The 57,671-nt window shown below is 53.7% G+C and carries 53 protein-coding genes and 5 pseudogenes (2 of these 58 cut by a window edge); 26 read left to right on the forward strand and 32 right to left on the reverse strand.

The window, feature by feature from the left end; all coding sequences use genetic code 11:
- The 13 genes and pseudogenes from IBT47_RS01370 to IBT47_RS01430 all read right to left on the reverse strand — a co-directional run.
- Positions 1-316, reverse strand: partial view of a cytochrome c biogenesis protein DipZ gene (locus tag IBT47_RS01370; protein ID WP_200558840.1) — the 5' end (the start) only. Its footprint begins 875 nt before the window's first position; 316 of the gene's 1,191 nt are visible here — the first part of the coding sequence; its start codon is at positions 314-316; its stop codon lies off the left edge, out of view.
- A 146-nt stretch (positions 317-462) separates the two neighbouring features.
- Positions 463-1,773, reverse strand: a complete 1,311-nt coding sequence (locus IBT47_RS01375) for an ATP-binding protein (protein ID WP_200558841.1) — start codon at positions 1,771-1,773, stop codon at positions 463-465.
- Positions 1,770-2,510 (reverse strand): annotated as a pseudogene (locus IBT47_RS01380) (response regulator). Before IBT47_RS01380 ends, IBT47_RS01375 begins: the two are co-directional and overlap by 4 nt.
- A 14-nt stretch (positions 2,511-2,524) precedes the next feature.
- Positions 2,525-3,517 carry an alpha/beta fold hydrolase gene (locus tag IBT47_RS01385; protein WP_200558842.1) on the reverse strand — a complete coding sequence of 331 codons (993 nt, stop codon included), beginning with the start codon at positions 3,515-3,517 and terminating at the stop codon, positions 2,525-2,527.
- Positions 3,518-3,793: 276 nt separating this feature from the next.
- Complete coding sequence (locus tag IBT47_RS01390; protein ID WP_200546430.1) at positions 3,794-4,150, reverse strand: cupin domain-containing protein; 357 nt, start codon at positions 4,148-4,150, stop codon at positions 3,794-3,796.
- 280 nt (positions 4,151-4,430) lie between these two features.
- On the reverse strand, positions 4,431-5,543 hold the full coding sequence (locus tag IBT47_RS01395; protein ID WP_200558843.1) for a TlpA disulfide reductase family protein: 1,113 nt from the start codon (positions 5,541-5,543) through the stop codon (positions 4,431-4,433).
- A gap of 45 nt (positions 5,544-5,588) precedes the next feature.
- Positions 5,589-6,476 (reverse strand): hypothetical protein, encoded by an 888-nt coding sequence (locus IBT47_RS01400; RefSeq protein ID WP_200558844.1) that lies wholly within the window; start codon positions 6,474-6,476, stop codon positions 5,589-5,591.
- Positions 6,473-6,811, reverse strand: a complete 339-nt coding sequence (gene trxA / locus IBT47_RS01405) for a thioredoxin (RefSeq protein ID WP_200558845.1) — start codon at positions 6,809-6,811, stop codon at positions 6,473-6,475. The genes IBT47_RS01400 and trxA overlap by 4 nt, the downstream gene beginning before the upstream one ends.
- Positions 6,808-9,558, reverse strand: a complete 2,751-nt coding sequence (locus IBT47_RS01410; RefSeq protein WP_200558846.1) for a pitrilysin family protein — start codon at positions 9,556-9,558, stop codon at positions 6,808-6,810. Before IBT47_RS01410 ends, trxA begins: the two co-directional genes overlap by 4 nt.
- Positions 9,559-9,588: 30 nt before the next feature.
- Positions 9,589-12,087, reverse strand: a complete 2,499-nt coding sequence (locus IBT47_RS01415; RefSeq protein WP_200558847.1) for a TonB-dependent receptor — start codon at positions 12,085-12,087, stop codon at positions 9,589-9,591.
- A gap of 60 nt (positions 12,088-12,147) precedes the next feature.
- Positions 12,148-13,965: an ABC transporter ATP-binding protein/permease gene (locus IBT47_RS01420; protein WP_200558848.1), complete on the reverse strand. Its 1,818-nt coding sequence runs from the start codon at positions 13,963-13,965 to the stop codon at positions 12,148-12,150.
- Between the two features lie 197 nt (positions 13,966-14,162).
- Positions 14,163-15,152, reverse strand: a complete 990-nt coding sequence (locus tag IBT47_RS27200) for a FecR domain-containing protein (protein WP_200558849.1) — start codon at positions 15,150-15,152, stop codon at positions 14,163-14,165.
- 64 nt (positions 15,153-15,216) lie between these two features.
- Positions 15,217-15,732, reverse strand: a complete 516-nt coding sequence (locus IBT47_RS01430) for an RNA polymerase sigma factor (protein WP_200558850.1) — start codon at positions 15,730-15,732, stop codon at positions 15,217-15,219.
- A 331-nt stretch (positions 15,733-16,063) separates the two neighbouring features.
- Between IBT47_RS01430 and IBT47_RS01435 the strand changes: the two genes are divergently transcribed.
- Genes IBT47_RS01435 through IBT47_RS01455 form a run of 5 tightly spaced genes read left to right on the forward strand, consistent with a single transcriptional unit; the run spans position 16,064 to position 21,328 of the window.
- Positions 16,064-17,209, forward strand: a complete 1,146-nt coding sequence (locus IBT47_RS01435) for a Gfo/Idh/MocA family protein (RefSeq protein ID WP_200558851.1) — start codon at positions 16,064-16,066, stop codon at positions 17,207-17,209.
- Positions 17,209-18,099, forward strand: coding sequence for a carbohydrate ABC transporter permease (locus tag IBT47_RS01440; RefSeq protein WP_200558852.1), 891 nt, complete (start codon positions 17,209-17,211; stop codon positions 18,097-18,099). Before IBT47_RS01435 ends, IBT47_RS01440 begins: the two co-directional genes overlap by 1 nt.
- Positions 18,096-18,938: a carbohydrate ABC transporter permease gene (locus IBT47_RS01445; RefSeq protein WP_200558853.1), complete on the forward strand. Its 843-nt coding sequence runs from the start codon at positions 18,096-18,098 to the stop codon at positions 18,936-18,938. The genes IBT47_RS01440 and IBT47_RS01445 overlap by 4 nt, the downstream gene beginning before the upstream one ends.
- Before the next feature lie 24 nt (positions 18,939-18,962).
- Positions 18,963-20,162, forward strand: coding sequence for an ABC transporter substrate-binding protein (locus tag IBT47_RS01450; RefSeq protein ID WP_200558854.1), 1,200 nt, complete (start codon positions 18,963-18,965; stop codon positions 20,160-20,162).
- A gap of 44 nt (positions 20,163-20,206) precedes the next feature.
- Positions 20,207-21,328, forward strand: coding sequence for an ABC transporter ATP-binding protein (locus tag IBT47_RS01455; protein ID WP_200558855.1), 1,122 nt, complete (start codon positions 20,207-20,209; stop codon positions 21,326-21,328).
- Here the strand turns inward: IBT47_RS01455 and IBT47_RS01460 are convergent.
- The 6 genes from IBT47_RS01460 to IBT47_RS01485 all read right to left on the reverse strand — a co-directional run bounded on the left by IBT47_RS01460 (position 21,288) and on the right by IBT47_RS01485 (position 26,773).
- Positions 21,288-21,920: an NrsF family protein gene (locus tag IBT47_RS01460; protein ID WP_200558856.1), complete on the reverse strand. Its 633-nt coding sequence runs from the start codon at positions 21,918-21,920 to the stop codon at positions 21,288-21,290. The two genes, IBT47_RS01455 and IBT47_RS01460, sit on opposite strands and share 41 nt — an antisense overlap.
- Positions 21,907-22,464 carry a sigma-70 family RNA polymerase sigma factor gene (locus IBT47_RS01465; protein ID WP_105593811.1) on the reverse strand — a complete coding sequence of 186 codons (558 nt, stop codon included), beginning with the start codon at positions 22,462-22,464 and terminating at the stop codon, positions 21,907-21,909. Before IBT47_RS01465 ends, IBT47_RS01460 begins: the two co-directional genes overlap by 14 nt.
- A 14-nt stretch (positions 22,465-22,478) precedes the next feature.
- Positions 22,479-23,498 (reverse strand): protein-disulfide reductase DsbD, encoded by a 1,020-nt coding sequence (locus IBT47_RS01470; RefSeq protein ID WP_200558857.1) that lies wholly within the window; start codon positions 23,496-23,498, stop codon positions 22,479-22,481.
- A 15-nt stretch (positions 23,499-23,513) separates the two neighbouring features.
- A complete protein-coding gene (locus IBT47_RS01475; protein WP_172606622.1) occupies positions 23,514-24,083 on the reverse strand; it encodes a peroxiredoxin in 570 nt (189 codons plus the stop codon).
- Positions 24,084-24,177: 94 nt separating this feature from the next.
- Positions 24,178-25,515 carry a glycoside hydrolase family 10 protein gene (locus IBT47_RS01480; RefSeq protein WP_200546502.1) on the reverse strand — a complete coding sequence of 446 codons (1,338 nt, stop codon included), beginning with the start codon at positions 25,513-25,515 and terminating at the stop codon, positions 24,178-24,180.
- A gap of 238 nt (positions 25,516-25,753) precedes the next feature.
- The gene (locus IBT47_RS01485; RefSeq protein WP_200558858.1) at positions 25,754-26,773 is read right to left on the reverse strand and encodes an alpha/beta hydrolase; all 1,020 of its coding nucleotides are present in this window, start codon (positions 26,771-26,773) and stop codon (positions 25,754-25,756) included.
- Between the two features lie 173 nt (positions 26,774-26,946).
- Here IBT47_RS01485 and IBT47_RS01490 point away from each other — a divergent pair, with 173 nt between their 5' ends.
- The 6 genes from IBT47_RS01490 (at position 26,947) to IBT47_RS01515 (ending at position 34,079) form a co-directional block, all read left to right on the forward strand.
- Positions 26,947-27,369, forward strand: coding sequence for a MarR family winged helix-turn-helix transcriptional regulator (locus IBT47_RS01490; RefSeq protein WP_105593806.1), 423 nt, complete (start codon positions 26,947-26,949; stop codon positions 27,367-27,369).
- Positions 27,370-27,763: 394 nt separating this feature from the next.
- Positions 27,764-29,200: an FAD-binding oxidoreductase gene (locus IBT47_RS01495; RefSeq protein ID WP_200558859.1), complete on the forward strand. Its 1,437-nt coding sequence runs from the start codon at positions 27,764-27,766 to the stop codon at positions 29,198-29,200.
- 227 nt (positions 29,201-29,427) lie between these two features.
- Positions 29,428-30,357 carry a LysR family transcriptional regulator gene (locus tag IBT47_RS01500; RefSeq protein ID WP_200558860.1) on the forward strand — a complete coding sequence of 310 codons (930 nt, stop codon included), beginning with the start codon at positions 29,428-29,430 and terminating at the stop codon, positions 30,355-30,357.
- Between the two features lie 306 nt (positions 30,358-30,663).
- A complete protein-coding gene (locus IBT47_RS01505; RefSeq protein ID WP_234471657.1) occupies positions 30,664-31,851 on the forward strand; it encodes an amino acid permease in 1,188 nt (395 codons plus the stop codon).
- Between the two features lie 41 nt (positions 31,852-31,892).
- Positions 31,893-33,074, forward strand: a complete 1,182-nt coding sequence (metC, locus tag IBT47_RS01510) for a cystathionine beta-lyase (RefSeq protein WP_234471631.1) — start codon at positions 31,893-31,895, stop codon at positions 33,072-33,074.
- A 255-nt stretch (positions 33,075-33,329) separates the two neighbouring features.
- Entirely contained in the window at positions 33,330-34,079 is a 750-nt protein-coding gene (locus IBT47_RS01515; RefSeq protein ID WP_200558862.1) for a YoaK family protein, read from the forward strand.
- A gap of 1 nt (position 34,080) precedes the next feature.
- Here the strand turns inward: IBT47_RS01515 and IBT47_RS01520 are convergent, their stop codons facing one another.
- Positions 34,081-34,689, reverse strand: coding sequence for a TetR/AcrR family transcriptional regulator (locus IBT47_RS01520; protein ID WP_200558863.1), 609 nt, complete (start codon positions 34,687-34,689; stop codon positions 34,081-34,083).
- Positions 34,690-34,927: 238 nt separating this feature from the next.
- Between IBT47_RS01520 and IBT47_RS27305 the strand changes: the two are divergent.
- Together IBT47_RS27305 and IBT47_RS01530 are read left to right on the forward strand one after the other, a co-directional pair.
- A pseudogene (locus IBT47_RS27305) lies at positions 34,928-35,089 on the forward strand (MFS transporter); the annotation flags it as partial.
- A gap of 35 nt (positions 35,090-35,124) precedes the next feature.
- A complete protein-coding gene (locus tag IBT47_RS01530; protein ID WP_200558864.1) occupies positions 35,125-35,307 on the forward strand; it encodes a hypothetical protein in 183 nt (60 codons plus the stop codon).
- A gap of 88 nt (positions 35,308-35,395) precedes the next feature.
- On the opposite strand, the gene IBT47_RS01535 is transcribed toward IBT47_RS01530, so the two are convergent.
- On the reverse strand, positions 35,396-36,490 hold the full coding sequence (locus IBT47_RS01535) for a Fic family protein (RefSeq protein WP_200558865.1): 1,095 nt from the start codon (positions 36,488-36,490) through the stop codon (positions 35,396-35,398).
- Positions 36,491-36,972: 482 nt separating this feature from the next.
- Here IBT47_RS01535 and IBT47_RS01540 point away from each other — a divergent pair, with 482 nt between their 5' ends.
- The 4 genes and pseudogenes from IBT47_RS01540 to IBT47_RS27315 form a co-directional block, all read left to right on the forward strand.
- Complete coding sequence (locus IBT47_RS01540; RefSeq protein WP_200558866.1) at positions 36,973-39,975, forward strand: reverse transcriptase domain-containing protein; 3,003 nt, start codon at positions 36,973-36,975, stop codon at positions 39,973-39,975.
- 27 nt (positions 39,976-40,002) lie between these two features.
- Positions 40,003-40,497, forward strand: coding sequence for a hypothetical protein (locus tag IBT47_RS01545; protein WP_200558867.1), 495 nt, complete (start codon positions 40,003-40,005; stop codon positions 40,495-40,497).
- 98 nt (positions 40,498-40,595) lie between these two features.
- Positions 40,596-40,774: pseudogene (locus tag IBT47_RS27310) on the forward strand (IS3 family transposase); the annotation flags it as partial.
- A 6-nt stretch (positions 40,775-40,780) separates the two neighbouring features.
- Positions 40,781-41,073 (forward strand): annotated as a pseudogene (locus IBT47_RS27315) (integrase core domain-containing protein); the annotation flags it as partial.
- 95 nt (positions 41,074-41,168) lie between these two features.
- On the opposite strand, the gene IBT47_RS01560 reads toward IBT47_RS27315, so the two are convergent.
- Entirely contained in the window at positions 41,169-42,110 is a 942-nt protein-coding gene (locus IBT47_RS01560) for a helix-turn-helix domain-containing GNAT family N-acetyltransferase (RefSeq protein ID WP_200558868.1), read from the reverse strand.
- 55 nt (positions 42,111-42,165) lie between these two features.
- Positions 42,166-42,681 (reverse strand): annotated as a pseudogene (locus IBT47_RS01565) (GNAT family N-acetyltransferase); the annotation flags it as partial.
- A 393-nt stretch (positions 42,682-43,074) separates the two neighbouring features.
- Here IBT47_RS01565 and IBT47_RS01570 point away from each other — a divergent pair.
- Both IBT47_RS01570 and IBT47_RS01575 read left to right on the forward strand, forming a co-directional pair.
- On the forward strand, positions 43,075-43,806 hold the full coding sequence (locus IBT47_RS01570; RefSeq protein WP_200558870.1) for an alpha/beta fold hydrolase: 732 nt from the start codon (positions 43,075-43,077) through the stop codon (positions 43,804-43,806).
- 60 nt (positions 43,807-43,866) lie between these two features.
- Entirely contained in the window at positions 43,867-44,382 is a 516-nt protein-coding gene (locus IBT47_RS01575; RefSeq protein WP_200558871.1) for a hypothetical protein, read from the forward strand.
- Here the strand turns inward: IBT47_RS01575 and IBT47_RS01580 are convergent.
- Complete coding sequence (locus IBT47_RS01580) at positions 44,379-45,332, reverse strand: LysR family transcriptional regulator (protein WP_200558872.1); 954 nt, start codon at positions 45,330-45,332, stop codon at positions 44,379-44,381. The genes IBT47_RS01575 and IBT47_RS01580 overlap by 4 nt on opposite strands.
- Before the next feature lie 97 nt (positions 45,333-45,429).
- On the opposite strand from IBT47_RS01580, the gene IBT47_RS01585 reads away from it, so the two are divergent.
- A complete protein-coding gene (locus IBT47_RS01585) occupies positions 45,430-45,864 on the forward strand; it encodes a DMT family transporter (protein WP_105593793.1) in 435 nt (144 codons plus the stop codon).
- Positions 45,865-45,873: 9 nt separating this feature from the next.
- The gene (locus IBT47_RS01590; protein ID WP_200558873.1) at positions 45,874-46,359 is read left to right on the forward strand and encodes a DMT family transporter; all 486 of its coding nucleotides are present in this window, start codon (positions 45,874-45,876) and stop codon (positions 46,357-46,359) included.
- A gap of 104 nt (positions 46,360-46,463) precedes the next feature.
- On the opposite strand, the gene IBT47_RS01595 is transcribed toward IBT47_RS01590, so the two are convergent.
- Positions 46,464-47,609 carry an MFS transporter gene (locus tag IBT47_RS01595; RefSeq protein WP_200558874.1) on the reverse strand — a complete coding sequence of 382 codons (1,146 nt, stop codon included), beginning with the start codon at positions 47,607-47,609 and terminating at the stop codon, positions 46,464-46,466.
- Positions 47,610-47,809: 200 nt separating this feature from the next.
- On the opposite strand from IBT47_RS01595, the gene IBT47_RS01600 reads away from it, so the two are divergent.
- Positions 47,810-48,556, forward strand: a complete 747-nt coding sequence (locus IBT47_RS01600; RefSeq protein ID WP_105593790.1) for an IclR family transcriptional regulator — start codon at positions 47,810-47,812, stop codon at positions 48,554-48,556.
- Here the strand turns inward: IBT47_RS01600 and IBT47_RS01605 are convergent, their stop codons facing one another.
- Together IBT47_RS01605 and IBT47_RS01610 are read right to left on the reverse strand one after the other, a co-directional pair.
- Positions 48,557-49,399: a nitroreductase family protein gene (locus tag IBT47_RS01605; protein ID WP_200558875.1), complete on the reverse strand. Its 843-nt coding sequence runs from the start codon at positions 49,397-49,399 to the stop codon at positions 48,557-48,559. It lies immediately after the preceding gene.
- 72 nt (positions 49,400-49,471) lie between these two features.
- A complete protein-coding gene (locus tag IBT47_RS01610; RefSeq protein WP_105593788.1) occupies positions 49,472-50,053 on the reverse strand; it encodes a TetR/AcrR family transcriptional regulator in 582 nt (193 codons plus the stop codon).
- A gap of 172 nt (positions 50,054-50,225) precedes the next feature.
- On the opposite strand from IBT47_RS01610, the gene IBT47_RS01615 reads away from it, so the two are divergent.
- A complete protein-coding gene (locus IBT47_RS01615; protein WP_105593787.1) occupies positions 50,226-50,579 on the forward strand; it encodes a hypothetical protein in 354 nt (117 codons plus the stop codon).
- A 272-nt stretch (positions 50,580-50,851) separates the two neighbouring features.
- Complete coding sequence (locus IBT47_RS01620) at positions 50,852-52,417, forward strand: ATP-binding cassette domain-containing protein (RefSeq protein ID WP_200558876.1); 1,566 nt, start codon at positions 50,852-50,854, stop codon at positions 52,415-52,417.
- Between the two features lie 102 nt (positions 52,418-52,519).
- Here IBT47_RS01620 and IBT47_RS01625 read toward each other — a convergent pair whose 3' ends face one another.
- On the reverse strand, positions 52,520-53,137 hold the full coding sequence (locus IBT47_RS01625) for a nitroreductase family protein (RefSeq protein ID WP_200558877.1): 618 nt from the start codon (positions 53,135-53,137) through the stop codon (positions 52,520-52,522).
- Between the two features lie 37 nt (positions 53,138-53,174).
- On the reverse strand, positions 53,175-54,047 hold the full coding sequence (locus IBT47_RS01630; protein ID WP_200558878.1) for an EamA family transporter: 873 nt from the start codon (positions 54,045-54,047) through the stop codon (positions 53,175-53,177).
- Between the two features lie 74 nt (positions 54,048-54,121).
- On the opposite strand from IBT47_RS01630, the gene IBT47_RS01635 reads away from it, so the two are divergent.
- Positions 54,122-54,619, forward strand: a complete 498-nt coding sequence (locus IBT47_RS01635; protein ID WP_370569850.1) for a MarR family winged helix-turn-helix transcriptional regulator — start codon at positions 54,122-54,124, stop codon at positions 54,617-54,619.
- A 51-nt stretch (positions 54,620-54,670) separates the two neighbouring features.
- Here IBT47_RS01635 and IBT47_RS01640 read toward each other — a convergent pair whose 3' ends face one another.
- The 3 genes from IBT47_RS01640 to IBT47_RS01650 form a co-directional block, all read right to left on the reverse strand.
- Positions 54,671-55,696, reverse strand: a complete 1,026-nt coding sequence (locus tag IBT47_RS01640; RefSeq protein WP_200558880.1) for a Gfo/Idh/MocA family protein — start codon at positions 55,694-55,696, stop codon at positions 54,671-54,673.
- Positions 55,697-55,770: 74 nt separating this feature from the next.
- Complete coding sequence (locus IBT47_RS01645; protein WP_234471633.1) at positions 55,771-56,247, reverse strand: glyoxalase/bleomycin resistance/extradiol dioxygenase family protein; 477 nt, start codon at positions 56,245-56,247, stop codon at positions 55,771-55,773.
- 72 nt (positions 56,248-56,319) lie between these two features.
- Positions 56,320-57,213, reverse strand: a complete 894-nt coding sequence (locus tag IBT47_RS01650; RefSeq protein ID WP_200558881.1) for a LysR family transcriptional regulator — start codon at positions 57,211-57,213, stop codon at positions 56,320-56,322.
- Positions 57,214-57,633: 420 nt separating this feature from the next.
- Between IBT47_RS01650 and IBT47_RS01655 the strand changes: the two genes are divergently transcribed.
- A protein-coding gene (locus tag IBT47_RS01655; RefSeq protein ID WP_200558983.1) for a multidrug effflux MFS transporter crosses the window boundary here: on the forward strand, positions 57,634-57,671 show its 5' portion. Its footprint extends 1,102 nt past the window's final position; 38 of the gene's 1,140 nt are visible here — the first part of the coding sequence; its start codon is at positions 57,634-57,636; the stop codon falls past the right edge of the window.

Below are 57,671 nucleotides of genomic sequence, written 5' to 3' on the forward strand. Positions count from 1 at the left end.
CGTTAATCCGGTTGCCGAGGGCAAGCAGCGGACGGCTGAGCCACTGGGCCACTCGGGAGGAGAGCAGCGTTAATGCAACGAGGGTGAGAAAACCGAGTGCTATCCAGCGCCCGGCGGCGGTAACGCCGGTAACCCACTGACTGGTCACCGACACCAGCAGTGCCACGGCGGTAAACATCAACACCATTCCGCCGAGCAATGCGATAATTTTACCTCTGCTCCCGCGCACGCTGGCAAATACAAAGGGGATCACGGGCAGAGTACAGGGGCTGAGTAAGGTCAGCATTCCGGCAATAAAAGCAATCAACAGCGTCATAGAGAAACTCCTTCAATAGCAAACGAGGTCAGGGTCTGCCTCCTCGGGCAGTGGGCCTATTTAACCGCTCGAATGTATTGGTGGTGTTTCTCGATCTGGCCGATTTTGTCAGCTCGTTTATCTGCGGGCGATAGCGATACACTTTGCTACAAACGCGTCTCACGCAGCATCACGGCCGCCTGCAATCCTCCCTGAGGCAGGTTACTGAGCGTCAGCGTGCCGTTCATCTGACCGACCAGCTGCGACGCAATCGCCAGCCCCAGCCCCGTGCCGCCGGTGTGGCGACTGCGGGAGTTTTCCAGCCGATAGAAGGGTTCCAGCACCGCCTGCAGCTCCCGTTCGGGAATACCGGGGCCGCCGTCGCGCACGCAGAATTCAACGCCGCCGGGGCCGGGCGGGAAAAGCACAATGTCGGCACGATGACCGAATTTAAGTGCATTATCGGTCAGATTAGTGATGACCCGCCGCAGCGCCTGCGGGCGAACGCTAAAACGATCGTCGCCGTCACACGGTGTAAAACTCACCGGCAGCCCGATATCCTGATAATCGCAGGCAAGGGTGTCGAAAAAGGCATTCAGGCTGACGGTTTGCGGTTTCTCTTCCAGCCCACCCGCGCTGCGGGCGTAAGCAATCCCTTCACGAACCAGCCGACTCATTTGATCCAGATCGCTGAGTAGCTTATCGCGCAGATCCGGCTGTTCCGACATCTCCACGCGCAGCTTCATCCGGGTAATCGGCGTTTGCAGATCGTGTGAAATGGCCGCAAGAATTTGCGATTTCTCTTTCAAATGTTCATGTATACGGTTCTGCATATCATTAAACGCGCGGGCGGCCTGGCGAACCTCCAGCGGGCCGCCTTCCGGCATCGGCTGGATAGCCGGTGAGGCTGGCTTCAGGGTATCAACTGCGCGAATAAACTGCGTGAATGGCCGTGTGACCTGGCGAACCGCAAACCAGCCGCAGCCGATCAGCAGCATCAGCTGGGCGAACAGGACTAGCGGTAACCAGGTGGCAATGGCAGGCATGTGAGGCCAGAGATTAATAGTCAGCGGGCTGCCATCATGCAGGCGAAGGTGGACCTGAATATGTTCGCGGCTGCCCGGAAGGGAGACGATCGTCATCGGCCACGTACTACCCAGCGCGGCCTTCAGGGAGTTAACCGCATCGCGCGAACGCAGGCTGGTGGGGGGATGCCCGGTCTCACCCGGCGACAGCTCGTAGCTGTAGTTTCCTCGCGCCAGTCGGCTCAGCCACTGCGGGCGCTCGGCCGCAGGAAGCCTGTCGAGGATCGCCACGCTGGTGGCAACATCGTACTCCAGATTCCCCAGCATCACCGTTTTGGCACTGCTCATGCGTTCAATCAGCAGACTGGCCAGCGTCATGCCGTTAGCCAGCAGCAGACCAAGCGTGACAATCAGCAGCAGGCGGGCCAGCAGTGTTCGTGGCCACAGCCTCATTCGAGAGCCTCTTTGATAATGGCGGCGGCAGCCAGTACATAGCCTTCACTGCGGACCGTCTTGATCAGCAACGGTTCCCGCGCATCTTCCCGCAGCCGCTGGCGGAGCCGACTGACCAACAGGTCGATGGAGCGTTCAAACAGCTCCGCATCGCGCCCCTGGGTCAGATTCAGCAGCCGATCGCGGGACAGCACCCGCTGCGGATGATCGAGAAAAACCCGCAGCAGTCGATATTCCGCACCGCTCAGCGCCACCACCGTTCCCTGCGTATCCAGCAAATGTCGGGAGGTGGTATCCAACTGCCAGTCGCCAAAAGCAATGATCCGTCCGGCTTCCGTCACCTGCAAATTCGGCGGCAGGGCGCGCGTGCGGCGGAGGATCGCTTTGATCCTCGCCAGCAGTTCCCGGGCAACAAACGGTTTCACCAGGTAATCATCAGCGCCCATCTCCAGCCCAAGAATACGGTCAGCGTCTTCTCCGCGCGCGGTGAGCATCAGTATGGGCATATTTTTCTGCGGGTCGCTGCGCAGCTGACGACACAGCGTCAGAACGTCATCGCCCGGCATCATAATATCCAGTACGACCAGGTCGATATGCCTGTTCCCCAGTACCGACCGCATCTCGCGACCGTTCGCCGCCCCGGTTGCGGCCTAGCCTGATTTAATCAGGTAGTCGACGATCAGCTCACGAATGTCGCGATCGTCATCCACCACCAGTATGTGATCGATATGTTCCAGGGGAGGCTCCTTAGTTACATGCCCGCTGCGTCAACGACGGCCTGAACGAATCGCTCAGGATCTTCCTGCGGAGGATTGTGTCCGATATTACCGCTAAACGTGCGGTGTTCATATTTCCCGCTGAACTTAGCCCGATAGGCCGCCGGGGCCGGATGCGGTGCACCGTTGTTATCGCCTTCAATGGTGATGGTCGGTACGCCGATAGTGGGGAGCGCCGCCAGCTTTTGTTCATAGTCCGCGTACTTTTCTTCACTCTTTTCCAGACCTAACCGCCAGCGGTAGTTACTGAGAGTGATCGCGACGTGGTCGGGATTGTCCAGCGCGCGGGCGCTTTTCTCGAAGGTGGCATCGGTGAATTTCCAGCCTGGCGACGCCTGCTGCCAGATCAGCCGGGCAAAATCTTTGGTGTTTTCAGCATAGCCTTTAGCACCGCGTTCGGTGGCGAAGTAAAACTGATACCACCACTGCAGTTCGGCCTGCGGCGGCAGCGGTTTACGGCCAAGCTCCTGGCTACCAATCAGATAGCCACTTACCGATACCAGAGACTTAACGCGTTCCGGCCACAGGGCCGCGACAATATCGGCGGTGCGTGCCCCCCAGTCATAACCGGCGAAAACCGCCTGCCTGATATTCAGGGCATTCATCAGATCGACCACGTCCTTCGCCATTGCCGCCGGTTCGCCGTTGCGCGGGGTTTTATCCGACAGGAAGCGCGTGGCGCCGTAGCCGCGCAGCCATGGAACAATCACCCGATAACCTTTAGCCGCCAGTTGCGGTGCCACCCGGGAGTAACTTTGAATATCGTAGGGCCAGCCGTGCAGCAGAATAACCGGCTGACCATCGCGTGGGCCGATATCCACATAGCCGACGTTCAGCACGCCCGCATTAATCTGCTTAATCTGTTCAAATCCGGTGCTGTAGTCCTGAACCGTCTGCGTTGCTGATGCCTGGCAGGCTGCAATCATAGCCATGGTGCCCAGCAGTAATGGCGATATGCGTGTTTTCATTGTGTACCTCAGGAGTTGTTTTGTTTGTTGAGGCTATGAAAACACGCTGATGTATGCGGAATGTTTTTATCTTTGCGGGTTGTGCATCAACCTGTATCGCTTAATAAGGCAGATACAGTGTGATACAAAAATCCCGCAGGACAGCCCGGAGCGAGGATTGCGTGCGGTGCGTGATAGTCATGTTCGGTGGGGTCAACACGTTAATTTGCGGTCAGCCACTGTCGCTGACCGTTGCGCGTGTTGATGGGGTAAAATGGAGGATAACTTTGGGGCCGATCAGTTGGCGTCAAAAATCACATAAACCTTACGCATCTGCGTTTCCACCACCCAGGTTCCCTGCGTATTGGCTTCGAAAAACAGCGTATCGCCGCCTTTAAAGCTGACCGGTTCTTCACCGTCGGTGGTGAAGGTGCCACTGCCGCTGAGAATATGCATGACTTCCGCCTGCTTCACGCCGCGACGATAGCTGCCCGCCGAGCATTCAAAGATACCGGTATCGATATCCTCCTTGCCGGGGATTTTTTTCTCCAGCCCAAAGACCTTAATCGGCGGGCTGCCCGGTAAACCTTCCACGCTACCGCACGCTTCAAGGGATTCAATGGCGGCGGGTTGTGCAATTTTCTGTACTTTCATTTCAGGGTATTCCTTGCAGTGGATGCCGGAGCAACATCGTAAGGTGATGAAAAAAATCAGATTAATGACGTGATGGCATTAAGATTAGCGAATTGATTAAGCAGATGGTCTGATTTATCGGCAGGGGTTTAACATTTTCACGCGAAAATGAGCGAGGTTAAGGCAGGAAATTTTTGCTATGCCGGGAAAAGGTCGCCCGTTGTCCGTCAGGAGCGGGGCAACCTTTTTCAGCACCTGGCGACAGCAGGCTTATTGCCCGGTCGTCGCCCGTTGGCGTAGCTTACTCCAGCCAGCAGCGATCGCCGTCGCAGACTACCTTTTTACCTGGCTTATCCTCCGCCGGGATATTCTTCTGGCACTGCGCGGCCAGATCGTTAAGCGCCTGGATAATATCCTCATGCAGGCCAGCGTGCTGCGCCGCGTCTATTGCCTTCAGTGCATACTGATGCGCATCCTGCCAGGCTTCCTGCCGGAATCTGACCAGCGTCAGGCTGCGGGCGATATGGCACCGGGTGATCCATTCACCGCTTTCCACCGCCTGGCTTTCAGCTTCCAGAAGCGTATCGGCGGCAAAGGCGAGCAGGGCATCCTGACGATCGATTTCCGGATTCACCTCTATACCGTCAACGATGATATAGCCGAGATCCTGGCGGAGTCTTTCCGTCGAGTCGCCGAATTTTTCTTTCAGTTGGCGGGCGTAGCTCAGCGCCGCATCTCCGCAGGGCAGCCGCAGCATCAGGGCCAGTTTCTCCAGCCCCAGCACCTGTTCCAGGCCCGGATTCTCAGCGAATGCGGCTTCGCAGGCGGCAATCGCGCCAGGCAGATCTTTATCGGCGGAGAAGGCTATCAGCTGCTTTTCCAGCACTTTCCTTTCCGCCACCATGCTGTCTTTTACCCACTGCCGGTACTCACTGGCCGCACGTTCAATATCAAACGTACCGGCGACAACCTCGGCCAGCGGCGCATCCAGCTCCATTGGGTGACCAAACCAGGCGATACGGCCCTGCCGGTCAATCAGGAAAGCCGTGGGGATACCCTCCTGCCAGCTTGGCTTCAGCCAGCTGCCGGGGATATCACCCGGCTGTTCTGCCGTTGCCGCCGGGTTAAAGGCCAGGGTATAGCCCATTTCAGCCTCGCGTTCGCTGGCGAATTGACGCACTTCGTTAATATCGTCTTCCCAGATCGCGGCACCGAGTATCGTCACCTGCGGATATTGCTGCTGTAGCTGGCTGAGATGCGGGAAGGTGGCGACACAAGGCCCGCACCAGGTAGCCCAGCACTCCAGTACATAAACCTGGCCGGGTTCAAACGCGGTAAACGCCTGCCCCTTGATAAATTCCAGGCGTGGGAATGAAGGCGCGGCATCGCCGATAAATAACGGGTTAACTGACATAGTGACTCCGGTAATGTTAACTGCCTGCTTATTCGCGCAGGGGATTTAATAGTGACCTGCCAGCAGGGTGATGAATTGCGCTTTCAGCCGTTCGCGATCCTCTCGGATCTGTTTCTCTATATTGTCGATCAGTGTGAAATAATCGGGATTGTCGGCGATAAGCCTGCCGACAATATCGCTGCGCAGCGTTGTCAGCTGCTCTTCTGAATATTCTCCGGCTTGATTGGCAGTGTGATTCGCCAGCGCTTCTTCAAAGCGTTGATTAATTTCCTGCTCGCGCTGCTGCCACTGAGCACTCCAACCGCAGCGTATCCTGGCAACATGGTAGTTAAGGCCCTGTACGGGCGACAGCAGGTCGGTAAACAGGGTGACCGACTCAGCGAGCGGCCAGCACAGCGCTTCCAGAAGTGCGATAAGGTAATAATTCAATATCGAATCATCCGGCGACTGCGGCAAATCCATTACCGCCTGCTGCACACTCTGCCAGGGCGCAGCGTTCCCCGGCAGCGGCGGGCTGGCGCGATGCAGCGCCGTCAGCCTCTCCAGCAGAGTCAGGATCGGCGGTGCAATCTCTTCGCGGCACACTTCCAGTTGTTCCTGCACCGTGCCCAGCAGTGCGCTTAACATCGCGGGTTCAATGCCGCTGAGATCCTGGCCCGCAGCCAGAGAGGTAAACCACTCTCGCGCCCAGTGGATATCGAACGCCTCATCCTCAAACGCAAGCCGGTCGGCGAGCAGGGCAAAAGACGCGGGGAGGCCGGTCACGCTAACGTAATCGTCCAGCCCGCCGCGCACCGCGCAGCCGCTGAAGGTGCCGGACTCGCCCTGCCAGAAAGCGCCGTGAGGATGAATTTTTCCGCTCAGCCAGCTGTTTTCAAGCTGGCTGAGCACCTGCTGTTTTCGTTGCGGGCTGCCGCCAAAGGCGATACTCATACGGCGGGTCCCTTGTCTGATTGTCCCAGCCAGGCGTTCAGGCGCAGTTTATTCATCACGCCGCTGTAGCGCGCCACTTCACTACCGTGACGGAACAGGATCAGCGTCGGAATGCTGCGAACCGCCAGCAGGCTGGCAATCTCGGGCCGCTCGTCGATGTTGACCTTCACCACCGCCAGTTCTCCGTTGCGCTGCCGCGCCGTTTCATCGATCAGCGGGGCAATCATCTGGCAGGGCTGGCACCATTCGGCCCAAAAATCCAGCAGCACCGTTGCCTCTCCGGCCAGCAGATCGCCCAGCAGGTCCGCATGTTGATCGTCGGTTTTTTCTGTCACAGCGCTGTCTCCTGCGGTAGAACGTTGAGCGAGCTCAGTCCCGGTAAGTCGTTGTCTTTCAATCGGATGACCGGCAGTTCTGGCGGCAGTGCGCGACAGATATCCGCTTCTGCCTCAGCCATGTCCGCCACCACCACCCACGCCATATCTAGCGGCTTGATTAAGGTCGCCGCCAGCCGTTGCAGATCGTCGGTGGTCAGGGCGGACAGCTGTTGCGCATATCGTTGCCAGTAGTCATCGGTTTTTTGCTGGACAACGATAAAGCGGACATCCTGCAGCTGCTGACCTACGCCCTCCGAACCGCCGCGCAGCCGCAGCAGCTCTCCCCGGCGGAATTTTTCCAGCTCTTCCGCCGTTACGGGCCGCTCGCCGTCGATCGCCGTCAGCTGATGCCAGACTTCATTCAGGGCATCGCCGCTGCAGTCGGCCTGCACGGTGGTGTAGAACCCCTGAATCCGTGCGGCTCTGGCCTGGGTCAGGATGCCGTGAACGCCGTAGGTCCAGTTATGTTCTTCACGCAGCGAGGCGTTAAGCCGGGAAGCGAAGCCGTTGAGCAGCGCCTCATGCAGCAGGTTGAAAGCCGCATCGTCCTGCGTTTCACCCGGTGGGATCAGCGAGGCGGCGGCGATGGTCGTCTGGCTTACTCCAGGTTTATCAATCAGATACACGACGGCCGCACTGGCGGTCAGTGCCGGCAGAACCAGGCTTTCGCTGGCGGATTCACTGCGCCAGTCGCCAAACAGCGTATTCAGCTGGCTGATGAGGGCATCGAAATCACCGCTACCGGCAATCACAAGCTGCGCGCCGTCCGGCACCAGCAGCCGCTGCTGATGTTCTGACAGACCGGTAAAGCTCATCTCCGCCAGCGTGGCGGGCGTACCGGAGCCGAACAGCGGCTGGGCGTAAGGGTGCCCGGCGGAGAACAAAGTCTGCGACAGCAGCAGGGAAACCATGCCGTCCGCCGTGTTGAGGTGGGATTCCAGTCGATTAATTTTACGACTGCGGCTGCGTTCAAACTCCTGTTCGGTAAAGTGGCTGTGACGCACGCGGGCAGAGAACAGTGCCAGCGATTCGCCCAGACGAGAAGTCAGCGCCCGCAGCGTAACCAGCATATTGTCCTGGCCGATACTGATATCCATATCCGCGCCCAGGCGCTCAGCGCGATCGGCTATCTCATCGGCGGTGAAATCCCCGGCTCCGCATTCAGAAAGCAGCTGGCTCAGCAGCTGTCCGGCCCCCGCCGTGGCAAATACATCCCACGAAGAACCGCGCGGGATAACCAGCGAGATCAGCGTTTCCGGCTGCTGCGGGCGGGAGGAGAAAATAACCGGCATGCCGTTATCCAGCCGCGCACGCTGCAGCTCAGGCTGGGCGAACTCACCGGATAGTACGATCGGCGGCACTTCTCGTGGCGGCGACGGAATTTCCGCACTGCGGGCGGTGAACGGAATAATATGCAGACTGTAGCGGTCTTCATTTAACCAGCGTGCGGCGGTCTGGCGAAGCGTCTCGCCGCTGACGGTCGCAACGCTGTTCAGCAACCGGCTGTAGCCCTGCGCATCGCCGAGCATGCCGACGCTGAAAGAGAGCAGATCGGCGATATCCGTCACCGTCGAATAGCTTTTCAGCGCGCTGGTCAGATAAACCTCACGTACCCGTTCCAGGTTATCTGCCGGGGTGCCGCTGGCGATAAAATCGGCCAGAATTGCCAGAATCGCCGCCTCCAGTTCAGCGGGAGAAGCACCGTTCTGGGCCTGGGCCGAAATGGTCAGCTGGCTGCACACCAGCCCCGGATCGATCCACGCATTTACAAAGGTCGCTATCGCCGACTCCTGTACCAGCTGCCGGTGCATCACCGACAGCACGCCGTGGGTCAAAAGCTGCGGCAGCAGCAGCAGGGCGGTGGTATCCGCATCACCGTACGGCGGTAAATTCCAGCTCAGCATCACGCGGGCATGGGTCACCCGATCTTCGAGGATCTCCCTGCGCCCGCCCTGGATCGCACTGACCCAAACTGCGGGGCGCTGTAGCGGCTCGCCCGTTGGGATATGTGCAAAAAATCGGCTGACTTTTTCTTTTGCCGTTGCCAAATCAATGGCCCCAGCCAGCGTCAGCACTGCGTTTGAAGGGCGATACCAGCGCTGGAACCAGGCGCGGGCATCCTCCAGCGTGGCATTTTTAAGATCGGCTTCTTCGCCCAGCACGGTATGCGCGTAGGGATGGCCGACCGGGAAGCAAGCCTTGATACTACGTACCGACGCCATGCCATAGGGGGCGCTTTCACGCTCCTGTTTTTCGTTCAGCACCACGTTTAGCTGGCGATCCAGCACGTCCTGCTGGAGTCCTTCAAGAAAATGCCCCATGCGATCGGATTCCGCAAACAGGGCAAAATCCAGCGCCTCCAGCGGTACGGTCTGATAATAATTGGTGCGATCGCGGCTGGTGGTGCCGTTCACCTGTAATGCTCCGGCCTCGAGCATCCGTTCCAGATACGAGCCGGGCAGGTTGCCACTGCCGCCAAACATCAGATGCTCGAACAGATGGGCAAAGCCGGTTTTCCCTGCGGGCTCATCCTTCGCCCCCACGCGATACCAGACGTTCACCGCCACCACCGGCGACTGGTGATTTTCGTGAACGATCACGGTTAAGCCGTTTTCCAGGGTGAAAGTTTCACAGGGAATGGCCAGCGTATCGCTATCCGACAGCGCTCCTGCGCTATGCTGTTCGTTCAGATTTTGTGTATTCATGCAAACTCTCGATTAACCTGCTGCTGATTATCAGAATGTCCCGTCAACGCTAACCACCACATTGCGCGGCGCACCGTACCAGTTACCGGAGTCCACGCCGCCGGTGGTGCCGTAATAGCGGCGATCGAACAGGTTGTTGACGTTGAGCGCCACCGACCACTGGTCGTTAAACTTGTACGCGGTGCGGGCAGAAAACACGCTGTAGAAACCCTGACCAAACTGGTAGGCCACGTAGTTATCGTCGCAGGTGCCGTCGGCATTGACCTTGCCGCACACTTCACCGGCGGTGAAGCTGCGGGTCTGCGCAATCACGCCCAAACCGACGCGGGTTTTATTCAGATATTCGTTGCCGCTGAGCTGAAAATCATTCCACAGCTTGAACATATGCTTCGGTGTAAAGGACGACAGCGTTTTGTCCTGACTGGTGCTTTCCGGGTCGGGACGGGTTTTATTGTTGTTATAGGAATAACCAAAATTCACCGACCAGCGCGGCAGTGGTTCACCGGTAATATCGAAATCAACCCCTTCACTGGTTTCTTCAGCACTGCTCAGGCGATAGCAGCCGAGAGAGCAGTTGAAATTCAGGCTATCGAACTGCGCACCGTCACGACGCAGGGCGCGGTAGGCGGAAAGCGAGGCGTTGGTCGATCCGTTGCTGTATTTCACCCCGATCTCTTTGGTACTGCCGGTCATCGGCGGCAGCGGCGTATCGTTGGCGGTGCGCATATAGGCCTGGAACTGATAAAGATCGGTATAGCTGCCGTACACCGACCATTCCGGTGAAAAGTCGTAGCGCAGCGCGTAGTAAGGCACCGACGTGCGTGACGTTTTCACATTAAGCCCGACGACATCCACCACCTGATAGTTGGCGTCGTAGCGATCCCAGCGAACTGCGGACTGGAAGTGCAGATCCGGCAGAAAGGCCAGCAGTACGGCGTCAATTTTCGCCATCAGGTTCGCGCTGTTATAGCGGGCGAGGGTTGAGCCTTCTGGCTCCCAGTCGGGTTCGGGAACAGAGAGAGAGGCATCGCCGTAGGCGCGGTTATATGAGGTGCCGGTATACTTGTTTTTCTGATAGCTGCCGGAGAAGGAAACCTGCTGCGGCAGGGAGAAAACATCAAACTTTCCCACCAGATTGGCATCGGCCAGATACTGCTTGCCGATGGCATCCTCCGCGTTCATATCGGTATAGCGCGCATCGTCGATCAGATCCGGCACTGCGCCCACCAGCGATCCCTGGCGATTGGTGTAGTCCTGACTGAAGTAAGTCAGTTGAGAATTCAGCGCCCAGTGTTCCCCCAGCTCCTGTTTCAGTTGGGTAAACAGTTCGCGGGAGATCAGCTGACGATGGCTCCACGGCAGGGCCAGGCTGGTATCCCGGGCGTAATGCGCGTCCGCGCCGGACTGATAGCGCGACAGGCCGCCTTCCCACGGCAGATTCTTTTTCTGCGTGTAGCTGCCGCCGACAGAAAACAGCGTGGTGGGCGTCAGATCGGCTTCGAGAATACCGTAAAGCAGGCGGGTGCTGTCGCCGGAGGGATGATAATACTGATCCTTATCCTGCCAGGTGGCGACGGCGCGGCCGCGCAGTTTGCCATCAAACGCCAGCGGGCCGGTGACATCAACCGACGAGCGATAGTCATTCCACGAACCGGCCTGTACACTAACCGCAACCTGGCCGTGATCCAGCGGTCGTTTACGAGTCAGGTTAATACTGCCGCCGGGAGAACTGCTGCCGACGCTGTTCAGGCTGTCGCCGCCGCGCAGAATTTCCGCATGGTCAAACATCGACATATCGAAAGAGGAGAAAGAACTGTCGCCGTTGGAGATATTGTCATACAGCTGAATAGGCGTGCCGCCGTCCAGCTGAATATTGGTGACCCGCCAGCCGCGCGAATAATATTCCTCGTTGCCACCGGTTTGCCTGACGGTGATCCCGGCCACTTTTGACATTACGCCATCCAGATCGGTCAGGTTCTGATCTTTAATTTGCTTGCTGGTAATGACGCTAACGCTTTGCGGCGTTTCCTTCAGCGACTGTGGTGTTTTCGAGCCGATGCTGACCGCCGTGGTGGTGTAGCTGTCGCTGCCCTCGGTGGCTGTCACATCGGTACTGCCGTTGCCGCCGCCTTCCGCGACGGTGGCATCGGCGTCCACCCTCACCGCATCCAGCACGTTTGCACCGCCGCCGGACGGCGTGCCGATCAGCGTGACGGCGTTATTCTGGCTGTCGAGAGTAAAGCTTAACGCGCTGCCCGCCAGCAGCTGGTTCAGCGCCTGCGTTGCGCTGAATTTCCCACTCACTCCCTGAGTTGCGTGTCCGTCGGTTAAGCTGCTGGGCGCAATTAACTGTAGCCCGCTCTGCATACTGAACTGCAGCAGCGCGGTGCCTAAATTACCGGCCGGTATGTGATATTCCGTTAGCGAATTCGTCGATTGCTGCGTATTTTCCGCAGAAGCGGAATAAACTACTGATGAGGGTAAAAATAACGCTGCTGCTATCATTAACGACAATGTTTTTATATTCATCTTGCCTTGCTTCACCATTGAATCCCCGGAGTCATGACTGTTTTAAATAAAACGTAATGACTATTTAAAAACCTCACTGCCTTTAAAAATAACTTCTTCACGTTTTTTTTCAGGCGGATTTAATTGATGTTCCTGCTGCTGCTGAACATCAATAACGGACGTATTCAGGTCAATACACCATTTTCCTTTCGGCTGTAATAGCAGCATTTCTTTATGGAATTCGGTAATTGAAGGGCGATGCCCGACGCTGATAAAGGTGGTGCCGATATCGGCCAGCAGCAGATAAAGACGGCGTTCAGTATCGATATCCACCGCGCTGGTGGCTTCGTCGAGGAAGGCGAACCGGGGCCTGGCGAGCAGCACGCGGGCAAAGCCAATCCGCTGCTGCTCGCCGAGCGACAGCACTTTCCCCCAGTCGCGCACACTGTTGAAATCGCCGTATTTCTCGCAGAGGTCGGGCAGGCTGACCTTCTTCAGGCAGGCCTGAAGCTCATCATCCGACACCTCGCGTTCAGTGTTGGGATACAGCAGCTGGGCACGCAGGTTAGCCAGAATCATGTAGGGACGCTGCGGCAGGAAAAAGCACTCTTCAATCGCGGGCATGACGATTTCTCCGCGCCCACGCTGCCACAGCCCGGCCATCGCGCGCAGCAGCGAGCTTTTACCGACCCCGGTCTGCCCCTGGATCAGCAGATGTTCACCGGGCGAAACGGTCAACGAGAGATCCTGCACCAGCGCCTGCTCTCCGCCCGGCGTTTCCAGGCTGACGTTATACAGGGCGATCAGCGGGCCGCGCCGGATGCGGATGCTGTGCTGCTTTTCATCTTCACGCTGCTGGTCCAGTTCATCAAAGCGTTCGACAATCTGCGCAAGGCGTACCGCGCTCGGTGCCATACTGGCGATAGTCGGGATAAACTGGGACAGGGTGGTCAGGGCGGTCATCATCTGCGTGGCGGCGGTGGTGGCCATGGCAATGGCACCGAACTCAATTTTGTTTTCAAAAAACAGCGGGGCGATCAGAAAGAACGGCGCCAGGTTCCACAGCTGGCCCATACCGAAGTTGATCATCGACATTTTCAGCTGGTAGATCAGAATGGCCATCCGGCTGTCGGTGGCGCTGGCCAGCCGTCCGTCAATCTGCTTCTTTTCCGTCTTTTCACCGCGATAAAACGCCACGGTTTCCGCATTATCCCGGACGTGCAGCAGGCCGTAGCGTAAATCGGCTTCCGCGACCGTGCTGTTAAAATTCAGCCGAATCATCGGGGTGTACATCACCAGGGTTATCGCGGTGGAAATCACCGCGTAGATAATCACGTACCACATCATTGTTTCGCTGATCGACGCAATAATAATTCCGCCGGTGAGCAGCCCCATCAGCTGGCTGATGATTTGCAGTGGGATGCCGGTCAGTACGGTGACAAACGGGTCAACATCGCCCTGAATACGCTGGTCGGGGTTATCCAGATCCTCATGCACCGTGATGTTGTAGTAGGTGCGGTGGCGCAGGTAGCGGCTCACCAGCCAGTCGGTCAGCCAGCTGCGCCAGCGCACAATCAGCACGCTGCTCATGTAATACATCACCGACTGAATGAACCAGGTCGCCACAGTAACGGCGGTGATCAGCCAGAACAGGCTGGCGTAGGTACTCTGCTTGCGCGCCACAATGGCGTTGGTCATCTCGGCCGTCAGGTTAGCGGTCCAGTAACCGATGGCGGCAAACGAGGGCGTCATCAGCAACAGCACCGACATCAGCAGCCACCAGCGGCGGTGATCGCGCTGCCGCCAGAACGGAAACGTCAGCATCCCTATCCGGCGCATCAGCAGGCGGGAGATACGGTAATCTTTTTTATTAATTTCGGGGGTTTTGCTGTCTTTCATCGCACAGCTCCCGGAGAGATCTCGCAGGCAGGATCGTTGCCAGTACGCATTACTTCACCTTAACGTTTAGACGGTTTGGCATCCTCCCCGGTTACGGAGAGGATGAACGTGTCTCATTTAGAACGCGTGGGGTGTAGCGAATCTGCAATCAGCAGGAGGGAAAAAATTTTGCGGCGGCGACTGGCGTGCTGCGAAAATCAGCCTGCGTCAGGTGCCTGACGTATCCAGATCACCGGGCCAAGGCGGGTCACACGCAGCGGCAGCGCTTTTTCCAGCTGGCTGTACCAGTCGTCAACGCGGGCAATATTGATGCTGGCATTCAGGCGCAGCGTATCTTTCTGCGGATAATCCAGATACACCGCCCGGCTGTCGTAGTGGCCCAGGGTGTGAACAATTTCGTTAAGCGTGTTGTTTTCAAAAATCAGCAGGCCTTTCTGCCAGGCGAGCTGCCGCGCGGCGTCAACCTGCGCCACCGTCAGGCTGTTATCGCTGGGGTTCAGGGTAACCGACCGGTCCGGGTCAACGGTCACGGTTTTCTGCCGGTCGCCGGACACGCTGACTTTGCCGCGCTGCACGGTAACCACGGTATTTTCGCCGTCAATCTTCACGCCAAACGCGGTTCCCAGTACGCGGATATGGCCGCTGCCGGCGTCAACGGTGAACGGGAGTTGCTCATCGTGCTTCACGTCAAAAAAGGCTTCGCCGCGCGCCAGGGTCACGTGACGCTGGGAGCCGCTGATCTCAACGTTGGCCGCGCTGTCGGTATTCAGCCACATGGTGCTGCCGTCATTGAGCGACACCTCACGAAACTCGCCCAGCCGGGTAGCATAGTTAAAGCGCCAGTAGCTCATCCACTGGTAGCAGCCCATCGTGCTGATAACCAGTAAAAAAAGCGCCATCATCGCCCGTTTTGGCGGCAGGGCAAAAGGCCAGCCGGAGGCAACAACACTGTCGGCAGGATAGAGGATCGCACGATGGCTGGCTTCCAGCGGTTTGCCGAGCTGCACCCACAGATCGGTCGCCCGCGAAAGCGCAGCCTGATGCTCCGGGCTGGTCCGACGCCAGGCTTCAAACTGTTTTAATTCGGCGGACGAGAAGCTGCCGGACATCATTCTGACCAGCCAGTGGATGGCTTCATCTTCCAGAACTTCGTCCTCGTGCCTACAGGGATCGTTATTGAGCGCCACAGTTATTTTCCGTTTCGGAGCTTAATATTCCATAAATTCATGGTGTTGCCAAAGCGTGAAGCGGTCATCCCCCGGACTTTTTAATCACGTCGCGGCACTGGATCAGCGTTCTGACCGCATATTTTTCAACCAGACTGATAGAGATATCCATCCGTTTGGCGATCTCTTTATGGGTCAGCCCCTCAACGCGGTTGAGGTAGAGGATCTCGCGGCACTTTTCAGGGAGTTCAGACAGCGCGGCATCAAGAAGATTAATTTTCTCCACGCTGTAGTGGCTGTCTTCCGGTGAGGGCGAATAGCTCTCGAACAGATGGAGTGCGCCGCTGAGGATCTGTTCCCGTCGCTTTTCGTTACGACGATAGTCGTTTGACGCATTTAACGCAACGCGAATCAGGTAATTCCTGGCATCGCTGTACTGCGGGAACTCATTGGCTACGTTGATGATCTTGAAGTAGATCTCCTGAGTAATGTCCTGGGCAATATGGGTTGCGCCAGTGCGATAGCTCACAATTTTAAACAGCGTGGCGTAAACGTCGACAAAAACATCAACAATGTTGACGTCAGCTTCTTTGGCTAACATAGCGGTGCCTTATTAGAATGGTTGAAACCAACCCCGGTTGGCGACAAAGTGGCACAGCGCATGAAAAAGTTACAGTCTTTGCGTTATATGATATTCGTATATCATTTTTCAACGGACGGAAAAGTACCGCAACACGCGACATTACGAATCGGTTAAGAATATTTTAATTGTCATCACCCATGATTATTTAAATCTCTAACTTTATGAATTGTAATGAGTTGGCTATATCTGTAATTCTGCATACGTAACCCATAATTATTATTATCTTTCAGATAACAGGCTATTTACCCTCTGCCGTTGTTTAATTCAATCCATACGGCGGATGTAAAAAGTGAAAATTGCAATTATCGGTCTGGGGCTGCGCCTGGGTTATGTGGCAAGGATTTTTTCCGAACTGGTGCCCAATCTGGAGATCGTCGGCTATGCCGATCCTGAGCCGGTTGGATTGCCCTACACCAAGGAATTTGGGGTAAACACCGGAAAAGCGTTCTCCGCGATCGATGAACTGCTTGCCGTGCCCGATCTGGATTTAGTGCTGATCGGGTCGCCGAATCATCTGCATCTTGAACATATCACCGCCGCGCTGGAAGCCGGCCACCGGGTGCTGTGCGAAAAACCGATCGTCGCCAGTGAAGAACAGACCCTGGCGCTGGCCCGTCTGATTCATCGCTTTGGCGCAGACCGCATTCTGGTCGGGCTGGTGATGCGCTACACGCCGCTGTATGCCGACCTCAAAGCCCTTAAAACCAACGGTACGCTGGGCGAAATCTCCAGCATTGAAGCCTCTGAACATATCCCGCCTTATCACGGCGCGTTCTTTATGCGCGACTGGCGGCGCTACGAGAAATATTCCGGCGGTTTCCTGCTGGAGAAATGCTGCCACGACCTGGATATCTACCAGGGGATCGTCGGCGCGCGCGCCGTTCGCGTGGCCAGCTTCGGCGGTAGAAAGCTGTTCGTGCCGGAAAATGCGGCGCTGGAGCGGGAAGATATTCACCACAGCAAACCGGCGGGCTGGCAGGGCAGCACGGCCGTATTTGATAACGACGGCGATATCGTGGATTACCAGACGGCGATTATTGAATACCAGAACGGTGCAACCATGGCATTTCACGCCAACCTCAACGTGCCGGATCTGTTCCGCCGCTTCTGTATCGTGGGTACTACGGCCACCGCAGAGGGCGATTTCATCCGCAATACCCTGCAGGTTCACCGCTCGCCGGACGGCGAAAAAATCGTCGATAACCATCACTATGCCCGCACCGAACTGGGCCATCACTACGGCGGCGATGAGCGGATGGTGAAGGACATTGTCGATCATCTGCTGCATAACCATCCGCTGCCGGTATCGGTAATCGACGCGCTGGAGGCAGGGCTGACGGCAATCAAAATAGATGAAGCGCGCCGCAGCGGCAGCCTGCTGGATCTGACCGAAAGCTGGCGGCGTTTTGACGCGGCGCTGAACGGCGAAGCCTGATGTCCCGCTCGTATCGCCGCGACAGGCGGCTGGCGCTGCTGCTGATGGCTCCGGCCGTGTTCTATCTGCTGGCTCTGGTGCTGTGGCCGCTGATTAACACCGTGATCCTGTCGTTTACCAATGCCTCGCTGCGGCAGAGCTATCAGTGGGTCGGCTGGCAGAACTACCGGACTCTGCTTAACGACGACTTTTTCAGCGTGCTGCTGCGAACGCTGCTGTGGACGCTGTTTGCCGTGGCAATGAAACTGCTGTTTGGCCTGATTGGCGCACTGCTGCTGAATGCCTCACTGGCGGGAAAAAAGCTGTTCCGGCTGCTGATTATTCCGCCGTGGGTGATCCCGGTGGCCATCAGCATGTTCATCTGGAGCTGGCTGTATAACGGCCAGTTCGGCGCGATTTCCGGCCTGCTCCAGCGCAGCGGCCTGCTGGAAGGGCCGTTTGAGTTTCTGGCCTTCCCCAACAGCGCTTTTTTTGCCTCAGCGATTGCTGATATCTGGGTCGGTATTCCCATGGTCGCGCTGTTTCTGCTGGCAGCCCTGCAGGGTATACCGGGCGATTTGTATGAGGCGGCATGGGTGGACGGAGCAGGGCGCGGCTACCGTCTGCAGCGCATCACGCTGCCACTGATGTGGCCCGCAGTCGCCAGTATGGGTGTGCTCTCTTCGCTGTTCACTCTCAATGCTTTCGATGCCATCTGGATACTGACGCGCGGCGGGCCGCTGGATGCGACCAACACGCTGATTATTGACGCTTACCGTACGGGGATTGGCAGTTTCCGCTTCGGGCTGGGTGCCGCGAAAAGCGTGATGATCGCCGTCGTTACGCTGCTGTTTGCCTTTGGCTATTTTGCGCTGCTGCGAACCCGGCAGCCGGGAGAAGTACGTCCGTGATTAACCGCTATCGTCTGCATGAAAAAATCGCGCTGTATGCGGCCATTTTCCTGTTTCTGCTGGTGCTGCTGTTTCCCTTTTTTGAGGCGGTCAAAGCCGCATTCAGCCCGCTGTCTTCGCTGTTTCGTGCGCCCTGGCATCCTTTGCCCCAGCACTTTTCACTGGAGGCCTGGCAAAACATGTGGCAGCGGGTGCCGTATCTGCCACGTTACATCTTTAACAGCGTGCTGATCGCCGGTGTTTCAACGCTGCTGACGCTGCTACTGTCCGTGCCCGCCGCCTACGCGCTGACCCGGCTGCCCATACCCGGCGTGCGCTACTTCTGGGCGCTGTTTCTGGGGGTGAACGTCTTTTCAGGCGCGGTACTGCTGATCCCGCTGTACCGCATGATGAAAACCTGGGGGATGCTGAACAGCTATGCCGGGATGATCATTCCGGGCACGGCGTTTTTAATCCCCACGGCGGTGTGGCTGCTGCGGACCTATATGGTGCAGATCCCCCGCGATCTGGAGGATGCGGCGCGCTGCGACGGCGCAGGCCGGATCTATATTCTGCGCCGTGTCATCCTGCCGCTGATCAAACCCGGGCTGGTGGCCGTGGCGGTGATTACCTTTATCAACAGCTATGCCAATCAATTTATCTTCGCGCTGACCTTTAACTCAAAGCGTGAATACATGCCCATCGCGGTCGGCATCTTCGACTTCTTTGGCCGCAATACCGTGCAGTGGAATGAATTAATGGCGGCCTGTCTGGTCGGCATCGTTCCCGCACTGCTGATTTTCGTCGTCCTACAGCGGTATTTAATCGATGGGTTAACCAAAGGTGCCGTTAAGCATTAATTTTATCTTTCATTCAGGGGAAATATGAACAAGTTAGCCATGGGGATTTTACTGGCGCTGGCGGCATCCGGTGCGCAGGCGGCCAATGAAAAAATTATCAATTTCATCCAGTGCGGCAGTAAAGCCTCACCGGGAATTGAAGAGAATATCAGCGCGTTTAACCAGGCCAATCCCGGTTACAAAGTCGTGCTGGAGGTGGTCGGCTGGGATCAGTGCGAGCAGAAGGTCACCACGCTGGCCTCTGCCGGTAATGCCCCGGCGCTGGCTCAGGTAGGCTCGCGCACGCTGACCCGCTTCTATCAGAACGACCTGATCGTGCCGGTGCCGCTCAGTGCGGCAGAAAAGGGCAGCTACTACCCGGCGGTGCTGGATACCGTAAGCTACGAGGGCCAATATCTTGGCCTGCCTGTGGCGCTGTCCACCCGCGCGCTGTTCTGGAACAAAGCACTGTTTAAGCAGGCGGGCCTGAACCCGGAGCAGCCGCCGAAGACCTGGCAGGAACTGCTGGACGATTCGCGCATTATCAAAGAGAAAACCGGCGCGGCGGGCTTCGGCCTGACCGGTAAAGCCTTCAGCAGCACCACGCACAGCTTCCTGCTGTGGCTGTACAGCAACGGCGGCGCAGTGCTGGACGGCGACAAAGTGGTGTTTAACTCACCGCAGGCGGTGGAAACGCTGGAGTGGTACAAGAAGATCCTGCCGTACGCCGAGCCGGGTCCGGTGGCCTACGATGCCGAAGCGCTGCGTCCGCTGTTCCATCAGGGCAAAGTGGCGATGTTTATGTCCGGCTCGTGGGAGCGCGGTCAGTTCCCGGCGGGTCTGGAGTGGGGCGTTGCGCCGCTGCCGTATGGCCCGCACGGCAAGCCGAGCAATCTGCTGGTCACCGACAGCCTGGCGATTTTTAAAGGCACCGGCGTGGAAGATAAAGCGATTGCCTTTGCGAAATTTATTACCACCCCGGACCGTCAGCTGGCCTATGAGAAGGGCTACGGCTTTACCCCGGTGCGCCCGGATCACGGACCGAAACAGCTGGTGGCGGAAGATGCCAGCTGGAAGCCGTTTATCGACGGCGTGGCCCTGGGGAAAGCGGAACCGCTGTTCTACGATCCGGAGCAGTTCCAGCAGACGATCAACACCGCTATCCAGCAGGTGTTACTGAATCAGGCCACGCCTGAGCAGGCCGTGAAAACCGCCGCCCAGGCACTGGAACAGAACGGCAAATAAATGCCGGTGGCCCGCCTGAGTGCGGGCCATGACCTGAGGAAGCTATGCGTCAGTTACGTATTGAACATCTGGAAAAACACCATCAGGGTCAAATAATCCTGCATGACATCAATTTAACCATTCAGCAGGGCGAATTTGTGGTGTTTGTCGGGCCATCCGGCTGCGGGAAAACCACGCTGCTGCGCAGCCTGGCGGGGCTGGAGGATATCCACGGCGGCCGCATCCTGCTGGACGAACGCGACGTCAGCGAGGCATCGCCCATTGAGCGGGAAGTGGCGATGGTCTTTCAGTCCTACGCGCTCTATCCCCATCTCAGCGTCTTTGAAAATCTGGCCTTTCCGCTGCGGGTGGCAAAGCTGCCGGAAGCGCAGATTGTCGCGGCGGTCCACGCGGCGGCAGAGTCGTTACAGCTGACGGCATATCTGCGGCACAAGCCCGGTATGCTTTCAGGCGGACAGCGCCAGCGGGTGGCTATCGGCCGCGCGATCGTACGTAAACCGGCGATTTTTCTGTTCGATGAGCCGCTGTCTAACCTTGATGCCGGGCTGAGGGGCAGCATGCGGCAGGAGATCTCACGCCTGCACCGTACGCTGGGCGTCACCACGCTGTACGTCACCCACGATCAGATTGAGGCGATGACCATGGCCGATCGTATTGTGGTACTGAACAAAGGTCGCATCGAGCAGAGCGGCACCCCGCAGGAGCTGTACTTCCAGCCGCGCAGCCTGTTTGTGGCTCGGTTTATTGGTCATCCGCAGATCAACACCTTTACCACGGCGATTGAGCATCAGCGCGACGGGCGCTTACAGCTTGCGCTGCCGTCATTACCACATATCCCGCTGCTGACGCTGTCTGAGCCCCCTTTAAGTGACAATGTCACTCTGACGATCCGCCCGGAGCATATCCTTCTCAGCCCGACGGCGACGGGCATTGAAGGTGAGCTGCCGTTTGAGATCATCAACGTGGAATGGCAGGGAAATCAAAGCATGCTGTACGGCGAAATCGGCGGGCAGCCCGCTTGTTGCGTGACGGCGGACTACATTGACAGGTCACAGCTTTCCCGCTGCTATGTGCGCTTTCCGGCTGACCGCATTCTGTTGTTTGACGCCGGGGGAAATCGCTGCGTTACTTATCCAGCGCCACCCAGCGTTTGCCGACCAGAATAGTCAGCGCCACAATCGACACCACTGCGGCAAGGTGCATGACAAAGTCCAGTACATGCAGATGTATCGGGTGACAGAAGGCCAGCAGGCTGACCGCCAGGCTGGAAATGCCCACACCCGCCATCGCCAGGCTGCGTACCGGATGCAGCGAACGGCTGCGGCGCAGGCTGGCAATCATCAGCAGCATCATCGGCGTACTGACCACCATCAGGAAGGTGAAACAGCGCGTGCTGTCGTCATCATGCAAGATCGCGCCGTTGCCCTGCATATTTATTACGCTCAGCCCGAACCACATCAGCGCAATCGGCAACAGCGCTTTCCAGCTCAAGGTTCGGCGCCCGGCGATGCTCAGGGTAAAAGCACCGCGGATGGCTAGCGTACCGAGTAAAAAGGCCAGGGCAATTTGAAGGATCGCCAGCTTTGCGCCGGGCTGCGACCAGTCGGTCAGCCCGCGCGGCACCAGAAAGCTGGCGGCGACGGCGCAAGGCAGGGCGACGGCAAGCCAGGCCATCACCCGCAGACCCGTGGGCCAGATACGCCTGACGGGCTTGATTTCCCGCCCGAGTTTTTCAATTAAAGCATTATGATCGGTCATGGTTGGCTCCAAAACGGCGCAGATTTTTTAGCGCCCGGTGCAGCAGGGATTTCACTGCGGCGACCGTCAGATGGTTATGCGCGGCGGCTTCCGTCAGGCTCATTTCGCGCAGGTGAACGTGTTCAACAATTTCCCGCTGCCGCAAAGGCAGCTGGCTCAGATAGCCTTCCAGCTCCTGCTGGCTTTCCGCACGCTGCATGTTAGGCTGGCTTACCGGCTCCGGCAGCGTCTCTTCCGGAATTTCCCATTGCTGGTAGCGCCCGCGCCGCCGCAGGGCATCGATCGCGCGCGCGGAGATAATGGCCATCAGCCACGGCAGAAAGGGAAAGGCGGGATCGTAGGTATGGCGCACACGATGTACCGTCAGCAGCACATCCTGCACTACATCCTCGGTTAACACATCGTCAGCAACCTGCCTGCGCACCTGTGAACGGATCACCGGCACCAGTGCTTTCAGCAGCCGGGTATAGGCAGGCCGATCGCCTGCCTGCGCCTGTTCCATTAGCGCGGGCCAGCTTTCGCGCGCGCTGTCGTTCATTTCCATCTTCCGCCTTGTTATTACGCTTTTTTACCGGCTGCCTGGTTCAGTGCATTGACCACAATACCCGGCGTCAGCACCTGCGGCAGCACTTTCGGTGGTCCGCCGTCGGCGGGATACACCACGTACAGCGGCAGGCCGCCCTGACCAAACTCGTTCAGGGCATCGTCCACGTCGGGGTTAAATTTGGTCGAATCCGCCACCATATACCGCGTGCCGGTTTTGGCCAGCGCCTCTTTCACCGCCTGGGTGGAAAGCGAGGTTTTCTCGTTAACCTGACAGGTTATACACCAGGATGCGGTAAAGTTCACAAAGATGGCTTTACCCTGTCCGCGCTCGGCGGCAACGGTCTGCGGCGTCCATTTTTCCTGAGCGACTTCCGCTGCGGCCGCTTCTCCGGGCAGTGCATCCCCCGGTTTGATCAGGCCAGGAAGCGGGGCAAGCACGGCCACAATCAGCACGGCGGTGAGCGCATACATCAGCCTGTGGCCTTTCCCCTGCAGCTGGCGATGTTGTGCCATCCCGTACAGCCAGGCTGCGAAACTCAGCACCACGGAAGCGGCCAGCAGGGTTGCCAGCGCGGCGCTACCGACCTGCTGCGCCAGTACCCACACCAGCCACGCGTAGGCACCAAACATCGGGAAGGCCAGCCCGCGCTTGAGGATATCCATCCACGCTCCCGGTTTCGGCAACAGCCGTGCCAGCGCCGGGAACAGCGAAATCAGAGTAAAGGGCGCGGCAAACCCCAGCGCCGCCGCAAGGATCACCAGCGACAGCAGGGCGATAACCAGCGGCGACTGCAGCTGGAATCCCCAGCCCACCGCCGCGCCTCCTGCGCGTGCCGCAAGAAGTATTCCCGCCAGTGCCATCATGGTCACCGTTACGCCCAGCAGAAAGCCCAGACCTTCGCGACGGGTGCCGGCGGAGTTATCCGCATGGCGCAGCAGCCCGAACGCCTTCAGTGAGATCACCGGAAACACGCAGGGCATAAAGTTCAGAATGATGCCGCCAATAAAGGCGGCCAGCATGGCAGTTAACATCGCTGGCCTCGTTGCTTAGTGGGTACGTGGATGAGCCGCGTCGTACTGCTTCACGGCGGCCAGCGTCTTCTCGATATGGGTTTCCGGGTTTCTGTCAGTGTAGCTCAGCAGAATGTTGCCATCCGGTGCGATCACATAAGAGGTACGGTCCGAGAGGGTTTTGCCCTTCATCTGCATCTGGGTCTGGTATTCACCGGCGACTTTGGCTCCCGGATCGGCGGCCACGGCAAATTTATCCCGGCACTCCAGTTTGGAGAAGTCGCTGACCTGCTCGGTATTTCCGGCGGTTACGCCAATGACCGTTGCGCCCATTTTCGTAAAGTCATCGGTCGCTTCGGCAAAGTCGTGGGCTTCAATCGTGCAGCCCGCGCTGAAGGCTGCCGGGAAGAAGTACAGTACAACCGGGCCTTTTTGCAGCGCTTTTTGCAGCGAGAAGGTGATCGGCTTACCGGCCAGTGCGCCCTGCAGCTCAAAATCCGGGGCCTTCGCCCCGGCGGGCAGAGCGGCTCCGGCATTAAAGGCAAGGGCGGACAGGCCCAGCGCGGCGGAGAAGGTCAGTGTAGAGGCGAGTTTTTTCAGTTTCATTATCTGCTCCTGCGAAGTAAGTGAGTACCGGTTTGGTTGACTCCTTAATCAGTTCGCAGCAGCAGACAGAAAAGTTGCGCCGGGCAGAAAATAATTATTCTCCCCAGCGTTTCCTCAGATAGTTAACCGCTTCCTGCGTCTGTGGCTGATTCAGGTAGTTCTCCCGGAACAGGATGGTGCCACTGATTTGTGGCAGCGACTCATTCAGATCGAGCTGTTTCTTCAGCTCCGGCACGCCGCCACCGATGGTCCAGTCCGGCTCGTTCTTCGATGGTTCACCGACTTTATACAGCGCAATGCCGATATAAAGACGGGTTTTGGTCGGTTTCACTACCTCCGCCCACCACTTTGCCAGCACGTCATAGCGGGCGGCATCGCGGGCGAAAGGCCAGTAGATTTGCGGGGCAATGTAGTCCAGCAGCCCCTGCTGCACCCAGCGGCGGGTATCTGCATAGGATTCGTCATAGGCGGCAGCGCCGCGCGTGTCGGAGCCTGCGGCGTCATGGGAACGGTTGCGCCATACTCCGGCCGGGCTGACGCCAAACTCCACATCTGGCTTCAGCTGTTTAATGGTGCGTGAAACCTGTTCAATCAGCAGCTGGGTGTTATGCCGCCGCCAGTCGGCTTTGGAGGCAAAGCCCTGGCCGTACTGTCTGAAGGTCTGGCTGTCGTTAAGGGCAGATCCTGGCGACTCGGTATAGAAATAATCATCAAACTGCACGCCGTCGACGGGATAGCGCGCGACCACCTCTGCGACAATGCTGGTGATCCAGTCGCGGGCGTCGGGAATGCCCGGGTCAAGCACATAGCGATCGCCGGAAGTACGAATCCAGTCGCGGTGCAGCACAAAAACGCTGGCCGGATTCTGCGACAGAGTGCGGTTCAGTTCGGCAACGGTTCCGGGTTTAGTATTGACCGTGACACGATAGGGGTTAAACCAGGCGTGAACCTTGATGCCGCGCCGGTGCGCTTCATCCAGCATAAACTGCAGCGGATCGTAGCCCGGGTCCCGGCCGATTTTGCCGGTCATCATATCCGACCACGGCAGGATTTTTGACGGCCACAGCGCAGTACCATCCGGTTTCACCTGGAAGAACACCGTATTGATGCCGAGGCTTTTCAGCTTGTCCAGCTTATCGGTCAGCGCTTTTTTCTGCTGGCTGATGCGTACGGCATCGTTGCTGATATTAACCGACGCGATCGGCGGCCAGTCCAGGCGGGAAACGGTGGTTAACCACACGCCGCGCATCGGCTGCTGGCTGTGTGGCGATATCGGCGGCTGAGGCTGATTCGGATTCGCTACGGGCGGTAGCGGCGTGACCAGAGAAACCGGCGGTTTGCTGGCACAGCTGGCAAGGAGCAGCGCGGCGGCGATAAGCAGGCCGGACTGACATTTAGCCCGAGGCGAGAGGTGACGGAACCGGACGATGATTGACTTCCTTTTTCATACCGACGTTGAGTGAAAGGTATTTTCTTATTATCTGCAACGTTGTCAATGTAGCATCTTGCGGATGATTTCGTGTTTCGCACTATGGCGGCAGGAAAGATTAAGCAGGCAGTAACATCGGGGACTGAGGCGGGGACAGGGGAATTCTTTGTTCAGGTTCCGGGCAGGCTCAGCCATTATCGCTGTGATTAACAGACGAGAGCTGAGCCTGCCCGTGATGAGATTATTTCAGATGCTGTTGCAGTTCAGCACCCGCCTGCGACAGCGCGGTTTTCACCGTTGGTTCTTCACTTAACGGATTCAGTAAACCGTAGTCATGGATCATGCCATTGTAACGGGTGACGGTCACCGGCACGCCTGCGGCATCCAGCTTACGCCCAAACGCTTCACCTTCGTCACGCAGCACATCCAGCTCCGCCGTCTGGATCAGCGTCTGCGGGAAGCCTTTCAGCTGTTCAGTGCTGGCACGCAGTGGGGAAGCCAGAATGTTGTTACGATCCGCGGCACTGGTGGTGTAGTTATCCCAGAACCACTTCATCATGTTGCGGGTCAGGAAATGGCCGTTGGCAAACTGGTGATAGGACGCGTCGTCGAAGTTCGCATCGGTCACCGGCCACAGCATCACGTTATAGCGAATTTTCGGTGCGCCGAGCTGTTTGGCCTGCAGGGCAACCGCCGCCACCATATTACCGCCCACGCTGTTACCCACCAGAGCCAGACGGCTGCCGTCTACGCCGATTTCACTGCCGTGCTCGGCAACCCAACGGGTGGCCTGATAGGCCTGATTAATTGCTACCGGGAAATGCGCTTCCGGGGAAGGCGTGTAATCGACGTAAACCGCCGCCGCGCCAGAATCACGGACCAGATCGCGGATCAAGCGTTCATGAGTCGGGTAGTCGCCCAGTACCCAGCCGCCACCGTGGAAGAACATAAACACCGGAAGGGTGCCCGTCGCGTTTTCCGGTTTGACGATTTTCAGCCTGATGTTCTGACCGTTCACCTGAATTGTTTTATCGCTTACCTGCGCGGCAGGCAGCTTCGCACCCTGCTGGGCACCGATCAGCACCTGACGGGCTTCCTGCGGGGTCATCTGTTCCATCGGTTTACCTTTGCCTGAATTCAGCACGTCCAGGAAAGCTTTTACACCGGCGGTAGGGGCAGGCGCGTTCAGTGACTGAGTGGTCGCTGCGGAAGCGGCTGAAGCAAAGACGGCGGATGTTAATAAAATCGATGCAATTTTCATTAGTGTAGCCCTCTGTATTTTGTTGAATAAAAACTTAGTGTTGGTTTATCCCGGTTAGTGATGTCTGACTGCCTGCTCACTTACCTTGTGCGGATAATACTTGCACGCAAGATACTTATGGTCAAACTTTATTTATAATAAAATTCTGCAACCTCGTTCAGCTGGTGGAAAAAATGAAAGAAAACAGCATATTAGATGGGCAACTTTGTTTCTCACTCTATTCGGTAACCAATGCGCTTATCCGTCAGTACCGCCCGTTACTGAAAGAATTCGATCTGACCTACCCGCAGTTTGTCGTGCTGCTGGCGCTCTATGACCAGGATGATATTCCGCTGCGTGAACTGAGCGAAAAAACGCTGTTCGACTCGGGGACGTTAACGCCGCTGGTACAGAAACTGGAGGCGAAGGGGTTCCTTAACCGGGTATCGATTGCCGAAGACGAAAGGGTGAAAAAAGTGGTTCTGACGCCAAAGGCGAGGGATCTTCAGGATAAAATCGTCGCCATTCCGAAGCAGATGCGCTGCTTTATGCGCATGGACGATGAAGAACTGGAAATGTTAAGAACTTTCTCGAAAAAACTGCTTCTTGACCTCTGACAGATGCGATCTGCGCCGAATTTCATTTCGCGCAGATCGCTGTTTTTACCTTCATCCCTATCGTTATCCCCTGATCTCGTTATCCCATTCTGGCATCTGCTCCCCCCCCCCTATAGCCACATTGAACACCTCGCCCCCGTCTGAGATCTCACGCCCATAGCCACGGCATCGATCTGCTATAAGCAGGGCGCAGAGTCGTACTTCAACACAGCCTAAACCCCTGATCTTAGTGTTACAAATTGGTTGAAAGTTTGCATAGTTAGTTGACAGAGTATTTACAAATGTAAATAATAAAAATACTTGGTGTATACATTCAATACACAAAAGAAATGCATGAAGCCTCGCTTTCGGGTTCTTCAGGGCAGATCTGTTCTCATCACGGAGTTTATTCTTAATGGGTATTTCACGAAGAAAATTGCTTGTTGGCACCGGGATCGGCGCTGGTATCGTCGCGGCGGGTGGGGGAGCTTCCCTGCTGACCGACAATCTGCCCGCAGCGCCGGATTCACTGCTGAAAATTGATGCGCTGCCTTCCGACGATCCAACGCCTGGCTGGTTCCACACCAGCCGTAAACGCCAGCCGCAGCCCGCGCTGGTGGGCGATGCGAAAGCACCATGGGTAGTGATTGGTGCCGGTTTCACCGGACTGGCCGCCGCACGTCAGCTGGCACTGAACTTCCCGGACGATCAGATCATCCTTGTTGAAGCGCAGCAGGTTGGATTCGGCACGTCCGGCCGTAACGCCGGATTCCTGATCGACGTACCTCACGATATCGGCGCACCGGACTATATCGGCGATAAAAAAATTGCCCGTAATATCCTCAATCTGAACCAGACCGGGCAGCGCATCCTGAAAGAGCAGGTGGAAGAGCACAATATCGTTGATGCCCAGATGCGCCATTCGGGTAAGTACCAGGCCGCAGTGGAAGACAGCGGTATTGCGGTGCTGGAAGCCTATCGCGGCGGTCTGGAATCGCTGGGGCAGCCATGCAAGATTATCGACGGTAAGGATCTGCCCGATCATCTCGGCACGAAATTCTACCGTAAGGCGCTGTACACGCCGGGAACGATTCTGGTTCAGCCATCAGGACTGGTGAAGGGCCTGGCGGACAGCCTGCCGGCCAACGTTAAGCTGTACGAAGAAACGCCGATCACCGCCATTGAATACGAACCGCAAATTGTGCTGCATCACGCAACCGGCCGCATCTTTGCCGATAAGCTGATCCTCGCCAACAATGCCTTCGGTACACACTTTGGCTTCGGCGAGCGCACTATTTTCCCGATCTTCACCTACGGCAGCCTGACCCGTCCGCTGACCAAAGCGGAGCAGGACAGCATTGGCGGCCAGGAATTCTGGGGCGTTATTCCTGCCGATCCGTTCGGAACCACCTCGCGTCGCACCCACGATAACCGCATCCTGATCCGTAACAGCTTCAGCTTTAACTCGGACGGGCGCTACAAACCGGGCTACACCCAGAAGTATCGTGAAACCCACCGTCAGTCGTTTGAGCGCCGTTTCCCAACGCTGCAGGACGTTAACTTTGAACATACGTGGGGCGGTGGTCTGGGCATGACCCGTAACGGATCGAGCCTGTTCGGCGAACTGAGAAAGAACGTCTACGGCTCGCTGGGCTGTAATGGCCTGGGGACCGTGCGCGGCACCGCGATGGGCACCATGCTGGCCGACTGGCTGGCGGGCAAAAGTAACGACACGATTAACTTCCTGCTGTCGCTGCCAAAACCAGAGTGGAACCCACCGGAACCGCTGCTGACCATGGGCGTTAACTTCACCCTGCGGAAAGGCATGCACGACGCGGGCCAGGAAGCGTAAATCCGACAGTAAGTCGACATCCAGGCTGTGTTCGTTAACCGAATGCAGCCTTTTTTTATGTGTTATCAAATGCATGATCTGCATTACATGTTGAAAACAACACACTGCATAAAATGTGTGGGATAGATTAGACTCGATTTTTAATGTTTGATTATATTAAAAAAAGAGAAAACTATGCACATCAGGGACATCCGCATATCACATTTATCAACGCGCGACGGTGATAAATGAACATTCCCAACCTCTCAGGCTATCTGAATCAGTTTCAAATCTTTATTAAAATTGCCGAAACCGGCAACCTCTCGCGAGCGGCCAGGGAACTGGGGCTGACGCCGTCGGCGGTAAGCAAGAGCCTCTCCCAGTTAGAAAGCATCACCGGCAATCTGCTCATCAATCGCGAAAGCCGCCCATTCCAGCTGACTCTGGATGGACGGCGTATTCTACAGCTGGCGCAGCGGGTTATTGCCGATATCGAAAGTATTGCCGACGGCAGCCGCGTGCCGGGTATGCAGGGCGAAACGCTGCGCATCAGCTGCTCGGTGGCCTTTGGCTGTACGCATATTCCCACGCTGTCGAGCGATTTTCAGGCCCGGTATCCGGGCATTGGTATTAACGTGATGCTGGACGATCGCTTTATCAACCTCGATCGTGAGGATATCGACGTGGCGTTCAGAATTACCTCAGAAGCGGCAACGCAGAACGAGGATGCGGAGCAATTGATGGATATCCGCTGGTTTTACTGCGCTTCCCCCGAGTATTTACGCTGTCATCCACCGATTACCGTTCCCGCCGATTTACGTTTCCATCACTGTCTGGTTTACCCGCAGATGACCCATGATGGTAAATGGATGTTCCGCCATCATACCCGCAGTGAAACGGTTGCGGTGACCCCACATCTGTCCTGTAACTCCAGTCTGCTTTTGCTGCAAAGGGCACTGCTGCATGGCGGCGTGGCCTGCCTGCCGGATTATCTGGCCTGTCATTACATTAATAGCGGCAAGCTTGTCCGCGTGCTGTCGGACTACGATCCAGGCGTCACCCATCGGCTACAGGCAAGAGTCCGCCATTCGGCCAGAGATAATAAAACGCTGAATCTTTTTCTGGCGTTTATTAAAAGCCGCCTGGTGCAGAACTGTGACCCGACAGCCGATATTTAGGAAACTAACTGTGAAAGGCATTCACAGTTGACGGAGAGAAAGCCGCGCACATCACAAATCATCTTTGCCGTGGAAAACACTTCATGGCAAACGATCGCCGTTCACGGAATATAAGCCTGCGGAACGGAGAGTTAAAAACTTCGAGCGCGTTTTCTACGTTAATGCGGCTTTCTGCAATGCAGATAATTCGCGGGCATGTCTCTTGAACCGAGGTTTAAAATGACGATAAATAATGAAGAGGCGGTAAATCATCTTAAGATCCCATTCACCAGTTACGATCTTGGCTGGGTGGTGTTATGTATTGGCATGGCGATTGGGGCAGGGATTATTTATATGCCCATACAGGCCGGGGTGAAGGGGATTTGGGTCTTTGTTTTCGCTATTGTCCTGAGCTATCCGGCGATTTACTGGTTGCAGGATCTGTATCTGAAAACGCTGACGCAGACGGAATCCTGCGACAGCTACGCCGAGATTATTACCCAGTATCTGGGGAAAAACTGGGGAGGACTGCTGGGCATCGCCTATTTTCTGATGCTGCTGATGGGTATTCTCAATTACTCGATGAGCCTGGTGAACGACAGCGCAACTTACTTACACAGTTATCATCTTACCGATACGTTTCTTTCTAAAACCAGCTGGTATCCGTTGATTCTTCTGGCGATTATTGTGGCCATCGCCAATCAGGGCGAAAGGCTGCTGTTCCGTATTTCCGGGCCAATGATTCTGTTCAAGCTTGGGGTGATCGTTTTCCTTGGTCTGGTGATGCTACCTTACTGGAGCCTGAGTAATATTTCAGCTTTCCCTCCGCTGCTGCCGTTTTTACGTGATGTGCTGCTGACGTTACCGTTCACGCTGTTTTCTATTCTGTTTGTGCAGATCCTCAATCCGATGAATATCGCATTTCGTAAGGTTGAGCGCGATCCGCTGGTGGCCTCGTATCGCGCGGTTCGGGCAACCCGCATTGCCTATATCGTCCTGGCGGTCAGCGTGCTGTTCTTTGCTTTTTCCTTCAGCTTTGCGATTAGTAAAGAGGAGGCGATTTCGGCATTAGACCAGAATATATCTGCACTGGCGCTGGCTTCCCAGATTATGCCGGGAAACATGGTGAATATTTTATCGGTGACGCTAAATATCTTTGCCATACTTACCGCGTTCTTCAGTATTTATCTTGGTTTTAAAGAAGCCGTTATCGGGCTGGCGGTGAATATCATTTCGCGCATTGCCGGAACGAGTCATATTAACCGTGCAACGCTATCGCTGTTCGTGGCGGTCGGCATTGTTATCTTCCTGTGGATCTGGGTCAGCTTTGACTTTTCCGTGATGCTACTGATGCAGATTTCCGGTCCGATATTTGGGCTGGTGGCCTGTTTAATTCCTTACTATCTGGTATCGCAGGTTCCCGCCCTGGAAAACCTGCGAGCTAAACGAAATTACTATATTGCCTTCTACGGCATCCTCCTGTGCATATCGCCTTTTTTGAAATTCGTAGAGTAATCCGCCGGCAGAGGCTGGTGGCACACTGAATGGACATAAATATGAAAAATCTTAATCCCGAAAAATTAACCCTGGCAACCCGGTTAACCCAGTTAGGCAGGAGCACGCAGGATCAGCGGGGCTTTGTTAACTGCCCGGTGTATCGCGGATCGACAGTGGTGTTTAACAGCGTCGAGGACCTTGAACACAGCCGGGCGGAGTTCGCCTACGGCACGCTGGGTACGCCAACGATTAAAAACCTTGAAGATGCCTGGACCGAACTGGCCGGTGCGGCGGGAACGGTGATGTCACCCTCTGGCCTCGGGGCCGTGGCGCTGGCGCTGATGACCACGCTTAAGGCGGGCGATCATCTGCTGATGCCGGACACGGTTTACCGGCCGACCCGCAGCTTTTGCGATCTGACGCTGAAAAAATTTGGTGTGACAACCACCTATTACGATCCGCTGGTGGGAGAAGGTATCGTCAGCCTGCTGCGGCCGGAAACCACTACGCTATTCCTTGAGTCCCCGGGGTCGCAAACTTTCGAGATTCAGGATGTGCCGCTGATGACCCGCATCGCCCGCGAGCGCGGTATCAAAACGATTATCGACAATACCTGGGCCACGCCGGTGTTCTTCCAGGCGCATCGTCACGGCTGCGATCTCTCGGTGGAAGCGGGAACCAAGTACCTGAGCGGCCACTCGGATCTACTGATGGGGATGGTGAGCGCCAATGCCGAAACCTGGCAGGATTTACGCGCTACCTATGACAGCATGGCGATGCTACCCGGCGCGGAAGACTGTTTCCTTGCCCTGCGCGGGCTGCGAACGCTGCATATCCGCCTGAAGGAAGCAGAAACGCGCGCGCTGAACATTGCTGCCTGGCTGGCGGAGCAGCCGGAGGTTAAGACCATTTTACATCCCGCCTTTGAGAGCTGCCCCGGGCACCATTTGTGGCAGCGTGATTTCACGGGTTCGACAGGGCTGTTCTCAATCATCCTCGACCCGGCATTCGATAAACCAGCGGTCACCCGGCTGCTTGATGGCCTTGAGCTGTTTGGCATGGGCTATTCGTGGGGCGGTTTTGAAAGCCTGATCATCCCGTTCAACTGCCGTGATTATCGCACCGCAACGCAGTGGAATGAGCAGGGCGCAACGCTGCGCCTGCAGATTGGCCTGGAAGATCCGCAGGACCTGATAGCAGATTTACGGGCGGGGCTGGATCGCCTGCACGTCGGGGGATAGCCTTGCAGTGCATAACCTGAGCGGTGAGTTAATGTAATTTTCCCGGAGCTGATTAATAACAATCAGCTCCGGGAATAAATTTTTAAACGGGAGATAAGTCGTTATCTCGCTGCTGACATTAATTTAATTATCTTTTATATAATTTTCATTATCCATTTCAGGTATAGGATTTATCTATTTTAACATTCTACTCCACGAACTTGCCCTATACTCAGCTTCTCAGAGGGTTATGCATTACCTGTGGAGACATTAACGATGTTGCAGATGTTGATAAAGCGAAAGAAGGGCCGAACGCATAATGAGGATCGTAACTTAGCCTTATTATTAGCCACCACCGCCGGAATTCTCAACGCGATGGCGTTGGGTGCTTTCGGTATATTTCCTTCCCATATGTCCGGCAATACCTCACAAATTTCTTCTGAAGTTTCTAATTCCGACTTAAGTGATTTATCGTTTCTTGCTGCGATTATTTTGGCGTTTGTCGTCGGGTCGATGGCTTCACGAATGCTGGTGATTAGCGGTGTCAGAAATAATATCAGAACCATTTTCAGCATCATTCTGCTGCTGGAAGGTATCGCGCTGGCGATGATGTCGCTGTTTGAAAAATTCTACTATTCCCACGCCAACAACCGTGAAGTGATCGTGTTCCTGGGCTTTCTGATGGGGCTGCATAACTCCACCTCCACCCAGCTCTCTAACGGGCGGGTGCGGTCAACTCATATCACCGGAACGCTGACCGATGCCGGTATTGCGCTGGGATCGCTGCTTTGCGTCAGCCTGCGCCGGGACCCGTCGCGCGATCTGAAGGCGCACAGCAACCAGCTCTTTACGCACCTGGTCACTATCGTTTCCTTCCTCGGCGGCGGTATCTGCGGGCTGCTGCTGTTCAAGATTTTCGGCTTTAACTCGATGATCGCCATGGGCGTATTTCTTACCCTGGTCGCCGTGCTGTCGATTACCGCAACGGTTTATCAGGTAAGACGGCGCGGTTTGAGCACCTGCTGATTCACGCCGATGCATCCCACAGCTGCATGATCTGTGTAATCGCGTTATTCAGCTGGTCGAGGCTGGCACCATCACGTGCCTGGATCGACAATCCGAACAGGAAGGTGGTGAAAAGGGTGGCGAGAGCGTTGACATCAACCCCTTTTTTCAGCTCGCCGCTGTCGGCCGCTCGCTGAAAAGCAGCCAGAATTCCTTCACTGGTGCGGTGACGCGAACGGGCCAGCGGTTCGGCAACATCGGCGTGCTCGGCGGAGGTGGCGCTCATTGTGCCCAATGCCACCATACATCCCGGCGGGTGACTGGGATCGCACTGCATTTTCGCTGAAGATCGCAGCGTGGTTTCAATCGCTTCACGCGGTGACAAACGGCTGTTCCACAGAAATTCAGTTACCTGGCCATGGGTAGCCAGATATCGCTGCACGCACTCGCGAAATAGCGCCTCTTTAGAACCGAAGGCCGCATAGAAGCTGGGCGCGGAGATGCCCTTGTTAATTCTGGCCTTGAGCTGGGCGAGAGAGGTGGACTCGTAGCCGTGCTGCCAGAACAGGTGCATGGCATCTTCAATCGCTTTATCACGGTCAAATGTTCTTGGTCTTCCCATCGCAGCCATGTCTGCCTCCGTTACCTGAGTGATCGGATTACTATACTAAACGATACATATATCGTTGACAAAAAAATCCTCGCCCACTAATGTACCGATCGATACACATCGCATCAGCCGATAAATAATCGTGGCTGAGGGATCGCTTATCGCCAAATACATACCAATCGATACATATACTAGATAAGAAGGGCATATGGAGAAAGAAATCGCGCTACCTTGTTCACATAAAACCGATGTCTCACGAATGCGAACGGAAGTGCCTGCACTGCCGGTTTCCGCGCTGCTGGCGCTGGCGATGACGGGGTTTATCTGCATCATAACGGAGACGCTGCCAGCGGGATTATTGCCGCAGATAGCGGCAGGGCTGAACATTTCTAACTCACTCGCAGGACAAACGGTTACCGCCATACGGCAGGCGAGGGTGCAGACATCGCGCTGTCGATGAACGTGGTGGCCTGGAATGGTGCGATTGCTGCGGCGGGTATTTCCGGCGGGATACTGCTGGATAACTGGGGAGCACCGGCGCTGCCGCCGGCACTGATTCTGTTGCTGGCCGTCGCTTTTGTTATCACCTGGCGGGCACGGCAGTATGGCTTTCGAAAAGGAGCGCGAATGGGGCATTAATTGACACGCGCTTCGCTCTGCGGAAAATATCGTCAGGCCGTGGCAGATCTCGCAGGTAACTGAATAAATTACGGTTCGTTTCCGTCATTTAGAGACGGTTCAAGCCATAACGAGCGCTGCGCCCACCGCCGGGACAGGCCAGCAGATATCCGAGCTCAACCAGCTGTGCCAGATGGCGCGTGGCGGTGGCGCGGCTAACCTTCGCCACCGCCTTGTACTGGCTGTTATTGATGCCGTCGCTAAAATCGCCGTCAAGCAGGCGGTTAAGTACCTTAATCTGCTCGGTTCCAATCTGCGCGGCGTCGAACTGCTGCCAGTAGCGAGTTTTAAACACGGTTTTATCGATAACCGCCAGCGTTTCTTCAATCGAGGCTCTGAGCATGTCGATAAACCAGCTCAGCCAGACGGTGATATCCAGCTCGCCGCGCTGGGTATTTTCCAGCACCTGATAGTAATCCTGACGGTGGATATTAATCGTGCGGGACATTGCATAGAGCCTGACCGTGTTGCTTTCCGCCTGGGCCAGCGCCAGATCCATAATCAGGCGGCCAATCCTGCCGTTACCGTCTTCAAAAGGATGAAGCGTTAAAAATCTCAGATGGGCAATCCCGGCGCGCAGCAGCGGGTCTAGTTCCGGATCGTTGCGGCTGTCGTTAAACCACTGTAAAAATGCATCAACGTCGTCGGCAATCGATGCGCTATCCGGTCCTTCAAAATGCACAACCGGTTTTTCAAGACGGCCCGAAACCACCTGCACCGGACCGCTGCGCAACTGGCCGCCAACGATCGGATAGAGCAGGCCGGAACCGGCGGGGAAAAGCAGGGCGTGCCAGTGCAGTAATCGCGCCAGAGACAGCGGCTGGTCGAGGTTTTCGATAGCGTCCAGCGCCGATGCCACCAGGCCTTCGGTTTTTTTATCCACGGCATAGGTCATGCCGTCCTCAATACCGAGATGATGCGCCAGGGAAGATCGTACCGAGTGGGCGTTGACGCGTTCTCCTTCGATATCACTGGAGTAGAGAATGTTGGCCAACACATTATCCAGCGTGCTGTTTGCCTCATCCAGCAACATACTGCTACCGTAGAGTTTTCCCTGCAAAAAACGCGTGGCGCGCAGCAGCGGCTCGATGCGCTGACGGTCCCAGCTGAACGCCGGCCAGTTTTCCTGCTGCCAAATCCACATATGCGGCTCCTGAGCTGAATAGATGCCTTATTCTACTCACAGAATGAGTCAAATGTAATGCGTATTTGCATCATGGCGGGATGAAGATCAACTGATGTCGCTACGTGAATTGTCGCTGGTTATCCCACACGATAAACTTCAGAATTCGCGTAGCGCGATTGTTTTAAACGGAAATAACAAATGTGCCTGTTCAATAAATCAACTTACTCAACATTTCCCTTGCCATCATTAAAAAATGGAAAATATCTGATTGACTTGTTGAATAAAATAAATTTCACGATAAAATTCACCTCTTTCTACCTTTATCAGAACTATCGCTTCTGAGGGCGGTAGCGTTTTGAAGGTTGACCAGCTAACAGTTACTTATAGGTGAATCTTTTGAATCAAAATTATCAGTGCTTTTTATCATTCAGCAGGTAGTGATTTCATTTTTAAACTCTTTTATGTTTACATGTAACATCGTTGCTTATGGAAAAAACCTAATGAATAAAAATATATTTAACCAAGAATATATAACCATGTCAGATTTGTATTTAGCCTACAGAAAAGCTAAAAGCGAAGCTTTTTATGAAACATCTCATACTAATGCCATTGCATTTTGTTATTTTGAATCTGATATTAAAGGGAATTTGCAACGTTTACATAATCAGATAACAAAAGAATTAAGATCTCTAGTTAGAGATTTGGAGTTCATAGGAAGCTATAGCTATATACCAAAGTCAATAAACAACGAAACTTGGAAAAATAAAAAAGATGTGCATTACAGGTCTGTAGATCCAATAGCTGACTGGAAACAAAAGTTCATTGAAAACAAAAGAAAAAAAGCAACTGCAGAATATAGATTAATAATATGCCCAACAGTAGAGTATCAGATATTATCTGCCCTCTGGATAATAAAAATCGGGCATAAATTTGAGGAGAAACTAGATAAAAACTTATCTTATGGTAACAGGTTAAGACGCAGAGAAAAAAAACAAGTTCCAAATGAAAAAATTTATAGCCCTTTAAATAACAATGCTTCAGGACTATTTTCTCCATATTTTCCCGCATACAAAAAATGGAGAGATGATGGTCTAAATAGCATGAGAAATCTCATAGAGGAAAATAAACCTGTTACAGCCATAACAATGGACTTGGAAAAATTTTACCATCAATCCTCACCTAATTTTCTACTCCGCAGATCTTTTCATAAAAGAATAGGAGTAGAATTGACCGATGATGAAAAAAAACTAACTGAATTATTTATAGAATCAATTAACTTCTGGTATGAAAACACACCTGACTATGATACTTCACAGAATGGTGCCTTGCCGGTAGGATTGTCAGCATCAAAAGTAATATCAAATGTTTTATTATATGACCTAGACATACAGATATCACAAGGGTTAAAACCAAATTATTATGGTAGGTATGTTGATGATATATTTATAGTTTTTGAAACGCCAGATGAATTAATTAATGGAAATTCCATCATTAACTACATATCGAAAAAAGTTGAGTGTGTGAAAATCAATCAAAACAAAGGACAACAGCCAGATCTCAGATTAAAGATTAATTATGCTTCAGACTGCGAATTAAAATTCACAGCGCGAAAGCAAAAAATATTCAGCCTTTCAGGTGCTTATGGATTAGATTTTATCGATCAGATATCTAATCAAATTAAAGAGCAATCAAGCGAATATCGTCTCCTTCCAGAGTTACCAACAGACTCTATAGAAATGGCAAATAAAACATTACTAGCTTCTTCTGATGCATCATTGATCCCAGATGCATTAAGAAAGGCGGATGTTGTATCGATACGTAGACTTGGACTTTCGTTATTATTAAAAGATATAGAGAGCTATTCCAATGATCTCGATAGTATTAAGTGGGTTGAAAAAAGAAAAGAATTTTATGGCCTAGTTGGGCGCTATCTATTAACCCCTCAGGGTATTTTTGAGTATTATGGGTATTTACACCGCGTGTTTAGACTGATGATAATAAACAACGACTTTGGCTACACTAACACTTTTATTGAAAAATTAAATATAACACTCGAATTGATAGATGAGACAACTCTAAAACTGAATAAAAACAAACTTATTAGCTGTAAAGAATACTTTTACAGTAGATTATTTGAAGTTGCCATCCAAGCATCTACAGATAAAAATTTCAGAAACTGGGAAAAACTTAGAAAAACAATAATTAACCTCTCAACTTTAACTTGCATAGAAAAAAAACCGTTAACAAAAAAAACACTTATAGAGCTTAAAGATAAAGTTCTTTTAGCAGACTTCGGGTTTAGATCATATAAAGATTATTGGTTCTATAGTCAAAATGAAGATATCAATATCGCTCAGGCCCCTAGAGCGATGGATGTCAGACGGGTTTTACGCATTACTTTGATTAGAAGGTTTCGAGAGTCGGCCCAGTTAAAACAACCACACTGGTTGGCGTTAGCCTTTCCAACACGACCTTTAACAATCCAAGAAATTGCAATAATTTGCCCGGAAGTTTTAAGAAATAATAAACTTTTCAAAGATAGTATCTTAGCCCTGCGAGGTGCGAAAACTCTTTTTAGAAGTGATGTTGGCTATTCTTCCCCAACAGGGGAAAGTAATTTATTTAACATCCCTGACAAATTCAGAAAAAAAAGACTTATTGCTTTAACTAATTACTTCACATCAGATAAACAGTTTGATTTGGCTTTAACAGGGCACCCTGACGAGAGTTTGGAACGATACGAAAGAATAAATAAATTAATTAATTCCATTCTTAAAGGTGGTGTTAAAGCAGATTATATTGTTTTTCCAGAATGTGCTCTACCATTAAGGTGGGCGTTTAATATTGCTCAAAAACTTGCAAAGCAGAAAATTTCATTGATCGCAGGAATTGAATATTATAGGCACAAGTTAAATGAGAGATTAATTAGAAATGATTGTTTACTATCACTAACTACAAACTGGCCAGGATATAATAGCAATCTATTGATATTGCAACCTAAAACATTCCCTTCTCATAGTGAGAAAAAACAACTTAAAGAAAAAAAACTCGGATTATTTACTTATAAAAATAATGTAACCCCAGGCTTACCTATATACAAGCATGGTGACTTTCATTTTGGTTCCATTATATGTAGTGATTTAACAAATCCCTCTATACGCGTTAGTTTTCAGGGATTAGTGGACTGCCTTTTTGTTCTCGAATGGAATCCGGATGTTAAAACATTTAGCTATCTGGTTGAAGGAACGTCACATGATACCCATTCATTTGTAGTTCAGGTTAACAATCGAGCATACGGAGATAGTCGTGTTAGAGTTCCATACCGAACTGAACATAAGCGAGATCCTGTCAGAGTTAAAGGAGGGATATCAGATACATATGTTATTGCAGAAATTGATTATAAACCTTTGAGGAGATTTCAAAAGCGTGGAGTTATGACCGATAACTCATCAGATTTTAAACCCGTTCCTGTTGGGTTCAAAATGTCAAAATCAAGATTCTAACATTCCTTTTCATTGGCGGGGTTTATTATGAGTTCCAAAGATCTAACATGCTTTAAAACAGGTTGGTCAATACTGCTCGATATTCAGTTTTGGATTAAATGGTTAGGGATATTAGCCAACCTGGCAACTATTGCTGCGGTAATAGTCGGAATCATTGCCGCTTGGATTGCCTTTCGTCAAATTAAATCTAGCGCTGAAGAATCAAAGCGTTCAACTGCAAACCAAATTTATCAACAATATTTACTATTGTGTTTTGAAAATCCAAGTTTTACAAATGGATTAACAAAGCCAAGTAGAAAAAATGAGAAATATTCAAAATATTGCTGGTTTATCTCGACCATGCTTTTCTCTTTCGAACAAATACTTGAAATAAACAGCAATGATTCACAATGGATTGATACTATTGAATCACAGCTTGTCAGGCATGCGAAACATTTGAAGGTTTCAAGTACAGTTAGGAATGGACACTGGGATGAACGTTTAAATAAAATAATTAAAAAAGTGTTGGCTGAACAGCAATAGAAAATTTATGTGGAGATAAATTAAATTAGTTGTAACAGCTAGCGGTTCTGCCAGGGAGAGGGGTACTAGCATGAACCGCGCTACTGTGAAAACCTACAAAAGGCCGCGACATACTTCGCGAAGCACCTGAAATGAAGTAATGAAGTATGTCTTTATCGAAAACCACTAGGCTGAATTCATCATCAAACCCATGTGCCGGGTGTTATCCGTGGCCCGTAGTGGCTGTTACGCTTGGCACAACCAATGTCGGATCAATACTGGTAAGAGTTTCCGTCTGATATAACTGGATCTGAGACAATGGGCAGAAGAGCATGGTGTGATGCTGGAGTTTTTCCAGCTAGGCAAACCGACACAGAACGTGTTTACCGAGCGGTTTAACCGGACATACCGGATTGAAATACTGGATGTTTATCTGCTCAGAACGCTGAAGAAGCATGGGAAAATACAGGGCGCAGACTGACGGAATATAACAGCTAGCGGCTTCATGCCCCCCTGAATAACCTGACACCGGAAGAGTATAGTATAGTATCGGCTGATGGCTGAAAAACCGGAAATCTCAAAAATGCGTGGAACTAAAATGAGTCTGCTTGCAGGCTGGCTTGGTAAGGGGCTGCTCCTTATAATTAATTTAACATAATATACATTATGCGCACTTTAATTGTTGGCTAAATTCAGATGTCCGTTTTATCGTCCTTTGTTCCTGATGCCCTGATAAAGAGATGCCCGTCAGGACGCTTCGCAGCTTTAAAACCTGTCTCAGCAAGAAGATGATTCAAAGGCGCATTTAGATTTCCAACGCAAAGATGAGTCTCCAGCACTCCTGTCGCATCAGCGTGTTCCAGCGCTTGGTTCAGAAGCCGGCGACCAATTCCCCCTGCGCGAACCGATTCATCAACAATGAACCAGCGCAGATGCGCAATGCCGTCACCATTTCCTGCGGCATCCAGCACGACAGAACCCAGCATACGATCATCATACATAGCGGCCCAAAGATGCTGACTGCCTGCTCCTGACTGGGAAAACAAATCGGCAAGCTCATTGGCGATCTGAGCCTCATAGCGGTGATCAAAACCGGATACTTTGGCCTGTTCAAGTGCGCGCATTTCGACAATCCGGGCAATCATCCCCGGGCGATACCCCGTAACGATTCTGACGGGGATCGGCAACGGCTCATCTTCCTGCAAATGATGCAGCGCGCGAGCATATAACTGAAGCCCTTTCAAAACGGCGTCGCCTTCTCCGGGCCTGAGCTGAGTCAATGCCCGTGAGACCTGAGCTCGTGCGAAGGTATGAATATCATTGACCTGCGCATTTCCAGTATCGGTAAGAAACAAGCGCTTTGAACGACTGTCGGTATCAGAGGTTTTTTCCTCCAGTATCCCCGCAATGATGAGCTTGCGCAGAGCGCGGCTGACACTCGATTTTTCAAGTCTGAGCGTCTCCGACAGTTCCCGTGCTGAAATCCCAGGGTTTGCCTGAACTTCAATAAGTGCATGCACGGCGGACGGTGAAAAAGATGTTCCCGCAAAATCCCCCCCCATAAAGCCGAGCTCCCTGACCAGAGAACGAGATTCAGCCCTGATTTTCTCAATAATATTTAGCGTATCACTCACTGTTTATTCTCCGGTTGCCCGTTACCCCTGGCTGGATTAGCCTTTTAACGATTAATCAGCTGGCTGATTTAATGCCGGCTCGAGTGAACTGTTGTTCCGTTACCGTGCTGCCCCACTGGTCACCCTGCTCTTCCTTGACCAAAACAAAACCGGTCGATTCGTAGAGGCGGCGGGCAGCATCCAACCCCTTAAAAGTCCATAGCTGGGTTGCGCTGAACGAGTTGCGATCGCAGAAAGCCATCGCCTCGTTGAGCAAGCGACGTCCGATCCCACCTCCACGACAGCCATCATCAATGATGAACCAACGCAGGTGTGCTGCACCATTCGCAAGATCCTGTCCGTCTATGGAAACAGAGCCGACAATGCGGCCATTCTGCACAGCGACCCACACATTATTGCAGGGTTGCTTGAGCCGGGAAACAAACTCGGCCATGCCGGTTGCGACCTTACTTTCAAAGTACTGCCCGAATCCTGAATGCTTCGCATAAAAACAGGCGTGCATCTCCGTCACCCGACCGACTAGGCCGGGAATATAGCCTTCGAGAATTTCCACACTATCAGGGGTCGTAGCCTTGCAGGCCGGAGAGATGTCAGTTTGCATCATTATTACCTCGCCATTATTGTTGTACAATACAACCATTATCAGCAATATTCTGTCAACAACGAAAACCATAACGAGATAACACTGGCATTATTTGTCATATTTTTTAATTGTTTACATAAAAAACAAAAATAATGCTTCTCTTTTTACATCGGAAAATAGTTGTCGAAAGCAACCTAAAATCACGCGTACCTCTTTACTTCTAAACGCTAACAATTCTCGTTTTCGTTACACTTTTTCTGGTGCTCGCCCTTCTCATGGAGTAAAAAAGACTGGGACGGGTAAAGTGAAACCTGTGAAGAGAAACCTGCCAGGCACCTCAGCCCCTGATCAAAAATTTATTTCCCACCTATGGAGCTATTTATGACGGTAAATGAAGACCACACTCTCTTGCACTACGGTATTACTGGCGACGGTCCACTGGCTATCTTGCTGCATGGCCTGTTAATGGATGGCAATAACTGGGTTTCCAATGGACTGGTCGATGCATTACGTGATGATTTTACGGTTGTTTATCCTGATTTATTAGCCCATGGCAAAAGCGCAAATATCATCAACGCCGCATTCGATCAAAAAAGTCAGGCAGATGGCATCAGGCGTTTAATTGACAGTTTGGGCGCTAAAAAAGCCCATGTTGTTGGCTATTCTTCTGGCGCATGGCTGGCGATTAACCTGGCCAAATATCATCCAGAGACGTTATCTTCATTAGTCATTGGCGGATGGGATGTGCAGAATGGCTTACCCGAGGGACCAAACGGCCGCCTTGATTTCGATGCATTTTTCGCCTTTGCTCAGGAAACGGCTCCCGCATTAACGACATGGGTATCCACTGAAAATAAAGCACCGCTGCGCTCAACCTTTGAGGCATTAGCTGGATATGAGGGCTTTAAAGACGCCCCGCAGATCGCTGATATCAACATTCCCAAACTGTTTTGGGCAGGCGAACAGGATATCTATTATCAGCCGTTAAAGGACTGGTCTGAAAAAAATCGGCAGGCATTTATATCCGCGCAGGGCGACCATGTCAGTGCGATAGTGGAGCTTGCACCGGATACTATTGCGCGAATTCATCACTTCATGAAAGACGTGCGTTAACCGCAATCGGCAGGAATAGCCGCCTGCCTGATTAACCTCGTAATCACTGATGGAGCAAACGTGCGCCCCAAACGTATCGTCATTTTAGGTAATGCAGGAAGCGGAAAATCAACGTTGTCCCGAATCCTTGGTGCAAAAACGAATTACCCGGTGGCGCATCTGGATCGGTTATTTTGGGGGCCACAGTGGACAAAACCAGAACCGGCAGCTTTCCGCGTCCGAGTGAGCGATGCAGTAAACACGGAAACATGGATCAGCGAGGGAAATTATCCTCGCAGAACGTTCGACCTGCGTATACCTGCTGCCGACCTGATCGTCTGGATGGACACGCCCCGTATCATCTGCCTGTTCAGGGTATTAATGCGGTCACTGCGTAATCAAAAAAGATCTGATTTACCAGACGGCTGCACGGAGAAAATCAATGCCGAGTTTTTCGCATTTCTGCACTACGTCTGGAAATTCGAGAGTAACGACAGGCCAAAAATCGAGAGGCTTCGCCTTGAATATGGCCCGGAGGTGCCGGTGATCCACCTTAAGAATAAACGCCAGATCGAGCAGTTCCTGTCCTCTCTTTAACTTCCCTGCCCCATTTCTCCCAGCTGCCAGTAAGGTGGCGTTCCGTAAACGCCAACGAAATGGTCAATCACCGCCCGTACATTCAGCGGTGGATGGCGGGCGTTGGGATAGATGGCGGCGATATGCTGCGGCTCGGTGTGAATGGCCGCCTCGAAGTCAGGCATGATGCGCACCAGTCCTCCTTTATTCAGGCTGTCATTGATCAGCCAGTCGGGAAACAGCACCAGTCCCATCCCATCAAGTGCGCTGGTCAGCAGAGATTCCGCATTATTGGAAGTCAGTAACCCTGCCACCGGATAGTGTGTCCAGCCCTCCCCTGGCTGACGGAAAAGCCAGCGATTGGGGCCGGAAGAACCGCGGTAAACCAGACACTTGTGCTGACTGAAATCGGCAGGCGTCGCGGGCTGGCCGTGCTGTTCTAAATACTCGGGTGATGCCGCCAGATAATAACGCTGCGTGGCGAATATACGCGCATGGAAGGAGGAATCGGTCAGCGCGCCGATCCTGAACAGCACGTCGGTGGCATCACGGTGTGGATCGATAAAATCATCCGTCAGCATCAGCTCCATCTGTAAGCGGGGATATCGCCGGGACAGCGCAGTCAGCCAGGGCGCAATATGGCGCTGACCGAAGAAAACCGGCGCGTTAATACGTATCAGCCCGGCGGGTTCGAGGGATCGGTCCTGCATCTCTTTACGGGCTTTATTCAGCTGTTCGGTCATGCTGCGGGCGTAGTCAATAAACAGTCGGCCAGCTTCGGTTGGGATAACGGCGCGGGTATTGCGGTAGAACAGCTGCTGGCCAAGCGAGTCCTCTAACTGAATGATCACGCGCGAAACCATAGAAGCCGACACACCTTCCCGCCTGGCAACGGCGGAAAAGTTCTGTTCATCATACACGCCGATAAAAAATACCAGCGTGCGGAAATTTATGCTGCCAGCATCAAACATTATCCCGATTCCTGCAAAGGTGTTTCCTGAATTATACCGTTTTTCATGATTCGGTGCTGCTATACCATCGCAACCCTAAATTATCGGGGACTGATTTATGCAGCTTATTTTTATACTACTCGTCGTTGCTGGCGGCATGGGGTTATCGGTTGAGGCGGGATTGCTGGGGCCATTAGGAAATGAAGTCGGCGGGCTGTGGGCAACGTTCAGCGTTTTTGGCGTGGGTGCCGCGCTGACCTTCCTGCTGATGCTGTTCTTTAGCCCCCGCAGCAGCCCTTCCTTCTTCACGCAGCCATCATGGACCCTGCTGGGCGGTATTCTTGGCCCGGTGTACGTGGTGATCCTGACCGTGGCCGTGCCAGTGATTGGTATTGCGATGACGATGATCGGCATTCTTGCCGGGCAGGTTTTCAAAAGCGTGGTGATTGACCACTACGGGCTACTCGGTACGGCGCATCGTAAAATTGACCGTAAGCGGTTTATTGCGCTGATCTTTATTATTGCCGCACTGATTCTGGTGGCAAAGGGCTAAGGTGAAACAATGAATATAGTGATGATTATTCTGGCCGTGATCGGCGGTGCGGTTCTGAGTATTCAGGCTGCGATAAACGGTAAATTAGGCAGCGAGGTCGGCGTATTTCGCAGCGCATTTCTGACTTTCTCACTTGGTGCGCTGGTCAGCGCCCTGCTTATTTTCTTCTTTGAACCGGCGCATGACTTAAGTCTACTGGACGTGCCGAAATGGCAGCTGCTGGGTGCACTTTGTGGCGTACCTTATATCGTGATCATGGTGCTGGCCGTTCAGCGTATTGGGGCAGCGGTGGCAACGGTGGCGGTTATTTTTGGTCAGCTGGCAATGAGCATGCTGATTGATAATTTTGGCTGGCTGGGGAACGAATCGATCCACTTTTCAGCAACACGGCTGGGGGCGGTTATCTGCCTGGGGATCGCGCTTTACTTTATTTATTCCAGCAATAAAACAGATGCCGAAAAATCTGGCGACAGTCAGGCTTCAGCAGAAGCCTGAAGCCTGAAGCCTGAAGCCTGAAGCCTGAAGCCTGAAGCCTGAAGCCTGGTAATATTCGGCACCACGAATGCCCTGCGGTAACAACTATCTCGTTGCCGCCGGGCTTAATCTTCCCGCATCCCGCGCCGCAGTAAATACAGCATCACCATGACCGCGATGCCAATCAGAGCCGCACCCGCAAAAATCACCGATGCATTGCCGGGGATAAACTCCATAAAGGAGGACAAAAACTGCCCGGAAAAAATCGCCATTGACAGCCAGGCAAGATTTCGCCCACGTACGTGCGCTTCGCTCAGTTCGACGGTCATGTGATTAACCAGCGGCACCGACAGGCCGAAACCGCATCCCATCAGAACCCCTCCGGCGATAAACGGCACTACCCCAGATGATGCAGAAAAGATCAGGTGCGCCGCGGCATAGCAGGCAAAAGCGGCGTAGAGCGTACCGAACTCCCCCAGACGTTTTACCATTTTGGGCATGATTGCTGCGGCGATGACGGCGATTAGCGAGACAAATGACAGGAAATAGCCCGTTTCCGCCGCGCCGATATTAAGCTGATGAAACTGCTGCGGAATAACGATTACCCCGGTAAAGAAGCACAGCATAGAAGCTGTTGCAGCAAATAATACCGTTTTGAGCTGACCGATAGCGGGCGAAAGATCTCTGATTTCATTCCCAATTCTTTCTTCCTCCGGCTCGGCGGATGGTCTGGGCACAAACATTAACTGCATCGCCAGCAACAGCCAGGCGACAAGATAAAGCAGAAACGGCCAGCGCCAGCCCAGGCTGGCCAACAGTCCGCCGATGAAAAGGAAGATCACACCGCCAAGTTCGATCGACATGCCCTGAGCAGCGATCATTTTCATCCGCGCCTGTCCGCTGTAGAACTGAGAAATCAGCACAGTACCTGCTGCCATCACCACCGCCGTTGCACCGCCAAGCAGTAACCTGTCTACCATTACCGGGAGCGTGCCGTGAAGAAGCACGCCACCGCTGCCTGACAGACCGTAGCAAAATAGCCCCCACAATAGCGCCCGGTAAGCCCCTACCCGGTCAATAAAGCGGCCAGCCAGCGGCCCAAAAATTACCACGCCCAGCGACGGAACGGTTACCAGCCAGCTGGCCGCTGAAGGCGCGCCCAGATTTTCAGCGACCGCCGTTAATCCGGGTACGATTACACAGCCCACCATGATGGTCAGACAGGCTACCGCCAGTAGCGTGAACGCGCCCGCTGTTTTTAGTTGATGCATTATTGCCTCGGATTGTCCGAATGATGGATGAATAATCCAATATGTGGACAATATTTTTAAACCATCTGTTTAACAAGTCAACGAACAAAAGGTAAATCGAATGTCAGCAACGTACGTTCAGCCCGGCAGGCAAGCAATATGTCCACCAGGCGGATAACGCGTGGTATCCTGCTGCAGGATGTTTTAAACCGGAGATGAAGATGAGCAATGATGCAGACAGCAGTGGTTCACAGGTTATTGCCCGGGCCGCCACAATTCTGCGGGCGCTGGAGCTACAGCCAAAAGGCATGACCATCTCTAGCCTGTCGCGCGAGACGGGTTTGCCCCGCACCACCGTTCACCGACTGGTCACCTCGCTGGAGTCACAGCAGCTGCTGATATCGGGTAGCACCGGCGTTCGGCTTGGACCAGCGCTGGCACGCCTGGCGGCCTCCGCGCACACCGATGTGATCGCCCTCGCGCAGCCGTCGATGGAAACGCTGGGACGCCGTACGCGTGAAACGGTGGATTTGTGCGTTTATCGCGGTAGCCATGCCGTCTCCGTCAGCCAGTTCGTTTCTGACCAGGAGCTGCGCGTGGTATCCGCTGTGGGTACGGCGTTTCCCTGCCATTGCACCGCACACGGTAAAGCGATTCTGGCGATGCTTGCCGATGAGAAAATTGCGGACCTGCTCGGCGGCCAGCCGGATGTGAGAACGGATAATACCCTGCGAACGCTGCCTCTGCTGCTGGATGACATCCGGCAAACCCGCGCGCGACGTTATGCGATCGATCGCGAGGAACATGCGCGTGGCGTCTGCGGGATGGGCGTTTATCTGAATACCGGGGCCGGTGAACATTACGCGATTTCGGTTGCCGTCCCGGCCCTGCGCTTTGAGGAGAAGTTCGATCACCTGCTCAGTTCGTTGATGCAATGCAAAGCGGAGATCGAAGCGCTAACGAGCTAACTATTTAAACCCGAAGCCGCTTTTTTCCAGCGTTTCTCGCAGATTCTGGCGGCCATCCATGTACTCCAGGCTGACAGCGGCAGACTGCACCGCCTGTTTCCACGTTTTGTCCTTCATGCCCAGGCCTTCACGAAAGGCATGAAAAACCGCCTCATAGCGATCAATCTGTACATCCAGGTCATCAGCCTGATAGAGGTTATGGTGTGCAACCACCGACTGCGGTAAGCGGGGTCGAATATCGCCGGGATGCCGGTCATCAGGCCAACCGATCAGCAGTCCGCAGACAACATAGCTTCGTTCAGGCAGGTTAATCAGTTCCGCCAATTCTTTCGCTTTATTTCTGGCCGCACCAATGTAAACCGTTCCCAGCCCGATGGATTCCGCGGCAACAGTGGCATTCTGCGCCGCAAGCGCGGCGTCAACGGAAGACATCAGAAAAGCATCCAGATAATCATGAACCTGCGGATAAAGCCCGTCGGCGGAGGTGATAGCGTGGTTGCGGGAGAGATCGGCAATCCACAGCAGTATCGCCGGAGCCTGTTCAATATAGCCGTTCGCCAGGCCGTTATCACCGGCAGCGAGCATTCGTACCTGTGCTTTCAGCGACGGTTCAGTGACGGCGACAACGCTCCACTGCTGTAGGTTAGAAGACGTAGAAGCCGACTGCGCAGCGGCAACCAACGTTTCCAGCCAGCCGGCCGGCAGTGGCCGATCGGTAAAGTTCCGTACGGAGCGATGACGTAAAAGCCCTGCTATCTGTGTATTCCAGATGATGTTTTCAGGCTGCTGGTCCGCACCATATCTGGCTGCAAGTAGCTGTTGCTGAATGAGTTTGTCAGGCATGTTTTCCTCTTTAAATAGTGGAATGATCGTTAAAGAAATAGGTAAATAAAAAGCCGTGAGGCTTTTTATGGCTTAAATCGTTCTTAACAGCGCGTCGATTGCCTGCTGTTGGTAATCCGCTTCGTGAACAATGCGGCCAAATACTCTGAAGCCGAAATAACCACACATAAAAGATTTCGCCATCACGCTGGCATCTCTATCAGCCGGAAACTCACCGGACGTAATACCCTGAGCGAACAGTAAGGCAAACATCTGTTCAAGCTGTTTAATGTAGTGGCGGCTGAGCCGATCAACGGTCGCATCTTTGGCGGACCTTTCGAGCGGAGAGAAAATCGCCATACAGCCATTGCGTTCAACATTGCTCAGATCGATTTCGGTCCCCTTTTGTAAAAGCAGGCGCAGGCGCTCAGCTACGCTGCCTGAACGGGCGAATATCTCCTGATGAAAATCGATACTGTTTTGGTGATAGCGGCGCAGTGCCTCGTGATAAAGCTTTTCTTTATTACCAAAAGCCGCATACAGGCTGCCTCTGCCAAGACCCGTGCTTTCGACCAGAGCCTGAGCAGACGTTGCCTCATAGCCATCACGCCAGAAAGCATCCATAGCAGCGTCGATCACCTGCTGGTCATCAAATTCTCTGGGTCTTCCAGCCATAGTTATCAGCTCTTTCAGTTGTGGATTGCACAACTTATCAATTATGGAATGAACAGTCAATAATCGTGGGCAGTGTACTTTTTACAGTTTTTTCCTAAAGCCATTGGTCGCTTCGCGTGGCATTGTTGACCACGTTGTTAACACTAATGACGTATTTTATGAGGGAATATTTATGAAAAAGACGATTATCGCCCTGTCAGCCATTTTACTGGCCACTTCCGCATTTGCCGCCACACACGCAACCGATGAAACCGTCGCCAACGCGCAGGCCGGTGCAAATACCGCTAAAGAAAAACTGCACGAAGCGCAGCATCAGGGCCAGGAGCAGCAGCTCAAAGCTAAACATGCTGCCGAAGGCAAAAGCGACAGCTTCACCAGTAAAGTGAGTGAAGGCTCGCAGAAGACCTGGAATAAAACCAAAGAAGGGACTGAGAAAGGCTGGAATGCGACCAAAGAAGGCGCGCAGAAAGGCTGGAACAGTACCAAAGAAGGTGCCAGCGACCTGAAGAAAAAAGTGACCGAGTAAACGCTCCTCGCTGATTTACCGTTTGATGCCGCAGCCCGTCTGCGGCATTTTCTCGTTCACCACCGGGTTTACAGCCTGCACGATTTTTGCCACTATACCTCCTTCACCTTCCCTGAGGATGTCTGCCGACATGATTTAATGCCTGTATTCCATCGCAATATCTCCCGCATCTTATCCGATGTGAATTTTGATATTGGGCAGGCAGCTATCCTCGTCAGCGTTAATTTCCGATCCGGCATTTCGGCCTGCCCTGTTTATTCAGGAGCACAACTATGCCTGTACACTGCCATTTTTCTGAACTCTCAATTACGTTCAACGACACCGCTCTGTTTCAACAGATTAGCGGCACTCTGACACAGCAAAACCAGGGGCTGACCGGTATGAACGGCTGCGGCAAGTCAGTACTGATGTCGTTACTGGCACAGCGTCGCCAGCCTTCAAGCGGCACGATTAACTGGCTGACACCGTTTTATTACGTCCCGCAGTTAACACGTTTGCCCGGACTGACTCTGGCAGATGCGCTGGGGATCGCCGACATCCGTGCGGCTTTTCGCAGAATGGAAAACGGCAGTGCCAATGCCGATGATTATGATTTCCTTGCCAACAAATGGGATTATCCACTCCGCTGGCAGTCACTGCTGGACAGTGCGGCGCTGGGTCATCTTTCTCTGGAAAGCTCTTCCTCGCAGCTAAGCGGCGGCGAACAGACCCGCCTGGCGCTGTGCCGGGCATTTTTGCAACAGGACTCATTTTTACTGCTCGACGAGCCGGAAAACCATCTCGACAGCACCGGTCGCCGCTGGCTGAGCGAACAGCTGCAGCGGCATCCTTCCGGGTCGCTTGTGATTAGCCACGATCGGCGGCTGCTGAATGAAATGCAGCGCATTTACGAACTCAGTTCTGGCGGGCTGGTGGAATATGGCGGTAATTACCGCGATTTCTCGCAGCAGAAAGAGCGTCAACTCAATGCGTTACGCAGTGAGCAAAAGCAGTTACAGTCCGGCCTGCGTAAAGAAAGGGATGAGCTACAGCGCACGCTGGAGAAAAAAGCCCAGCGACGGCGTCAGGGCGATCGCGTCCGTTCTTCGGGGTCACAGTCTCTGTTGCTGCTGGATATGAAGAAGAACAAAGCGGAGAAGCAGCAGTCAAAAATCACCCAGCGCCACGAACGCGTCATGGCCAGCCTGGCTAAGCAACGAAGTGTAGTTAACGAGAAAATTGAACGCGTAACACCGCAAATGCTGAAATTTTCCTACACCGATGAGCAAAAGCGCGTTCGAGTTAACACTCAGGATTTACGTCTGCCTTTTGGCTCGTCGCAGCCGCTTTCCCTGACCATTTCCGGCGGCGAGCACTGGCATATCGCCGGGCGTAACGGCAGCGGAAAATCTACCCTGCTTAAAGTGCTGACGGGCCAGCTGGCGGCAGCGTCGGGGCGTTACTCACTACATGGCCACTGGCGCTATCTGGATCAGCACCTTACCCTGCTGAATTCTGCACTGCCAGTGGTTGAAGCCTTATGCGAATTTGACCCTTTAGTTACCCCTGAAAGCTGGCGTACCCGCCTGGGTGCTCTGCGCATCAGGGGCGATAAAAGTCTGATTCCGCTTGAGCAGTTGAGCGGCGGAGAACAGCTGAAAGTTATCCTGCTGGCCTTAACCTGTTCATCCCCCCTGCCGGATATCTTACTGCTGGATGAGCCGGACAATCATCTGGATCTTGATTCCCGTCGGCTGTTAGAGGGAGTGTTGAAATCATATAAAGGGGCGCTGCTGTTAGTCAGCCATGACGAAGAGTTTGTGAACAACTGCGGCGTGACGCAGACTTTGAAATTATGATCGGGCGGACTTGATTTCAACCGTAATCAGATCCGCCCTGTATTCTGACTCACCGATGCTGGCACAGAATCTATTCATCGCCAGCATCGGTAAAGTATTTCATTAAGCCAGGGTTAACACGTCCGCGACGGGTTTACGCGGCTTCTGCGGCCAGTTGTTATCCAGCGGATAGCCCACGACGACCACCATCAACGGCAATTCCGTTGGCAGCAGAGCAAAGTCTTTTGCCACCTGTTCAGCATCAAAGCCAATCATCGGGCATGAACCCAGCCCCATTCCCTCGGCGGCCAGCATCAATGTCATCGCCCCCAGAGAAGCGGAACGCACGGCCTCATCACGCTGTAACACCGCGTTATTTTCATGGGACGCCGTAGCCTGCTTTACCCAACCTTCGACAGTACGCTGCTCCATGATCTGCGCGTCCACGCTGGGCTGGAGTGCCGCCGCCAGCTGCTGATGTGCATAGAGCGTGCCGCAGATGATGAAAACCACCGAAGCGTCGACGATCTTCTGCTGGCCCCAGGCGGACTCTTTCAGCAGATTTTTCCCCTCAGGCGAGCGCACGGCAATAAACCGCCAGTTCTGCATATTAAAAGCCGTTGGGGCTTTGGTTGCCAACGTGACCAGAGAGGTAATTGTTTCATCATCAAGAGGACGATCGGCCTGAAAACGGTTAATGGAGATACGTGATTCAATAGCGTTCTGTACGGAAGATTTCATGTAATTACCTTATATAATAGCCGGTTAAAGAGGGTCATTATCCACGGCGAACCGTTGTCCACTGCACGGCGAATACGCTGAGCAGCACGACGATTAGCCCAATAAAGGCGGTACCGGTCATTGACTGGGAAAGCACGATCCAGCCCAGTGCTACGGCGGCCAGTGGGCTAAGCAGACCGAGTGTGGCAACGGCCACGCCGGGAAGCCGGGTTATTCCACGGAACCACAACGCATAGGCAAGTAGCGCACCGGCAAGGCTGAGATACGCATAGGCACACCACTGCGGCAAGGTCAGCACCGGTAGTGGCGCATCGACCAGCCACGCAACGGGGGCCAGCATCAGCCCGCCAATCACCAGCTGCCATCCAGTAAGCGACAGTACGGGCAGATCGACCTGCCAGCGCCGGGTCAGCCAGACTCCGGTGGCCATACAGGCGGCACCCAATAGCGCAGCGATCACCCCTATTGGTTCAAAGGTGGTTTGCGGCGACAGCAGCAAAACCGCCATTCCGATCACCCCGGCCACGGCGGACCACAGCGTAATTTGTGCGGGTGCGCGCCGGTCAACCGCCCATGCCAGCACCATCACCAACAGCGGCTGAATGGCACCCAACACGGCGGCCAGTCCTCCCGGCAGACGGTAAGCGGCAACGAATAACAGCGCCTGGAAAACCCCGATATTCAGCGCGCTCAGCACCACTAAGCGCCACACATCGCCCCTAAGCGGAATGCGGCGAGTGAACAGCAACAGCAGCAAACCCGCCGGTAAAACTCGGATCAGCGCAGCGGTAAATGGCCTGTCCGGCGGCAGGATTTCCGATGTGACGATATAAGTAGACCCCCAGATCGCGGGGGCCAGCGCCGTGAGGATCACGTCACGCCAGTAATGCATTGAGGATGTAATGTTCATGACTTTACCTTCAGTTCAAGATATTATCAGTGTGTCGATCAGTTATCTTGAAGTCAAGACAAATGGATGTACCTATGAAAAATCGTGAACATGATGCCGTGGATGCCATTCTGCAACAGTGGCTGCGCGAACGGCCCGATCTGGACGCCAGCCCGATGGGACCAATTGGACGTATTAATCGATGCGCGGCCCTGCTGCAGCAGAAACTGGAAACGGCCTTTGCCCGATTCGATCTCAGTATGTGGGAGTTCGATATGCTGGCAGCTCTGCGCCGTTCAGGTGAGCCAAGCCTCAGCCCGACCGAACTGTTTTCAACGCTGATGGTCACATCGGGGACGATGACACATCGGCTTAAGCGGCTGGAAACTCGTGGATTTATCGAGCGAGTGCCCAATGCTCAGGATGCGCGCAGCATGCTGGTTAAACTGACGGAGTGCGGGCGGGAGCTGATCGATCGGGCGATTGAAGAACACATCGAGAATGAGCGGCAGATCCTGTCGGGGCTGTCATCTAATGCACTAAGTGAGCTGGATAATTCGCTTTCGGCGTTTTTACGCACGCTGGAGCAGTGATATAACCTCGCTAACTTCAGGCCCGCCCCTAAGCAACGGGCCTGATAATTTTTACGCCAGCGTTACCGGGCGGCCCTCGCGCGCGCTGGTAAGCGCAGCATCCAGCACGGCCAGCGTCTGGATCGCCTGCTCGGTGGTCACCGGGGGCTCCACACCGCTGCGGACAGCTTCAACAAAGGCTTCATAGTAGGCATGGTAATTCCCCTGCTCGGAGGGAATGGCCTCTTCGCCGTTGGCGGTGCGCAGCACTCCCCACCGCTCCTGTTTTTCATAACCCCAGGCCGCCAGATCGTCAGCCGGGCGCTGACCGGCGAAAATCGCCTGCGCCTGCACATCGGTGCCGTTAGATGTATAGCTACCCTTGTCGCCATAGATTATCAGCTCGCGGGTGGCTAACCGGTTGAGTTTGCTGGCAGAGATATGGGAGTGAACGCCGCTGGTATGGGTCAGCGTAATAACGAAACTGGCATTGGTCGGGCCGTCTGGATGGTCAACAATATCCGTATGAGCATAGACCGATTTAACCGGCCCCAGCAGCCAGAGGGTCTGATCGACCAGGTGGCTACCGATATCCCGCAGCAGGCCGCCCGCTTCACCGCCTTCCAGCGTATGCGGATCGTCAAGATCCATGCGATTATGCAGACGCCACAATTTGCCAACGCGCTGCTGTTCAATCACCTTGCGCAACGTCTGAATGTCAGCATCGAAACGGCGGTTATGATAAACGCTCAGCACCACGCCTTTGGCCTTCGCCGCATCGGCAAGCTCGCGACCGGTTTTCGCATCCGGTGCAAAAGGCTTATCGGCAATCACCGCCACGCCTGCCGCAATCGCTTCCAGAACCAGCTCGCGGCGGGTGGCCGGCGGCGTGGTGATGGTAACAATATCAACGCCTGCTGCCAGCATAGCCGTCAGGCTGGGGTAGATCGGCACATCAGGAAAATCTGCCTGAGCGCTGGCGATGGTGGCCGGTGCGCGAGCAACGATTCCCGCCAGCTCCAGCCCTTTGGCCGCCGAAATAAACGGCGCGTGAAAATTTTTACCGCCTGAACCGTATCCTACGATGCCTATTCTCATGCTTTCCTCATTGTGGGTGGGTAATTAATGTTATGAGTGCTATCAGAGTACTTAAAAGTCGGATGCAGGAGGCGTTATACGCGCAGCCGCTGGCCGACATCAATGCGGTTTCCGTGGGGATCGGCGAAGACAAATGCACGTAAGCCGTAATCTTTATCCTGCACGCCTTTTATTATTTTTGCGCCATGCTGTTTGCAAAGCGCATACATTGCGTTGGCGTCGTCGACCAGCAGATGGGCTATCGGGAACGGGGCGGCTTTATGCCGGGGCTGGAGCGATAAATGCAGTTCGCTTTCGTCGCGTTTCAGGATGATAAAACCGACGGGATCGCCATTTTGAAAGGTTTTGGTGAATCCTAATCCATCAATATAAAAACGCTGCGCAACTTCCATATCCTGCACGGGCAAAATAGCCGCGATACGGCCAAAATTCATCGCAGTGAGTGTCATATACACCCTCAATATTTTCAGAGCGATCGCATATATCAGACGGTGCTGTTGCCGGAAGGCGTCGATCGAATGGCTGGACGTTGCCAGAACAGCTTTCAGCATATCCGGCAAGCGTCATCCCTTCAAATTGTTTTCACCCATATTTCTGGTGAAATTGCTGAAAAATATTCTGTTTTATCCCTGATAGCGAACCGCATCGATAAGCTTTGAAAATGCCGCAGTGTGCTGTTTTCGGCTGGGATAATAAAGATAGTAACCGGTAAATGGTTCGCACCAGTCCTGTAATACGCTTTGCAGTTTGCCTTGTTCTATGTGCGTTCTGACCGAATCTTCAGGAACGCAGCAGACCCCCATTCCGGATAATGCCGCATCGATGCGCGCAGAGAGCGTATTGAACACTAACTGCCCTTCTACCTTGACCCGAATGGCTTTGCCATCCTTGCTGAATTCCCAGTGATACAACCCGCCGAGCGTGGGCAGACGCATGTTAATACAGCGATAATTTTGCAGCTCATAGGGCGTTTGTGGCACGCCGTGTTCAGCAAAATAGTCCGGTGTGGCAACAATCGCCATTTTCCAGTCAGGGCCAATACGCACCGCTACCATATCTTTTTCTATCGACTCACCCAGGCGTACGCCGGCATCAAAACGCCCGCTGACGATATCGGTCAGGGTGTTATCAATCGATAATTCCACGTTAACGTCCGGGTAGCGCAGTAAAAAGGGTTTCAGCAGCGGCCACAGCGTACTGGAAAGCGCATGTTCACCGGCGGTAATGCGGATATTTCCCGAGGGATTTTCCTGATTATCCGCCAAATCCTGCAGCGCTTTTTCAATTTCCGTAATCATCGGCGCGACGCTCTGAATCAGCCGCTCCCCGGCTTCCGTAGAGGCAACGCTGCGCGTCGTTCGGGTTAACAGGCGGGTATTCAGCCGTTCTTCCAGTCCGCGGATGGAATGGCTAAGTGCTGACTGTGATACGCCCAGCTTGGCTGCCGCTCGGGTGAAACTGCGCTCGCGTGCGACCATCACCAAATAGATGAGATCATTAAAGTTTTCTTTGAGCATTGTCCGCCTTTGACAAGTAAGTTTGACCCTCGCTTACCACTATACACAAAATGAAATACATGTGTATTCTTCACAAATCTTTCGGAAAAATTTCACTTTATGTGAGAAAGGTCGAATTTAAAGCACACAGTTTTTGCGAGACAACTCTCAAACTCATCAGACCATCACTTCAATAAATGAATTAAAATCATAAACCCTATCGTTTTTACCCCGCTAATCAAACGTAATCTGCAATATTAAACTTTCACCGCATCAGACCATTCAAATATTAGTTTCCATCAGTGTGGCTAATTAGCCTCTGGCTTTTCTGTGTGTTCTTTTCCCGTCAACCAAATCGAACCATCTAATGAGACAATCCCTGTGAAAAACTCTGCCAGTGCCAAAACCGGCATCGCCTTTATTGCCATCCTCAGCGCGCTGATGGCCTTTACTTCACTGTCGACGGATATTTATCTGCC

It is taken from the genome of Erwinia sp. S43, from assembly GCF_016624745.1.
In the GTDB taxonomy this organism is placed as follows: Bacteria; Pseudomonadota; Gammaproteobacteria; order Enterobacterales; family Enterobacteriaceae; genus Erwinia; species Erwinia coffeiphila.

Coding starts and splice junctions, on each gene's coding strand:
- IBT47_RS01505 (WP_234471657.1), top strand. CDS start 30,664: ATGGCGATTGGGGCAGGGATTATTTATATGCCCATACAGGCCGGGGTG.
- IBT47_RS01390 (WP_200546430.1), bottom strand. CDS start 4,150: ATGAAAGTACAGAAAATTGCACAACCCGCCGCCATTGAATCCCTTGAA.
- IBT47_RS01415 (WP_200558847.1), bottom strand. CDS start 12,087: ATGAATATAAAAACATTGTCGTTAATGATAGCAGCAGCGTTATTTTTA.
- IBT47_RS01520 (WP_200558863.1), bottom strand. CDS start 34,689: ATGGCTGCGATGGGAAGACCAAGAACATTTGACCGTGATAAAGCGATT.
- IBT47_RS01430 (WP_200558850.1), bottom strand. CDS start 15,732: ATGTTAGCCAAAGAAGCTGACGTCAACATTGTTGATGTTTTTGTCGAC.
- IBT47_RS01540 (WP_200558866.1), top strand. CDS start 36,973: ATGAATAAAAATATATTTAACCAAGAATATATAACCATGTCAGATTTG.
- IBT47_RS01470 (WP_200558857.1), bottom strand. CDS start 23,498: ATGTTAACTGCCATGCTGGCCGCCTTTATTGGCGGCATCATTCTGAAC.
- IBT47_RS01410 (WP_200558846.1), bottom strand. CDS start 9,558: ATGAATACACAAAATCTGAACGAACAGCATAGCGCAGGAGCGCTGTCG.
- metC (WP_234471631.1), top strand. CDS start 31,893: ATGAAAAATCTTAATCCCGAAAAATTAACCCTGGCAACCCGGTTAACC.
- IBT47_RS01465 (WP_105593811.1), bottom strand. CDS start 22,464: ATGGAAATGAACGACAGCGCGCGCGAAAGCTGGCCCGCGCTAATGGAA.
- IBT47_RS01545 (WP_200558867.1), top strand. CDS start 40,003: ATGAGTTCCAAAGATCTAACATGCTTTAAAACAGGTTGGTCAATACTG.
- IBT47_RS01595 (WP_200558874.1), bottom strand. CDS start 47,609: ATGCATCAACTAAAAACAGCGGGCGCGTTCACGCTACTGGCGGTAGCC.
- IBT47_RS01620 (WP_200558876.1), top strand. CDS start 50,852: ATGCCTGTACACTGCCATTTTTCTGAACTCTCAATTACGTTCAACGAC.
- IBT47_RS01515 (WP_200558862.1), top strand. CDS start 33,330: ATGTTGCAGATGTTGATAAAGCGAAAGAAGGGCCGAACGCATAATGAG.
- IBT47_RS01495 (WP_200558859.1), top strand. CDS start 27,764: ATGGGTATTTCACGAAGAAAATTGCTTGTTGGCACCGGGATCGGCGCT.
- IBT47_RS01450 (WP_200558854.1), top strand. CDS start 18,963: ATGAACAAGTTAGCCATGGGGATTTTACTGGCGCTGGCGGCATCCGGT.
- IBT47_RS01585 (WP_105593793.1), top strand. CDS start 45,430: ATGCAGCTTATTTTTATACTACTCGTCGTTGCTGGCGGCATGGGGTTA.
- IBT47_RS01530 (WP_200558864.1), top strand. CDS start 35,125: ATGAACGTGGTGGCCTGGAATGGTGCGATTGCTGCGGCGGGTATTTCC.
- IBT47_RS01455 (WP_200558855.1), top strand. CDS start 20,207: ATGCGTCAGTTACGTATTGAACATCTGGAAAAACACCATCAGGGTCAA.
- IBT47_RS01440 (WP_200558852.1), top strand. CDS start 17,209: ATGTCCCGCTCGTATCGCCGCGACAGGCGGCTGGCGCTGCTGCTGATG.
- IBT47_RS01580 (WP_200558872.1), bottom strand. CDS start 45,332: ATGTTTGATGCTGGCAGCATAAATTTCCGCACGCTGGTATTTTTTATC.
- IBT47_RS01385 (WP_200558842.1), bottom strand. CDS start 3,517: ATGAAAACACGCATATCGCCATTACTGCTGGGCACCATGGCTATGATT.
- IBT47_RS01400 (WP_200558844.1), bottom strand. CDS start 6,476: ATGAGTATCGCCTTTGGCGGCAGCCCGCAACGAAAACAGCAGGTGCTC.
- IBT47_RS01625 (WP_200558877.1), bottom strand. CDS start 53,137: ATGAAATCTTCCGTACAGAACGCTATTGAATCACGTATCTCCATTAAC.
- IBT47_RS01420 (WP_200558848.1), bottom strand. CDS start 13,965: ATGAAAGACAGCAAAACCCCCGAAATTAATAAAAAAGATTACCGTATC.
- IBT47_RS01615 (WP_105593787.1), top strand. CDS start 50,226: ATGAAAAAGACGATTATCGCCCTGTCAGCCATTTTACTGGCCACTTCC.
- IBT47_RS01375 (WP_200558841.1), bottom strand. CDS start 1,773: ATGAGGCTGTGGCCACGAACACTGCTGGCCCGCCTGCTGCTGATTGTC.
- IBT47_RS01535 (WP_200558865.1), bottom strand. CDS start 36,490: ATGTGGATTTGGCAGCAGGAAAACTGGCCGGCGTTCAGCTGGGACCGT.
- IBT47_RS01645 (WP_234471633.1), bottom strand. CDS start 56,247: ATGCTGAAAGCTGTTCTGGCAACGTCCAGCCATTCGATCGACGCCTTC.
- IBT47_RS01485 (WP_200558858.1), bottom strand. CDS start 26,773: ATGAAAATTGCATCGATTTTATTAACATCCGCCGTCTTTGCTTCAGCC.
- IBT47_RS01460 (WP_200558856.1), bottom strand. CDS start 21,920: ATGACCGATCATAATGCTTTAATTGAAAAACTCGGGCGGGAAATCAAG.
- IBT47_RS01635 (WP_370569850.1), top strand. CDS start 54,122: ATGAAAAATCGTGAACATGATGCCGTGGATGCCATTCTGCAACAGTGG.
- IBT47_RS01630 (WP_200558878.1), bottom strand. CDS start 54,047: ATGAACATTACATCCTCAATGCATTACTGGCGTGACGTGATCCTCACG.
- IBT47_RS01500 (WP_200558860.1), top strand. CDS start 29,428: ATGAACATTCCCAACCTCTCAGGCTATCTGAATCAGTTTCAAATCTTT.
- IBT47_RS01600 (WP_105593790.1), top strand. CDS start 47,810: ATGAGCAATGATGCAGACAGCAGTGGTTCACAGGTTATTGCCCGGGCC.
- IBT47_RS01650 (WP_200558881.1), bottom strand. CDS start 57,213: ATGCTCAAAGAAAACTTTAATGATCTCATCTATTTGGTGATGGTCGCA.
- IBT47_RS01395 (WP_200558843.1), bottom strand. CDS start 5,543: ATGTCAGTTAACCCGTTATTTATCGGCGATGCCGCGCCTTCATTCCCA.
- IBT47_RS01610 (WP_105593788.1), bottom strand. CDS start 50,053: ATGGCTGGAAGACCCAGAGAATTTGATGACCAGCAGGTGATCGACGCT.
- IBT47_RS01605 (WP_200558875.1), bottom strand. CDS start 49,399: ATGCCTGACAAACTCATTCAGCAACAGCTACTTGCAGCCAGATATGGT.
- IBT47_RS01490 (WP_105593806.1), top strand. CDS start 26,947: ATGAAAGAAAACAGCATATTAGATGGGCAACTTTGTTTCTCACTCTAT.
- IBT47_RS01640 (WP_200558880.1), bottom strand. CDS start 55,696: ATGAGAATAGGCATCGTAGGATACGGTTCAGGCGGTAAAAATTTTCAC.
- IBT47_RS01570 (WP_200558870.1), top strand. CDS start 43,075: ATGACGGTAAATGAAGACCACACTCTCTTGCACTACGGTATTACTGGC.
- IBT47_RS01475 (WP_172606622.1), bottom strand. CDS start 24,083: ATGAAACTGAAAAAACTCGCCTCTACACTGACCTTCTCCGCCGCGCTG.
- IBT47_RS01590 (WP_200558873.1), top strand. CDS start 45,874: ATGAATATAGTGATGATTATTCTGGCCGTGATCGGCGGTGCGGTTCTG.